General features: G+C 37.7%; 51 protein-coding genes, 11 pseudogenes and 1 other annotated feature (1 of these 63 running past the window's edge). Of the genes and pseudogenes, 20 read left to right on the top strand and 42 right to left on the bottom strand.

The genetic code is table 11. The features are described 5' to 3' along the window. On the bottom strand, positions 1-993 hold the 5' portion of the coding sequence (locus tag JCM19034_RS11200; RefSeq protein WP_062049791.1) for an LLM class flavin-dependent oxidoreductase. The gene continues 63 nt to the left of window position 1, outside the view; only the first 993 of its 1,056 coding nucleotides appear in the window; the start codon lies at positions 991-993; its stop codon lies beyond the left edge, outside the window. 240 nt (positions 994-1,233) lie between these two features. Between JCM19034_RS11200 and JCM19034_RS11195 the strand changes: the two genes are divergently transcribed. After that, complete coding sequence (locus JCM19034_RS11195; RefSeq protein ID WP_062049790.1) at positions 1,234-1,545, top strand: Dabb family protein; 312 nt, start codon at positions 1,234-1,236, stop codon at positions 1,543-1,545. 59 nt (positions 1,546-1,604) lie between these two features. Here the strand turns inward: JCM19034_RS11195 and JCM19034_RS21790 are convergent, their stop codons facing one another. Together JCM19034_RS21790 and JCM19034_RS11190 are read right to left on the bottom strand one after the other, a co-directional pair. After that, on the bottom strand, positions 1,605-1,778 hold the full coding sequence (locus JCM19034_RS21790) for a hypothetical protein (RefSeq protein ID WP_156323964.1): 174 nt from the start codon (positions 1,776-1,778) through the stop codon (positions 1,605-1,607). Next, positions 1,775-2,038, bottom strand: coding sequence for a hypothetical protein (locus JCM19034_RS11190; RefSeq protein ID WP_062049788.1), 264 nt, complete (start codon positions 2,036-2,038; stop codon positions 1,775-1,777). The genes JCM19034_RS21790 and JCM19034_RS11190 overlap by 4 nt, the downstream gene beginning before the upstream one ends. A gap of 316 nt (positions 2,039-2,354) precedes the next feature. Between JCM19034_RS11190 and JCM19034_RS11185 the strand changes: the two genes are divergently transcribed. Further along, entirely contained in the window at positions 2,355-3,335 is a 981-nt protein-coding gene (locus JCM19034_RS11185; RefSeq protein WP_062049786.1) for a glycoside hydrolase family 43 protein, read from the top strand. 69 nt (positions 3,336-3,404) lie between these two features. Here the strand turns inward: JCM19034_RS11185 and JCM19034_RS11180 are convergent, their stop codons facing one another. From JCM19034_RS11180 to pulA, 4 genes and pseudogenes are all read right to left on the bottom strand, one after another. Next, positions 3,405-3,737, bottom strand: a complete 333-nt coding sequence (locus tag JCM19034_RS11180; RefSeq protein WP_197276396.1) for a toprim domain-containing protein — start codon at positions 3,735-3,737, stop codon at positions 3,405-3,407. A gap of 217 nt (positions 3,738-3,954) precedes the next feature. Further along, positions 3,955-6,287, bottom strand: a pseudogene (locus JCM19034_RS11175) (rhamnogalacturonan lyase). A 242-nt stretch (positions 6,288-6,529) separates the two neighbouring features. After that, positions 6,530-7,105, bottom strand: a complete 576-nt coding sequence (locus JCM19034_RS11170) for a histidine phosphatase family protein (RefSeq protein ID WP_062049784.1) — start codon at positions 7,103-7,105, stop codon at positions 6,530-6,532. 373 nt (positions 7,106-7,478) lie between these two features. Then, entirely contained in the window at positions 7,479-9,386 is a 1,908-nt protein-coding gene (gene pulA, locus JCM19034_RS11165; RefSeq protein ID WP_062049782.1) for a type I pullulanase, read from the bottom strand. Between the two features lie 402 nt (positions 9,387-9,788). Here pulA and JCM19034_RS24945 point away from each other — a divergent pair, with 402 nt between their 5' ends. From JCM19034_RS24945 to JCM19034_RS11140, 7 genes and pseudogenes are all read left to right on the top strand, one after another. Beyond that, positions 9,789-10,301, top strand: coding sequence for a hypothetical protein (locus tag JCM19034_RS24945; protein WP_370621904.1), 513 nt, complete (start codon positions 9,789-9,791; stop codon positions 10,299-10,301). Continuing rightward, positions 10,226-11,707, top strand: a complete 1,482-nt coding sequence (glgB, locus tag JCM19034_RS11160) for a 1,4-alpha-glucan branching protein GlgB (RefSeq protein ID WP_370621923.1) — start codon at positions 10,226-10,228, stop codon at positions 11,705-11,707. The genes JCM19034_RS24945 and glgB overlap by 76 nt, the downstream gene beginning before the upstream one ends. Further along, positions 11,704-12,848 (top strand): annotated as a pseudogene (locus JCM19034_RS11155) (glucose-1-phosphate adenylyltransferase). Before glgB ends, JCM19034_RS11155 begins: the two are co-directional and overlap by 4 nt. 18 nt (positions 12,849-12,866) lie before the next feature. Next, positions 12,867-13,973 (top strand): glucose-1-phosphate adenylyltransferase subunit GlgD, encoded by a 1,107-nt coding sequence (gene glgD / locus JCM19034_RS11150; RefSeq protein ID WP_062049781.1) that lies wholly within the window; start codon positions 12,867-12,869, stop codon positions 13,971-13,973. Positions 13,974-14,009: 36 nt separating this feature from the next. Next, a pseudogene (locus tag JCM19034_RS23210) lies at positions 14,010-14,767 on the top strand (glycogen synthase). Continuing rightward, positions 14,764-15,444, top strand: coding sequence for a glycogen synthase (locus tag JCM19034_RS23205; RefSeq protein WP_231686929.1), 681 nt, complete (start codon positions 14,764-14,766; stop codon positions 15,442-15,444). The pseudogene JCM19034_RS23210 and the gene JCM19034_RS23205 overlap by 4 nt, the downstream one beginning before the upstream one ends. Beyond that, a complete protein-coding gene (locus JCM19034_RS11140) occupies positions 15,441-17,867 on the top strand; it encodes a glycogen/starch/alpha-glucan phosphorylase (protein ID WP_062049779.1) in 2,427 nt (808 codons plus the stop codon). The genes JCM19034_RS23205 and JCM19034_RS11140 overlap by 4 nt, the downstream gene beginning before the upstream one ends. A gap of 53 nt (positions 17,868-17,920) precedes the next feature. Here JCM19034_RS11140 and JCM19034_RS11135 read toward each other — a convergent pair. Then, positions 17,921-18,683 (bottom strand): annotated as a pseudogene (locus JCM19034_RS11135) (ThiF family adenylyltransferase). A 115-nt stretch (positions 18,684-18,798) separates the two neighbouring features. On the opposite strand from JCM19034_RS11135, the gene JCM19034_RS11130 reads away from it, so the two are divergent. Next, positions 18,799-19,104, top strand: coding sequence for a hypothetical protein (locus JCM19034_RS11130; protein ID WP_062049777.1), 306 nt, complete (start codon positions 18,799-18,801; stop codon positions 19,102-19,104). On the opposite strand, the gene JCM19034_RS11125 is transcribed toward JCM19034_RS11130, so the two are convergent. From JCM19034_RS11125 to JCM19034_RS11065, 15 genes and pseudogenes are all read right to left on the bottom strand, one after another. Continuing rightward, entirely contained in the window at positions 19,081-20,328 is a 1,248-nt protein-coding gene (locus JCM19034_RS11125) for a homoserine dehydrogenase (RefSeq protein WP_062049775.1), read from the bottom strand. The two genes, JCM19034_RS11130 and JCM19034_RS11125, sit on opposite strands and share 24 nt — an antisense overlap. Positions 20,329-20,423: 95 nt before the next feature. Then, the gene (gene aspS / locus JCM19034_RS11120; RefSeq protein WP_062049773.1) at positions 20,424-22,211 is read right to left on the bottom strand and encodes an aspartate--tRNA ligase; all 1,788 of its coding nucleotides are present in this window, start codon (positions 22,209-22,211) and stop codon (positions 20,424-20,426) included. A 12-nt stretch (positions 22,212-22,223) separates the two neighbouring features. Continuing rightward, positions 22,224-23,492: a histidine--tRNA ligase gene (gene hisS / locus JCM19034_RS11115; protein WP_062049771.1), complete on the bottom strand. Its 1,269-nt coding sequence runs from the start codon at positions 23,490-23,492 to the stop codon at positions 22,224-22,226. Between the two features lie 64 nt (positions 23,493-23,556). Next, positions 23,557-23,779, bottom strand: a binding site (T-box leader). Positions 23,780-23,818: 39 nt separating this feature from the next. Continuing rightward, positions 23,819-23,986, bottom strand: a complete 168-nt coding sequence (locus JCM19034_RS21785; RefSeq protein ID WP_156323963.1) for a hypothetical protein — start codon at positions 23,984-23,986, stop codon at positions 23,819-23,821. 62 nt (positions 23,987-24,048) lie between these two features. Continuing rightward, positions 24,049-24,495 (bottom strand): D-aminoacyl-tRNA deacylase, encoded by a 447-nt coding sequence (gene dtd, locus JCM19034_RS11110; protein ID WP_062049769.1) that lies wholly within the window; start codon positions 24,493-24,495, stop codon positions 24,049-24,051. Between the two features lie 32 nt (positions 24,496-24,527). Continuing rightward, positions 24,528-26,710 (bottom strand): annotated as a pseudogene (locus JCM19034_RS11105) (bifunctional (p)ppGpp synthetase/guanosine-3',5'-bis(diphosphate) 3'-pyrophosphohydrolase). 268 nt (positions 26,711-26,978) lie between these two features. Continuing rightward, entirely contained in the window at positions 26,979-27,494 is a 516-nt protein-coding gene (locus JCM19034_RS11095; protein ID WP_062049765.1) for an adenine phosphoribosyltransferase, read from the bottom strand. 1 nt (position 27,495) lies between these two features. Further along, a complete protein-coding gene (locus JCM19034_RS24940; protein ID WP_370621903.1) occupies positions 27,496-28,473 on the bottom strand; it encodes a single-stranded-DNA-specific exonuclease C-terminal domain-containing protein in 978 nt (325 codons plus the stop codon). An 11-nt stretch (positions 28,474-28,484) separates the two neighbouring features. Continuing rightward, positions 28,485-29,840, bottom strand: coding sequence for a single-stranded-DNA-specific exonuclease RecJ (recJ, locus tag JCM19034_RS24935; RefSeq protein WP_370621902.1), 1,356 nt, complete (start codon positions 29,838-29,840; stop codon positions 28,485-28,487). A 63-nt stretch (positions 29,841-29,903) separates the two neighbouring features. Further along, positions 29,904-30,215, bottom strand: coding sequence for a lipopolysaccharide assembly LapA domain-containing protein (locus JCM19034_RS11085; protein ID WP_062049764.1), 312 nt, complete (start codon positions 30,213-30,215; stop codon positions 29,904-29,906). A gap of 46 nt (positions 30,216-30,261) precedes the next feature. Beyond that, positions 30,262-31,167 (bottom strand): cation diffusion facilitator family transporter, encoded by a 906-nt coding sequence (locus tag JCM19034_RS11080; RefSeq protein ID WP_062049761.1) that lies wholly within the window; start codon positions 31,165-31,167, stop codon positions 30,262-30,264. A 127-nt stretch (positions 31,168-31,294) separates the two neighbouring features. Beyond that, a pseudogene (secF, locus tag JCM19034_RS21020) lies at positions 31,295-32,241 on the bottom strand (protein translocase subunit SecF). After that, a complete protein-coding gene (secD, locus tag JCM19034_RS21015; protein ID WP_370621901.1) occupies positions 32,231-33,460 on the bottom strand; it encodes a protein translocase subunit SecD in 1,230 nt (409 codons plus the stop codon). The pseudogene secF and the gene secD overlap by 11 nt, the downstream one beginning before the upstream one ends. 160 nt (positions 33,461-33,620) lie before the next feature. Next, on the bottom strand, positions 33,621-33,905 hold the full coding sequence (locus JCM19034_RS11070; RefSeq protein ID WP_062049759.1) for a post-transcriptional regulator: 285 nt from the start codon (positions 33,903-33,905) through the stop codon (positions 33,621-33,623). A 16-nt stretch (positions 33,906-33,921) separates the two neighbouring features. Continuing rightward, a complete protein-coding gene (locus tag JCM19034_RS11065) occupies positions 33,922-34,407 on the bottom strand; it encodes a small multi-drug export protein (protein ID WP_231686928.1) in 486 nt (161 codons plus the stop codon). 106 nt (positions 34,408-34,513) lie between these two features. Between JCM19034_RS11065 and spoVB the strand changes: the two are divergent. Then, positions 34,514-36,080, top strand: a pseudogene (gene spoVB, locus JCM19034_RS11060) (stage V sporulation protein B). Between the two features lie 88 nt (positions 36,081-36,168). On the opposite strand, the gene JCM19034_RS11055 reads toward spoVB, so the two are convergent. The 3 genes from JCM19034_RS11055 to thiM form a co-directional block, all read right to left on the bottom strand. Beyond that, on the bottom strand, positions 36,169-36,630 hold the full coding sequence (locus JCM19034_RS11055) for a hypothetical protein (RefSeq protein WP_062049756.1): 462 nt from the start codon (positions 36,628-36,630) through the stop codon (positions 36,169-36,171). Continuing rightward, positions 36,627-36,824 (bottom strand): helix-turn-helix transcriptional regulator, encoded by a 198-nt coding sequence (locus JCM19034_RS11050; protein ID WP_062049754.1) that lies wholly within the window; start codon positions 36,822-36,824, stop codon positions 36,627-36,629. Before JCM19034_RS11050 ends, JCM19034_RS11055 begins: the two co-directional genes overlap by 4 nt. A gap of 164 nt (positions 36,825-36,988) precedes the next feature. Continuing rightward, positions 36,989-37,804: a hydroxyethylthiazole kinase gene (gene thiM, locus JCM19034_RS11045; RefSeq protein WP_082394000.1), complete on the bottom strand. Its 816-nt coding sequence runs from the start codon at positions 37,802-37,804 to the stop codon at positions 36,989-36,991. A 152-nt stretch (positions 37,805-37,956) separates the two neighbouring features. On the opposite strand from thiM, the gene JCM19034_RS11040 reads away from it, so the two are divergent. Beyond that, complete coding sequence (locus JCM19034_RS11040) at positions 37,957-38,631, top strand: PspA/IM30 family protein (protein WP_062049749.1); 675 nt, start codon at positions 37,957-37,959, stop codon at positions 38,629-38,631. 73 nt (positions 38,632-38,704) lie between these two features. Here JCM19034_RS11040 and JCM19034_RS11035 read toward each other — a convergent pair whose 3' ends face one another. The 3 genes from JCM19034_RS11035 to JCM19034_RS23200 form a co-directional block, all read right to left on the bottom strand. Further along, the gene (locus JCM19034_RS11035; RefSeq protein ID WP_062049748.1) at positions 38,705-41,245 is read right to left on the bottom strand and encodes a TPM domain-containing protein; all 2,541 of its coding nucleotides are present in this window, start codon (positions 41,243-41,245) and stop codon (positions 38,705-38,707) included. A gap of 254 nt (positions 41,246-41,499) precedes the next feature. After that, positions 41,500-42,048 (bottom strand): ion transporter, encoded by a 549-nt coding sequence (locus JCM19034_RS11030; RefSeq protein WP_231686927.1) that lies wholly within the window; start codon positions 42,046-42,048, stop codon positions 41,500-41,502. Positions 42,049-42,091: 43 nt separating this feature from the next. Then, the gene (locus JCM19034_RS23200; RefSeq protein WP_231686926.1) at positions 42,092-42,328 is read right to left on the bottom strand and encodes a hypothetical protein; all 237 of its coding nucleotides are present in this window, start codon (positions 42,326-42,328) and stop codon (positions 42,092-42,094) included. 215 nt (positions 42,329-42,543) lie between these two features. Between JCM19034_RS23200 and JCM19034_RS11025 the strand changes: the two genes are divergently transcribed. From JCM19034_RS11025 to JCM19034_RS21780, 5 genes are all read left to right on the top strand, one after another. Further along, positions 42,544-42,759, top strand: coding sequence for a hypothetical protein (locus tag JCM19034_RS11025; protein ID WP_156323962.1), 216 nt, complete (start codon positions 42,544-42,546; stop codon positions 42,757-42,759). After that, positions 42,740-43,054: a YbjQ family protein gene (locus JCM19034_RS11020; protein WP_062049745.1), complete on the top strand. Its 315-nt coding sequence runs from the start codon at positions 42,740-42,742 to the stop codon at positions 43,052-43,054. Before JCM19034_RS11025 ends, JCM19034_RS11020 begins: the two co-directional genes overlap by 20 nt. A 192-nt stretch (positions 43,055-43,246) precedes the next feature. Then, a complete protein-coding gene (locus JCM19034_RS11015; protein ID WP_062049743.1) occupies positions 43,247-43,453 on the top strand; it encodes a helix-turn-helix transcriptional regulator in 207 nt (68 codons plus the stop codon). A 19-nt stretch (positions 43,454-43,472) separates the two neighbouring features. Further along, positions 43,473-43,838, top strand: a complete 366-nt coding sequence (locus JCM19034_RS11010; RefSeq protein ID WP_062049741.1) for a hypothetical protein — start codon at positions 43,473-43,475, stop codon at positions 43,836-43,838. A gap of 14 nt (positions 43,839-43,852) precedes the next feature. Continuing rightward, entirely contained in the window at positions 43,853-44,026 is a 174-nt protein-coding gene (locus JCM19034_RS21780; RefSeq protein ID WP_156323961.1) for a hypothetical protein, read from the top strand. A gap of 107 nt (positions 44,027-44,133) precedes the next feature. Here the strand turns inward: JCM19034_RS21780 and JCM19034_RS11005 are convergent. Together JCM19034_RS11005 and JCM19034_RS10995 are read right to left on the bottom strand one after the other, a co-directional pair. Continuing rightward, positions 44,134-44,618 (bottom strand): annotated as a pseudogene (locus JCM19034_RS11005) (dihydrofolate reductase). 605 nt (positions 44,619-45,223) lie between these two features. Continuing rightward, positions 45,224-45,712 (bottom strand): DUF3995 domain-containing protein, encoded by a 489-nt coding sequence (locus tag JCM19034_RS10995; protein ID WP_156323960.1) that lies wholly within the window; start codon positions 45,710-45,712, stop codon positions 45,224-45,226. Positions 45,713-46,094: 382 nt separating this feature from the next. Between JCM19034_RS10995 and JCM19034_RS10990 the strand changes: the two genes are divergently transcribed. After that, positions 46,095-47,162, top strand: a complete 1,068-nt coding sequence (locus tag JCM19034_RS10990; protein ID WP_062049734.1) for a rhamnogalacturonan acetylesterase — start codon at positions 46,095-46,097, stop codon at positions 47,160-47,162. A 174-nt stretch (positions 47,163-47,336) separates the two neighbouring features. Here JCM19034_RS10990 and JCM19034_RS10985 read toward each other — a convergent pair whose 3' ends face one another. Continuing rightward, entirely contained in the window at positions 47,337-47,855 is a 519-nt protein-coding gene (locus JCM19034_RS10985) for a YetF domain-containing protein (RefSeq protein ID WP_062049732.1), read from the bottom strand. Between the two features lie 77 nt (positions 47,856-47,932). Continuing rightward, positions 47,933-49,253: pseudogene (locus JCM19034_RS10980) on the bottom strand (ArsB/NhaD family transporter). Between the two features lie 198 nt (positions 49,254-49,451). Between JCM19034_RS10980 and JCM19034_RS10975 the strand changes: the two are divergent. Both JCM19034_RS10975 and JCM19034_RS10970 read left to right on the top strand, forming a co-directional pair. Next, on the top strand, positions 49,452-49,784 hold the full coding sequence (locus JCM19034_RS10975; RefSeq protein ID WP_062049730.1) for a TIGR04086 family membrane protein: 333 nt from the start codon (positions 49,452-49,454) through the stop codon (positions 49,782-49,784). Positions 49,785-50,010: 226 nt separating this feature from the next. Further along, complete coding sequence (locus tag JCM19034_RS10970) at positions 50,011-50,772, top strand: SDR family NAD(P)-dependent oxidoreductase (RefSeq protein ID WP_062049728.1); 762 nt, start codon at positions 50,011-50,013, stop codon at positions 50,770-50,772. A gap of 129 nt (positions 50,773-50,901) precedes the next feature. Here the strand turns inward: JCM19034_RS10970 and yajC are convergent, their stop codons facing one another. From yajC to JCM19034_RS22290, 9 genes and pseudogenes are all read right to left on the bottom strand, one after another. Beyond that, the gene (gene yajC / locus JCM19034_RS10965; protein WP_062049725.1) at positions 50,902-51,168 is read right to left on the bottom strand and encodes a preprotein translocase subunit YajC; all 267 of its coding nucleotides are present in this window, start codon (positions 51,166-51,168) and stop codon (positions 50,902-50,904) included. A gap of 36 nt (positions 51,169-51,204) precedes the next feature. Beyond that, a pseudogene (gene tgt, locus JCM19034_RS10960) lies at positions 51,205-52,343 on the bottom strand (tRNA guanosine(34) transglycosylase Tgt). Positions 52,344-52,355: 12 nt separating this feature from the next. Next, positions 52,356-53,381 carry a tRNA preQ1(34) S-adenosylmethionine ribosyltransferase-isomerase QueA gene (gene queA, locus JCM19034_RS10955; protein ID WP_062049723.1) on the bottom strand — a complete coding sequence of 342 codons (1,026 nt, stop codon included), beginning with the start codon at positions 53,379-53,381 and terminating at the stop codon, positions 52,356-52,358. Between the two features lie 90 nt (positions 53,382-53,471). Further along, complete coding sequence (locus tag JCM19034_RS10950; protein ID WP_062049720.1) at positions 53,472-53,681, bottom strand: DUF2905 domain-containing protein; 210 nt, start codon at positions 53,679-53,681, stop codon at positions 53,472-53,474. Further along, positions 53,678-54,679, bottom strand: a complete 1,002-nt coding sequence (ruvB, locus tag JCM19034_RS10945; RefSeq protein WP_062049719.1) for a Holliday junction branch migration DNA helicase RuvB — start codon at positions 54,677-54,679, stop codon at positions 53,678-53,680. The genes JCM19034_RS10950 and ruvB overlap by 4 nt, the downstream gene beginning before the upstream one ends. Positions 54,680-54,697: 18 nt before the next feature. After that, a pseudogene (ruvA, locus tag JCM19034_RS10940) lies at positions 54,698-55,299 on the bottom strand (Holliday junction branch migration protein RuvA). A 200-nt stretch (positions 55,300-55,499) separates the two neighbouring features. Continuing rightward, a complete protein-coding gene (locus tag JCM19034_RS10935) occupies positions 55,500-56,036 on the bottom strand; it encodes an intercompartmental signaling factor BofC (protein ID WP_062049717.1) in 537 nt (178 codons plus the stop codon). A 125-nt stretch (positions 56,037-56,161) separates the two neighbouring features. Next, positions 56,162-57,310 carry a YhcN/YlaJ family sporulation lipoprotein gene (locus tag JCM19034_RS10930; protein WP_062049714.1) on the bottom strand — a complete coding sequence of 383 codons (1,149 nt, stop codon included), beginning with the start codon at positions 57,308-57,310 and terminating at the stop codon, positions 56,162-56,164. A gap of 164 nt (positions 57,311-57,474) precedes the next feature. Next, positions 57,475-57,671: hypothetical protein (locus tag JCM19034_RS22290; protein WP_197276395.1), on the bottom strand; the 197-nt coding region annotated here is incomplete at its 5' end.

Raw genomic sequence — 57,671 nt, 5'->3', positions numbered from 1 at the left:
ACCTAATAGCTCGATCGCACTCATTACTAGTTCATGCTGCATTGAACCAACAGGAACGTGTAGCATAAAGCGTGTAATGCCGACTTCTTTTCGTAAATGGATAATCTTATCCGCAACCGTTTGGACATCACCAACATATAGTGCACCTTCAAAGCTTCGTGCAGCATCAAAGGAATCACGTGTATAAGGTGGCCAGCCACGTTCGCGTCCTAACTGACTCATGACGTACTTAGTCGATGGATAAAAAGCATCTGCTGCGGCTTCTGTAGTCTTTGCAACAAAACCGTGTGAATGTGAAGCGACAGGAAGCTTCGTCACATCATGACCTGCATGTTCAGCTGCTCGTTTATATAAACGAACAAGTGGTTCAAATTGTAGGGGACTTCCACCAATAATTGCTAAAACAAGTGGCAACCCTAGTAGACCTGCTCGTACAACTGATTCAGAATTCCCACCACTACCAATCCAAACTGGAAGGGGTTCTTGCACAGGACGTGGATAAACTCCTAAATCATTAATAGCTGGCCTATGCTTGCCGCTCCACGTCACTTTTTCCGATTCACGAATTTTTAACAAAAGCTCTAGCTTTTCTTCAAACAGTTCATTGTAATCATTTAAATCATATCCAAACAGCGGAAACGACTCAATAAATGAACCCCTTCCTGCCATAATTTCAGCACGACCATTCGAAATAGCATCTACTGTTGCGAAATCTTGAAAAACACGAACAGGATCTGCAGAAGAAAGTACTGTTACCGCACTCGTCAAACGAATATTTTTCGTCTGTGCTGCTGCAGCTGCTAATACAACGGCTGGGGATGACGCAGCAAAATCTTGTCGATGATGCTCCCCTACTCCGAATACATCTAATCCAACTTGATCAGCTAAAACAATCTCTTCAACAACTTCACGAATTCTTTTTGCATGTGTTGGTGCCTTCCCATTTTCTAATGTCGGTGTTGTCTCAACAAATGTGCTAATTCCTATCTCCATTCATGCCCCTCCTATTGCTTTGATAGTTAACCTTTTAATATTTAACCAAAAACGCTCAATATTGTTCCTACCTTATTTTCGACTAAAACAAATAATTTATCAACTAAATGGACTTACAAGTTCCCACAATTTTGAGCACCTTCAAAACGTTTGAAAATCAAGGCCACAATTATTTCTAACATTCCCTAACGTCCCCTTCAAATTTATGACATAATAGTAAAAAAGGAAGGAGGAGAAATAATGGAACAAGGAACCATTAAACATATTGCTTTTTTTACCCTTAAGCACCATATCAATGACGAGGCAACTGAAACCTTTTTAAAAGAAGGAAAGGATATTCTTAGTGCAATCCCAGTTGTTCAAAATTTTGAAGTATTAAAACAAACGAGTCCAAAAATGAACTATGATTTTGGATTTTCTATGGAATTTTTCTCACAAGAAGATTACGATACGTACAATAGACATCCAAGCCATGTAGCGTTTGTCGAGGAAAGATGGAAAGTGGAAGTGGATCGTTTTCAGGAAGTTGACTATATTGTATTATCAAAATAATAAGTATTTTCATTGAAAAAGGCAGTTACCCTAGACGGATAATCGCCTTTTTTCATTTTTTAATACGTAACCGGAACCTCTGTTTCAACATACGTAAAGCCATCAGCGTAGGTCACCTCAATGTCTACCGAAACGAGACCTACTTCTGTCAATTGTATATACCAATTATTCATTACTTCAATGTTACCATCACCCATCTCTGTATCAACGTACATAGAAGAGGATGAAGTCATAGTAGATGCTCTTCTGGTTTAGATTCTGCTACATTTGGATGAAACGTCATATTTGTAACCCATTGATTTTGCTCATGTAATTCAAGCAATTCACGTTCAATAGAAAAAAAACGATTATCTATCATTTGTTCATAATTAGAAAGTCGCTCTCTTAAGAGCTCTATTTCATTTTTTATATCGCTCGTATTTATTATTGTGTAAATATTAATTAGCAAACTTGTAATTAATAATAGAAACATTCCCTTTAGTGCTTTATTCAAAGGTATCAGCAACCCTTCTGTAGTTTGTACATTCGCAGCTCCCTTTTTTATTCTAACATTCAATGGTTAGTCATAAATAACAAATGGACATTCTAGTAATCTGTGTTCACGATGAGGATAACATGGTATAACTCCCTAATTCCTTCTTGACTAGATTAAGAAATGGGTGTTCTTATCCGTTACTCGACTAAGCTTAATGTGAAGAGAATCTATTCTTTTTTAGATAAATTCTTTAGTTTAACCGTTTACATAAAGTTATCCTCTCCCTATAATTTAGGCACTGTATAGATTTCTTAAACGATAGGAGAGACGTTCAATGACAAAAAAAGTGAAGCAAAACGAACCAATTGTAACGCATTTATACACTGCAGATCCTTCCGCCCACGTATTCGATGGTACATTGTATATTTATCCGTCTCATGACCTTGAACACGATGGTCCTGATAATGACAATGGTGATCAATATCAAATGGAGGACTATCATGTATTTTCAATGGACAGTATTGAAGGTCCTGTCGTAGACCATGGAAAAGTGCTGCATGTTCGGGACGTACCTTGGGCTTCTCAGCAAATGTGGGCACCTGATGCTGCCTATAAAAATGGGACGTATTACTTCTTCTTTCCTGCAAGGGACCATGATGGAATCTTTCGTATTGGTGTTGCAACGAGCAAATCACCAGCAGGTCCTTTTAAACCAGAGGATCAATATATTGCAGGAAGCTTCAGCATAGATCCTGCTGTATTTGTTGATGGAGATGAAAGGGCATACTGCTATTTTGGTGGTTTATGGGGAGGCCAGCTTGAAAAATGGCAAACAGGGACATATCTTCCTGATGCAGAAGGGCCAGCTCTTGATGCACCCGCTCTTGGACCACGTGTAGCCGAATTGAGTGATGATATGCTCTCATTTAAAGAAGAACCTAAAGAAATTTCCATAATTGATGACGAAGGGAACCCTATTTTGACAGGTGATGAAGACCGTCGTTATTTTGAAGGCCCTTGGGTTCATAAATATCTTGATTACTATTATTTATCCTACTCAACTGGGACTACTCATAAAATTGTATATGCGATCAGTAAAAATCCACTAGGGCCTTTTGTCTTCAAAGGAACCATCTTAAAACCGGTCATCGGTTGGACGACTCATCATTCTATCGTTCAATTTAAAGATAAGTGGTATTTATTCTACCATGATTGTTCATTATCAAATGGAGTCAACCATAAACGTTCCGTTAAGTTCACTGAGCTCCATTATAACGAAGATGGCACAATACAAACAATCGACCCCTATAAGTAAAAATAAAAACGTTACTTTGGTTGAAAAAATGACACTTTCAACCAAAGTAACGAGTTAGTAATAACCTTTTTATTTTATTGGTTCCTTCACTTGAAAATAGGCTCTTAACACTTGAGCTAAATAAGAAAGAGGTGTTGATTCAACTTGACCGTATTCTCGCATCGTATAAAGGTGAATAGCATTTGGTAGTTCGTGCTTTAATTGTTTACGTATCTTTTCCCCTGACGCATCTGCATCAACTAAAATATACACATCTTCATTTTCAATTGGTAAAATGAACTCCTCAAGCTTCTCACTACTTAATGTACCATGAGTACAAACAATCGTGACTGTTTCGTCTAATACTTTTTTCACTCGTTTACGATCATTTGACCCTTCCACTATTAAGACCTTCTCAATCATACGACTTCATTCCCTATGTCAATAGTAACTGCCTCATCACTAGTATAAACCTTTAGTCTTAATTATTAAACTATGACTTTAAATTGGACGCTAATTTACCCACTACTGAACAAATTCATCTGTTTGCCACACTCTACGTAAAATACTAGTTCCTCTCGTTTGAAATGAACTCTAGCTATTAAAATCCTTTTTAGCGCATTGTTTGCCATCTCACTAATTATTCATCTTCTTCTTCAAAATACTCTAAATCATCGTCACAATTAGGGACCGGGACATATTCCCAATCGATATCTGATGCAAAATAAAAGCTTGGATAGGCAGGTTGGTTATAGCTAGAATTTTGCCAAGCAATGCCTGTACGATATTGAATGTCATGCATGAGTGTAAAAAGCTTTCGATCGGTCACTTCTGTATTCATATATATTCGGATTGCCGAACTATCAGTTAATCGAACGAGCAATTCCTCACGCCAATCGCCGAAAATATCCGCAACTAGTGAGGGATTGCCTTTCGTCCCATTGTTTGTTAAGGTTCCTTCAGCCGTCAACATACAACCGCGTTCCCAATCATCAATTGTTGGTGGAAGATTACCAGAACCATTGATAATTTGCGTTGACATATCACCAGCCCACTTAATATTCATATTTGTACCGGGGCAGCGTTTCCCTAGAACGCGTCCGTCAGCACTACGAAGTTCAGTTGTCCATGTTTGAAGACCTCTTTCTCCTCGTACAACATCACCAATCATTGCTCGACCTAAATCAATACCCGCATATTCTCCATAAATGACCTTACCATCTTCAGCTTTCCTTAGAGCGTAACCATACGGTGCTCGTTCATCCTCAAATACCGAATAAATTTCTAGTCCTGGTCGATCTGGATTGATGTCTGCAACATGAAGTGCATCCCCATGACCTAAAATCACGTACTCACCAGGATAATCACTCTCTTTTGGCAAATAATCCATTGAGCTATATAATAACGTTCCATCATGATCTAACGTTGCTCCCCCATGGATAATTTCATGCTTTCCATCTCCATCTACATCGGCAACACTAATGGAATGGTTTCCTTGTCCGGCTAATTGTGCTAACGCTTTGTTTTTCCCAGGTGCACCATGCGGATTACTTTTAAATGGATTGTTCATTCCAACATGACCACTATCAGCAAGCCACACTAATTCTAAGTTCTCACCATTCCAATTATATGCTGCAAGTGCCGCTCTTGAATAATATCCGCGGTTAAAAATCGCTGAAGGCCGTTCCCCATCTAAATATGCAACCGCAGCATTGAAACGATCAACACGGTTTCCTGGTTCAATTCGGGGATAAGCATAATCTCCCCATAGTAACCCATCATCACCGCGCCCAGGTTCATAATGAATCGTTTCTAACTCTTCACCTGTCTCACCATTAAAAACAGTTAAATATTCTGGACCTGATAATACAAACCCCTCAAAATGGCGTAAATTATTCCGTTCGCTTCGACTTGGAGCGTAAATATCCATAAAATAATCAGTTAATGTTTCTGCATCCGCACGTGATAACGGATAATTAAATTGGACATCCATACTAAAACATTCTTCTAGCGTTGCTGGCCAATTTCCTGCGACAACTTCTTCATGCTCATGCCAGTGTAAGAACGTATTAACAATATGTTCATAATAATCGTTAGCACTGTAACGGTAGTCATCTTTATGGCTATACCCTGCTTCAATATCTTTCTGCGGTAATGTAATATATTGTTCAGACTTTATATTACCGTTATGATCATAGTGAATAACCTTCGTACCAGGTGCGGTCTTAAACATCAATTCAGCTTTTCCATCCCCATCAAAGTCATATACTAAAAACTGAGTATAATGTGCACCTGAACGAATATTAACCCCTAAATCAATTCGATATAAAAGCATCCCTTCCAATGTATACGTATCAATATATGTATTACCCGTATACCCAACGTGCGAAACGTCCTTTGAATTTGATGGGTCCCATTTTACAATAAACTCGTATTGCCCATCACCATTTACATCTCCAACACTCATATCATTAGCGGAATACGTATAGACTTCCCCCGCTGGTGTAATGCCATCTGCAGGCTTCTGTAGTGGAATATCGTAATAAGGATTTTCCCATGGTGTAACTGTTTTGCTAATATCACCGATTTCTTCTCCACCTATTACAGCGCTTACAAAATAACGAGAAGATCGATCCCCTTCATGATCGAGATAATTCGTACTTGTTTTAACAGTGGCAATTTTTTACCATCGCGATACACATTAAAACTCGTTCCTCTTAATCCAATGCTCGAATAGCCTGTCACTTCATTTGCCAACAAGCGCCAGCTTAAAAATATACCTTCTGACGTTAATGCAGCTACTAACCCACGGTCTAACTCTTCCAATTGTACATTGAATTTCTTTTTTTTATGAGAGCGTACGATATCCGAGCTAGCTACTTCATCTCCAGCGACAACCGCTGACACTTTAAAGAAATGTGGCACATGTGTCGACCGTTCAAAAGTGAACGTCGTATTTGAAGTTTTGCCTATTTGTATGTACTGCATTTGATCCGTATTTTTATTCGCCCAGTAAACAGCATATTCATCTGCCCCTTCATAAGCTACCCAGCTTAACGTGACAGAACTATCTGTTACATTTACAATTTTTAATTCATTTACTGACTTTTTAATAAATGACGTGCTCTGTCCTCCTAGTCCAAAATCTGAATCACATGAATCATATCTGTACCTGTTCATTTGCTTCTCCTCCTTCTATTAAACTAGTAAAGTTATTAATGACTATGATCTTTCAAATATGTACTACAGCCCCAATGCACACGACTCGGACTTTTAGAACCCGTCCAACCTCTTTTTTGTAGCTCTTTTGCAATAAAACGATTAAAGAAGCCATGACCTATGAATATAACGCTTTCATATTTATTTGCAAATCTCTCTAATTCATCAACAGCTTGCACAGCCCGTTTACGTGCTTGTTTATATGATTCACATTCTCGTGAATATCCTAGCAACCAACTAATACGGAGCAGTACTGACCAAGTAGTTGGCTTTAATTTAAATCCTTTTAATTTCCACGGAAATAACGGCATTTCAACCTCACGATACAATAAAGAGGTATATACTTTTTTTCCACTTTGTAACAGATTAGCAGATTCTATCGAACGGATCAAATCACTTGTGACAACAAAATGAGCCCTGCTCATTTCATATACCGTGTTGTGAGGATATGATTTTTCTTCTTTTACACTCTTTTTATTGTAATCATCTACCCATTTTGCAAATTGAACACTATTCATTTTATCGTTCACAGCATGTAATGACTTTCCATGTCTCACTAATGAAATCTTCATATTAGCCTCCAGTACCTTTTGACAACATTGTACACAAATTTTAACATAAAATGTATACGGTATATGTTAGCAATAGGAAGTGAAACTTAATCAAACTTAGGTAAAGAAAAAGCGTGCAACTTTATAATTAAAAGTTTGCACGGTACTTATTGACGAGTTGCTACATTTCCTTATTAATTTTTTGTCTATGTCTATTATAAACGTGTTTTTTTAAAAACGAGCAACTCGTACGGTTGAATCGTTCCATGCTCTCCTTTTATTGTTCCTTGCTGTTGATTTGATGCAATGATTTCCCACGTTCCAGATGACGGCAAATGTATTCGGTACTGCTTCTCACCTGGATTTATATAAACAGCTAAATCGGTCGTGCTATCTAAAAGGGTAAAACTAAAAATTGGGCAGCACTTTTAAGTATGTGAATATGATTTCTAATCTGCTCTTTAGAATGCAATCGAAAAACTGGATACTTTTTTCGAACCTCAATAAGTGTACGAATAAAATTTATATTCCGATCTTCAAGCTCTCTGCTCTTCCAGCTTAATTGATTCACTTCATCTCCAGAAATATAGCTATTCCCATCTCCTTTTTTCGTGCGAAACCATTCCTGACCGGCGTGTATAAAAGGCACTCCTTGACTTAATATAGTTAAGCCTGTCGCCAATTGATGGATTTTTTTTCGGGTTTCTTCTGATTGAGACGGATTCGTTTTTAACAATCGATCCCAAAGTGTATGATTATCATGACACTCTACATAATTAATCGACTGTGAAGGCAGCGAAACAAACGGAGTACCGTATTCCTCTAATACAGAGCCCGTTATAAGGAAAGGAAGACGTTCTATATACTTCCCGCCACCATTTACATATCCTTGAGCACCTTCGTTGAATAATTCGCCTTTAAGCGAGTCGCGAAAAAAATCATTGAAAAAGGAAATATTCGGAATATCCTCAGCTTTATCCGCAGTAGTTTTCATTGAGTACGGTAGTGCTGTTGGCAAATCCCATCCTTCACCAAGTAATACAATCGGCCTTCCTTCTTTTACACATCGTTGTTCTATTTTCTTCATTGTATTTAGATCAATTGAACCCATTAAATCAAAGCGAAATCCATCTACTTGAAACTCTGTTAGCCAATAATCGACCGTATCAAGTATAAATTTTTGAGCCATGGTTCGCTCACTCGCAAAATCATTCCCTACACCAGTACCATTACTAATATTTTGATGTTGATCATAACGGAAATAATAACCTGGTACGATCTTTTCAAATGGAGATTCTTCCATAATATAGACATGATTATAGACAACGTCTACAATTACGCCAAGATTTTCTTTATGAAATGCTAATATCATTTCTTTGCACTCTTGAATACGTACAAGTGGATCTGTAACATTAGATGCGTAACTACCCTCGGGTACTTGAAAAAATAGTGGGTCATAACCCCAATTATAAGAGGAGTGGGGGTTACATTCATCGACACGTGCAAAATCATTAATTGGTAGTAGTTGAACATGTGTGACACCCAAGCTTTTTATATAAGAAATCCCGGTTGAAAAACCTGAAGGAGTCGTCGTGTTCGTTTCCGTTAACCCAGAAAATGCCCCTTTCTTTTTCACACCGCTCCATTCACAAATCGTCGCATCTCTAACATGAATTTCATAAATTATTGCGTCATGTATTGATGGTAACGAACGTTCCTGATCTAGAGTTTCCAATTCAATTCGTTGCAAGTCAACTACCACGCCTGTTTTACTATTTGCTTGTAACGCCTTAACATACGGGTCAATTGCACGGACCGCTTCCCCATTAACAACAAGCTCATATTCATACGTTTCGCCGTGCCAATCTCCTGGAACAACTCGTTTCCATATCCCTTTTTCACATTTATTTAATGACAATTTTTTATTTTTCAAATATAACGTAACGAAAGTCGCTGTGGGTGCCCATAACGTAAACGTCGTTTCATTTCTTGTACAAATAGCTCCTAAAACTTCCGTCTCATTTGTATAGTTCTCTTCAAACCAATCTGTTCTAACAATCGCTCCCGGATAGACTGAAAATCGTTTATTATTGACAATCAAAAATAGCTCTTCCCCTAAAGGGAGTGGTTCTTCCACAAAAAACTTCGCTATATGTTCCCCTTCAAAACGCTCAAAATGAACTGAGTAATCCTTCCTTGATCCCGTTACAACAAGGGATTCATTCATTGATAACTCATGCAAACAATCTGACGTTACCGTTAATTCGTGAACATCGTCTAACCAAGCAATTGTTGAAGACACTGGACACTCCTCATTTCTACAATGTTTATCTTATATTACGTTATTCACCTATCATTACGAATGTTATACATTCTCTTATATCTAATATTTAATGTAATTTGATCGTACCCTCCATTTCTAATTTTCCAATTAATGTTATTCCTAAATAATGTGTTCGTCATAATTTGACACAACCTACTAAATTCATATGTGAAATTGTCTAACGTTTTTTCTTACAATTACTCTATATTTCATTATAATTATATTTGTACAAATCATTAATGTCACGTTACTCACACTCACCCCTATCCTATTTTATTTTAACCTACATAAAACAGCTATCTCATAATTTCTTTCAATGCTAACCGTTCTAATATAACATCATTTGGAAAATGCTAATCTTTGAAAGGAGATTTTAACTATATGCCTGAGATGGTCTCAGAAAACGACATTTATTTATTCCACCAAGGTACACATTTTTTTAGCTATCAATTTCTCGGGGCCCACCCGCAAATAATAGGCTTAAATGAAGGATTTGCTTTTACCGTTTGGGCACCTAATGCAAAAGAAGTTAGCGTTGTTGGTGACTTTAACGATTGGAATGGGTCAAACTACAAGCTTGAGAGAATATCAGAACAGGGTCTTTGGCACAAATTTTTCCCTTCTATTCCTTCTGGTGCTTCATACAAGTATCTAATTCACTCATCAGCTGGACACACGTTCTTAAAAGCTGACCCTTATGCTTTTTACTCTGAGCTAAGACCTGCAACTGCATCCATTACTGTCGGTTCATCGGCATTTGAATGGGAAGATGAGCAATGGCTAAATGAGCGAGCAAAAAACCCGTTTTCAATCAACCAATTAACATTTATGAAGTTCATGCAGGCTCTTGGAAAACTCATGACGATGGAACTCTCTATAGCTATGTCGAATTAGCTGATGAATTAATACCGTATGTAAAATCATTAGGGTTTACCCACATCGAACTGCTTCCATTAGGTGAACATCCATTTGATTTATCATGGGGTTACCAGCAAACTGGGTATTTTTCTGCCACATCTCGTTACGGAAGCCCAGATGATTTTAAGTATTTTATTAATCAATGTCACGTTGAGGAGATTGGCGTCATATTAGATTGGGTTCCCGGCCATTTTTGTAAAGACGATCATGGGTTACGCCAATTTGATGGAACCCCGATCTTTGAGTATTCTGATCCGAAAAAAGCAGAGAAACAAAACTGGGGAACGCTCACCTTCGATTTTGGCCGCCCTGAGGTTCAAAGCTTTCTCATCTCAAATGCTCTTTACTGGCTTAAAGAATTCCATATCGACGGACTTCGCGTAGATGCAGTCGCTAGTATGCTTTATTTAAATTTTGATCGAAATGATCAAGAAAAGCTTTATAACGGGTATGGTGGCGAAGAAAATTTAGAGGCAATCGCGTTTTTAAAAAAGCTAAACGAAGCTGTATTCCATTATTACCCGAACACATTAATGATGGCTGAGGATAGTACTGATATCCCACTCATAACAAGCCCTACCTATATGGGAGGTCTCGGCTTTAATTTCAAATGGAATATGGGCTGGATGAATGACACACTTGACTATATGGAACGTGACCCTATTTATCGAAAATGGCACCATCAAAGCTTAACTTTTCCAATTATGTATACTTATACTGAAAATTTCCTACTCCCTCTATCACACGATGAAGTCGTACACGGAAAAAAGTCACTGTTAGATAAAATGCCTGGTGACCAATGGCAGAAATTTGCCAACCTCCGCTTATTGTACGGTTATATGATGACACATCCAGGTAAAAAGCTATTATTTATGGGGGGAGAGCTTGCTCTATATTCAGAATGGAAGGATCAAGAACAGCTTGATTGGCACTTACTTGATTATCCACTACATAAAGCGATGTACGACTATGTGAAAGAAGTAAACCATTTCTATAAGCAACAGCCCGCACTTTATGAATGTGATCATGAGCCAAAAGGCTTTGAATGGATTGATCCTCATAATATCGATCAAAGTATCATAGTATTTTTGAGGCGGGGAAAAATTAAAAATCAAGAATTAATTATTATTTGCAACTTCACTCCGAATGTTTATTACGATTATAAAGTAGGCGTGCCCCACCCGGGGACATATCAAGAGGTTTTCAATTCAGATGCGACAAAATTTGGAGGATCTAATCAATTAAATGATGGGAAATCCTTCAGTTTTCCGGCACGATGGCATGGATATAACCAGCATATTAAAGTGAAAATCCCACCATTGGCTATTTCTATTTTTCAACACCAACTAAGGAAGTCATTACTTGAGGAGGATAATGGATGAGGAAAGAATGTATTGGAATGCTGCTTGCGGGGGGAGAAGGAAAACGATTAGGACTATTGACGAAAGACGTTGCAAAACCAGCTGTTCACTTTGGAGGGAAATACCGAATTATCGACTTCACTTTAAGCAATTGTGCCAATTCAGGTATTTATACGGTAGGTGTCTTAACCCAATATTCTCCATTAGAATTAAACAAGCATATCGGGGTTGGGAAACCATGGGACTTAGATCGGCAACATGATGGTGTTTCGATCCTTTCACCCTACACAGCCAAAGGGGGTGGAAGTTGGTATTCTGGTACAGCAGATGCCATTTACAAGAACATTCATTATATTGAACAATACGACCCAGATTACGTACTTGTCATATCAGGTGACCAAATTTATCAAATGAATTATCAAGAGATGCTTATGCAGCATAAAGAAACAGGTGCTGATGCAACGATTTCTGTAATGGAAGTTGCTTGGGAGGAAGCACCGAGATTTGGTATCTTAAATACTTTTGATAATTTACAAATTTATGAGTTTGAAGAAAAGCCCACCTCTCCGAAAAACAATCTAGCATCAATGGGTATTTACATATTTAATTGGAAAATATTAAAAGAATACTTATTAGACGATCAGTTATCACCTCATTCCTCTCATGATTTCGGTAAAGATGTCATTCCTGCCATGCTTCATAATGGGCAATCGCTTTATGCTTTTCCATTTAAAGGCTATTGGAAAGATGTCGGAACGATACAAAGCTATTGGGAAGCGAATATGGATCTTTTAGATGAAGATTTGGCTTTCTCGTTACATCACAAAAACTGGCAAACATATACGCAAGACTACAACTTTCCTCCTCAATTTTTAAGTGAAAATGCAACGGTACAGCACTCTTTCGTTAATTCAGGTTGCTGGATTTGCGGAACCGTTGAACATTCTATTCTATCGAAAAATGTTTCCGTTGATGCTGGGAGCATTGTGAAGACTCTATCTTACACCCTAATGTAACAGTGCAAAAAAATGCATCACTTGAACGAGTGATCGTAATGGAGAATACCGACATTCCAGCAGGATTACACCTCTTTTCTGCTTCACATAATGAACCGCTAGTCATTGATCAAGCTCACGTCAATTTAATGTTATCAAATTTGTAGAAGAGGAGGCTAATCAACATGCAGACTATGATGGGTGTCATTAACTTAGAAAATGAGCTCGATTATTTAAACGAACTAACCTACTTCCGTTGCGGGGCCGCTGTACCATTTGCAGGGCGTTATCGCCTGATTGATTTTACTCTATCTAACATGGTCAAGTCCGGCATTACTGAGGTTGCCATCTTCACTAGGACAAAATACCGTTCTCTTATGGATCATCTTGGTACAGGAGCTGACTGGAACCTTGATAGAAGGTATGGTGGACTTTTTATTCTTCCTCCAGATTGGAATGATCCGACTGATATTTCCAAAGGAGACCTTCGACATTTTCATAACAATCGCGATTTTTTTGAACGCAGTAACTCTGATTACATTTTAATAAGTGGGAGCCAATTTATTTCTACATGTGACTATAAAGAGGCCTTTTTGCATCATCTAAAAACAAACGCTGATGTCACTCTCATTACAACATTAATAAAAGACAAATATCCTGAACATCATTCGTATAAGCGAGTTGAACTAAATGAAAACCACTTAGTTAAAAATATCACCAACGATGCAAACAATCCTCTTCTTTTCACAGGTGTATACATTATCACGAAAACCAAGCTTATGGAGCTTATTGACAAATGCATCGCTTATCATAAAGACCAATTTTTTGTGAATGGTATTATTGACAACTTAAATACTTTAAACGTGCAAACTTATGAACATCAAGGCTACAATGCCATTATCCAATCAATTGAAAGCTACTACCGCCACAATATGGATCTATTATCGGCTGATCTTTACAAAAATCTCTTTTATCAAGATCCTTTTATTTTAACGAAAATTAGCAATGAACCTCCAACGAAATATCGCAAAGAAGCGGTAGTCAAATCTTCTATACTTGCCAATGGCTGTGATATCCAAGGAATTATTGAAAATAGCATATTGTTTCGAGGCGTTAAAGTCCAAAAAGGGGCTGTTATTAAGAATTCTATTATTATGCAAAGCTGCACTATTGAAGCAGACGCATATTTAGAACATGTCATACTTGATAAGGATGTACACATTTCAGAAAGAAAGGCTTTGGTCGGATGTGCTGAGCAACCTTACGTTGTTCCTAAAAGAAAAGTTATGTGATTCTTACTAAACCAAATTGAAAGGAGAAGAGATCGGATGAAACATATACTATTTGTCGCTTCTGAATGTAGCCCATTTATTAAAACCGGAGGATTAGCTGATGTCACTGGATCTCTTCCACAAGCATTACAAACCTATGAAAATATGCATGTTTCAGTCATTTTGCCATTATACGATGAAATTGCTCAGGAATGGAAAGATCAGATGGTCTTTAAAGCGATAATCCGGTTGAGCTTGGATGGAGAAATCAAACAGCCGAGCTATATTCCCTTTACTATGAAGGTGTTCACTATTATTTCCTTGCGAATACGTTTTATTACACGAGAAAAGGTATATATGGTTATTTTGATGATGGTGAGCGGTTTTTATTTTTCAGTAAAGCTGTTATCTCCTCACTTCATTATCTCGACTTTGTCCCAGATATTCTCCACGCCCATGATTGGCAAGCCGGAATGACTGTAGCATTTGCTAAAATCTATCAACCAATTGAAAATTTGAAAACTGTCTTCACCATTCATAATATGAAATATCAAGGCCTAATACCTGTTGAAATGTACGATGATTTTTTCTGCTTACCTCGTGAGCATATTGGTGGCTTGGAATGGAATGGGATGCTGAACTGTTTAAAGGCTGGAATTTTTCACGCTGATAAGATTACGACCGTTAGCCCTACTTATGCAGAAGAATTAAAAAATCCATATTTCGGTGACGGGTTACATCCGCTTTTACAAGAACGTGAAGCTGATTTTACTGGTATTTTAAATGGGATTGATTCTGAAGAATATAATCCATGAAAGATCCATATATTGAAGTGCCGTATAGTTATTCAAGAGCGAAGAAAAAGTTAAATAAACTTGCCCTTCAAAATGAATTAGGCCTGCTAGTAAGCGAAGATACACCATTATATATCATGGTGACAAGATTAGTTGAGCAAAAAGGATTACATTTAATTCAACATATACTTGAGGAATTTTTACAAGAGAATATTCAGTTTGCTATTTTAGGTACAGGTGATGCAGAATTTGAAAATTATTTTACTTCTATAGCGAATAAATACGAGTCGAAGGTAGCGGCGATGATCACTTTCGATGAAGCTCTCTCTCGCAAGCTTTATGCTGCAGGTGATTTTTTCCTTATGCCGTCCCAATTCGAACCGTGTGGCTTATCACAACTAATTGCACTTCAATATAAAACCGTGCCGATTGTTAGAAAAACTGGAGGACTAAAAGATACGGTTTTTCCTTACAATGAGTTGACTGGAGAAGGAAATGGCTTTAGTTTCACTAACTACAACGCTCATGACCTTCTAACTGTTCTTCACTATTCATTACGAGTTTATCAAGATGAAATAAATTGGAAACAGTTAATTAAAAACGTGAACAAATGTAAGGTTGATTGGAAACATTCTGCTGCCGATTACAATCGTTTGTACTTATCAACTTCGCCTGAACAAGGAGTGAGCCAAAATTGACTTATCAACACGTGGATGAGTTCATCAACCAATTAACTACTAAGCTCCGTGTCCTTTTTAACAAAGAGGTAAACGATTCTTCTTCAAAAGAGATTTATTATGCCCTTTCGGCACTCGTTAACGATGAAATACATCCACAATGGGAAAATACTAACGAACATTATAAACGTGATAACATCAAACAAGTTTATTATTTATCAATGGAGTTTTTAATTGGTCGTCTGCTTAAAAGTAACTTACTTAACTGCGGATTACTGGAGATGTCTAATCAAGCGCTAACTAAATTAGGGATAGATTGTGAAGCAGTGTATGCTCATGAGCATGACGCTGGACTGGGGAATGGAGGGTTAGGGAGGTTAGCAGCCTGCTTTCTCGATTCCTTAGCTTCCTTACAGTATCCTGGTCATGGCTATGGCATTCGTTATCGTTACGGCCTTTTTGAACAACGTATCATCCATGGGAACCAAATTGAACTTCCTGATTATTGGCTAAAAGATGAATATCCCTGGGAAATTCGACAAGCAAATGAAAGTGTTCATGTCCATTTTGGCGGTCAAGTCCATATGAACCGTCGTAGTGATGGCTCATTAGAATTTCGTTATGAGAACACTGATGAAATTATCGCCGTTCCTTATGATATCCCTATTAGTGGCTACCACAATCAAACGGTCAATACCTTACGCCTATGGAGTGCAGAATGTATTGACAAAAACGGGGCTACTTCGCATGGAGAAGAGTACTACCATACACTTGATCACACTCACACCATTGATCAAATATCTGGTTTCTTATATCCCGATGACTCAAGCTATGAAGGTAAGGAGCTGCGCTTGAAGCAACAATACTTCCTTGTTTCTGCAAGCATTCAAAATATTGTACGTCATTACTTAAAGGAACAAAATCGTTCATTATCAGAATTACCAAATTACATTGTCATTCAAATTAATGATACCCACCCTAGCTTAGCAATTCCAGAATTAATGCGATTGTTAATGGATGAGTATGGCTTAGGCTGGGATGCAGCTTGGAAAATCACGCAAAAGACTATTGCTTATACGAATCATACGACGTTAAGTGAGGCATTAGAAAAATGGCCTAAGACGATGGTCGAAACACTTTTGCCAAGAATTTATATGATCATTGACGAGATAAACGAACGTTTCTGTCAAGGGCTTTGGTTTGACTATCCCGACATGCGACATCAAATCCCCGAGTTAGCTATTATCGCTGATGAACAAATTCATATGGCACGTTTAGCAATCGTTGGAAGCTTTAGTGTTAATGGCGTTGCAAGATTGCATACAGAAATATTAAAAAAGAAAGAGATGAAGCTTTTTTACAGCCTTTTTCCAGAACGGTTTAATAATAAAACGAACGGGATTACTCACAGAAGATGGCTTCTCCAAGTAAATCCACGTTTATCGACATTAATTACAGATGTCATTGGACCTGCCTGGATTAAACGTCCAACCCAGTTAATTAGCTTACTTCGCTATTCCAAGGACCCCTCATTTCTTGAGAAAATGGAACAGGTCAAATTGGAAAATAAACGGGCACTGGCTGACTATATTTATAGACGAATGGGAATAAAGATTAATGAACATTCGATTTTCGATGTACAAATAAAACGACTCCACGAATATAAACGTCAGCTTTTAAATATTTTCCACGTTATTTATTTATATAACGAACTAAAAGATAACCCGAATTTAGACATTACACCTCGTACCTTTATTTTTGCGGCAAAAGCCGCACCAAGTTACCACCTTGCAAAAGAAGTGATCAAACTTATCCATACAGTGGCATCGTTCGTTAATCATGATCCTGACATTCGAGATAAACTGAAGGTTATCTTTTTAGAAAATTATAATGTCAGTTTAGCTGAAAAAATCATACCTGCAGCCGATATTAGCGAGCAAATCTCAACTGCTAGTAAGGAAGCTTCAGGAACTGGAAATATGAAAATGATGATGAATGGTGCCATAACAGTAGGTACAATGGACGGTGCTAATATTGAGATTCGCAATTTAGTTGGGGATCAGCACATTTTCATGTTCGGTCTAACTTCCGATGAAGTACTCCATTATTATGAACATGGTGGATACTCGGCCAGAGACATTTACAATACAGATGATCGCATTAGCCGAATTTTAGATCAGTTAAATAGCGGTGGGTTCGGCCCGCAAGATATGGAATTTAAAGATTTATATTATAATATTCTCTATCATAATGACCCGTATTTTGTTTTAAAAGATTTTGATCCTTATATTGAAACACATGAACTCATCGAGCAAGCTTATCGTGAACGCTCAACATGGCTTAATATGAGTGTCACGAATATAGCGTACTCTGGAAAATTCTCAAGCGATCGGACAATTCAAGAATATGCTAATGAGATTTGGAACATTAAAAAGAACTCTTGAAACTTTCTAATAAAAAATATCACTCCCATGACAATTGGGAGTGATTCTTTTTATTAGCCACGATTTATTTCGATACCTTCAAGTAAATTTGTAATTACATGACCAGCCATAATTAAGCCTGCTACTGATGGTACAAAAGCATTTGATGACGGCGGCATTTTTGCCTTACGGATTGAGCCGGCTTCTGCTTCCTCTGACACAATTTCCTTACGAATATCCTCACGAATTCGAATAGGCTGCTCGTCAGAATACACAACTTCAATCCCTTTTCGAATTCCTTCTTTACGCAATCTTGTTCGAATAACTTTTGCAATTGGATCATGAGTTGTTTTGGAAATGTCGGCAATTCTTAAGCGAGTTGGATCCATTTTATTTGCAGCTCCCATACTCGAAATAATTGGGATCTTGCGCTGCAAGCATTGCTTCATTAAATGAATCTTATATATAATTGTATCACTTGCATCTATAACGTAATCTAAATCATAGCTGAAAAATTGCTCATACGTTTCTTCTGTATAAAACATTTTTAATGCAATTACTTCACATTCAGGATTAATATCATGAATGCGATCTTTCATTAGTTCTACCTTTTGCTGCCCTACTGTTGATAACAAAGCATGAATTTGTCTATTAACATTCGTTATATCGACATCATCCTTATCAACTAATACAAGCTTACCTACACCGGAGCGTGCTAATGCTTCTGCAGAAAATGAGCCACTCCCCTATTCCTAAAACTGCGACGGTACTCCCTTTTAAACGATTTAAACCATCATGACCGATCGCTAATTCGTTTCGCGAAAATTGATGTAACATCCTTTAACTCCCTTCTCTATTATCTCTATAAGTTCATTTCTCTATTGCTTACAAGCAAACGTTTTTTATATATGATACACTAATAACAAATTAATCATTCAGTGAGGTGTCTTTCATGGATTTACTAGCTATACAGTCCTGCGTTGAAATCGAACAACAAATTAGATGGACGGAAAAAGTAACGGTTGAAAAGGAATTTGAAATGAAGCTATATGATAGTTGTATAACTGTTAAGCACGAACAATTTCCTTTATCATCCATTTTTGATATTTCATACCGGAAAAAGCCTCACTCGAAAGATATGGGCTTTCTTTATTTACACACCGCAAATGGGGTCCGGACCTATTACATTAAAGAAGAGCCGAGTTCGCTTATTGACGCTTATAAGCAATTAAAGTTAAATCGACCCGAACTGCGCTGAGTACAATTCTTTCACACGTTTCCTCAGGGAAACATCGCCATAGATTGGGTAAAATGGGAACGGCACCTCCATCTGATTACGTAGTGGAATAATCCATCCCTCACCTTCATGATGGGTAAAGGTGTCTAACACTTCACAACCTGTTTCTTTAACCCAGTCTAATGCGTGTTCTCTTTCTTCATGAGTTAAACAAACTAATAGATGTTTATATGGATGTTCATGCAAAACGGTTGAAGAAAAAGAGCGTTCCCATTTTACGATACGATGATGAAATTGGAAATCTTCCACCATACTATTTGCGGTAGCTTCTTTTCCCGCACCTGGACCAATAAACAATAGCTGTCCGACATGCTCCCCCTCAATAAATACACCATTTGTGACTCCGTTCACATAATTAAGTTGTTCTGATTGACATAAAAAAGCCGGGTATACTCCCCCAACGGTCGTATTAACGTGACGGTACGCTTCAGCTATTAGTTTTATTGAAAAGCCAAATTTGTTTCCAATTTCAACGTGCCAGTCCTCAATGTCTGAAATACCTTTACGTGAAAATTGTAAGCTAGTAGACCAATCACCAAAACAAAGTCGACTTAATATCCGAATTTTGTACCACGAATCGTAACCATCTAAATCATCCGAAGGGTCGCTCTCTGCATACCCCTTCTGCTCGGCATCCGTTAATGCTTCCGTTAACGATCGATTATGCTTCGTCATTTCAGTTAGTATATAATTAGTCGTACCGTTTAATATCCCAAAAACCCGTGAAATGGTCGTTGTGCTCAATGTTGCTTTTAATATATTTACAATCGGAATTCCACCAGCGACAGACGCCTCATATCCATAATATGTATTAGCTTGACTTGCTATGTTTTCGAGCTCTTTCCCTTTTTCTGCAACAAGCTTTTTATTCGCTGTAAAAACCGGAACTCCCTTTTTAAGCCAATATGTCGTATAGGAGTATGCTGGTTCAACTCCACCAATCATCTCAAAAATCACGTCATAATCTGCCGTTAAGCAAAACTGCTCCCAATCAGTCGTCACATTAACTTCCGTTTGTGTTGCCCGCTGCTTTTGACGATCTTTTACTAGAATAGCTTTTACTTCAATGTGATCACCTAAAATATTTTCTAATTCCTTAGCTCTATGCAGTCTTTCATACACGCCACTTCCAACTGTTCCATAGCCAATTAACCCCACTCGTATCATTCGTAACCAAACCTCCACTATATAGCTACACCTTAAAACGTTTTTCTCTATACTTGTGAAAGAAGTTGTCCCTTATCACTAAACACATGAGAGAGACAACTTCTCTTATTTCTTTATCCGTCTATACGTTCTACCTTTTTACCAATGATTGATAAGTTTAAGTCAATTAACTGCTCTACACTCACTTCACTAGGTGCATCTGTTAATAAGTCACTTGCACTTGCTGTTTTCGGAAATGCAATCGTATCACGTAAATTTGAACGGCCTGCAAGTAACATAACGAGACGGTCCAATCCAAACGCAATTCCGCCATGTGGAGGAGTACCGTATTCAAATGCTTCTAATAAGAAACCAAACTCTTCTTTGGCCTGTTCTTCGGTAAATCCAAGTGCCTTAAGCATTTGCTCCTGAACATTACGTTGATAAATACGTTGAGATCCCCCACCAAGTTCATATCCGTTAAGAACTAGATCGTAGGCATCAGCACGTACACTTGCTGGGTCTGTTTCAAGTAAGCCTAAGTCTTCTTTACGTGGGCTTGTAAAAGGGTGATGAAGTGCAACGTAACGCTTGGCAGCTTCATCATACTCTACTAATGGGAAATCAACAACCCAAAGGAAATTAAACTGACTTTCATCGATTAAGTCGAACTCCTTACCAAAACGTAGACGCAGAGCACCTAAACTATCGTATACGACTTGATGCTTATCAGCACCGAAGAACAATAAGTCGCCTACCTCAGCTTGCAAGGCCTGTTTCATCGCTTCTTGAACATCTTCTTCAAAGAACTTGGCGATTGGTCCCTTTAAACCGTCAGCTTCTACTTTAAGCCATGCTAGTCCTTTCGCTCCATATTGCTTAACAAAATCAGTTAAGCCATCAATCTCTTTACGTGAAAGCTTATCAGCTCCACCTTTTAAGTTTAAGCCTTTTACAATCCCTCCACTAGCAATTGCACCTTGGAACACTTTAAAGTTAGCGTCCTTCACGATATCTGATAATTCAACAAGTTCCATACCAAAACGAAGGTCAGGCTTATCTGAACCAAAACGATTCATTGCTTCATCATAGGTTAGACGTGGGAATGGAGAGGTCACTTCTACTCCCTTTAACTCTTTTAACACTTTAACCATCATTTCTTCTGCCATAGCTAGCAACTCTTCTTTATCCATAAACGATGTTTCAATATCGACTTGAGTAAATTCAGGCTGGCGATCTGCTCGTAAATCTTCATCACGGAAGCAACGAACAATTTGGAAATAACGTTCAAATCCTGAAACCATGAGCATTTGTTTAAAAAGCTGTGGTGATTGCGGTAACGCATAAAATTCACCGTGATGCACCCGGCTCGGTACTAAATAATCACGTGCTCCTTCTGGTGTACTTTTCGTCAACATTGGTGTTTCAATTTCTAAGAATGATTTCTCATCTAAGAAATCACGAATAAGCTTTGATGTTTTATGACGTAAGATGATCGTCTCCTGCATATCTGGACGGCGTAAGTCTAAATATCGATACTTCAAACGGATATCCTCAGACGCATCAGTATTCGCTTCAATCTGAAATGGCAATGATTTTGAAGCATTTAAAATTGTAAGCGATGTTGCATGAATTTCAATTGTTCCCGTATCTAGCTTCTCATTCACCGTACTAGGATCACGCTTTACTACCTTTCCTTCAAGCTCTAGAACGTACTCATTACGAACACGATCTGCAATGGCCAATGCTTCTTTATTAACTTCAGGACTAAATACAACTTGTACAATTCCCGAACGATCACGTAAATCTAGAAAGATTACTTGACCAAGATCCCGACGACGCTGTACCCATCCTTTTAACGATACGACTTCTCCAACCTGTTCCTCGTGAATTTTTCCACAATGATGTGTTCTTTGACTCATTTTTCTTCCTCCTTATTGTCGGTCCTTCATATATTCAACAAAATCGGCTAACGAAACTGCCTTTTGTTCTCCGGTTTCCATTTCTTTTACGTTAATGATCCCTTGATCTAGCTCGTTTTCTCCTAAAATCGCCGTATAACGAGCTTGATAGCGATCAGCAGCTTTAAATTGAGCTTTTAACTTACGGTCAAGATAGTCTTTATCACAGCTAATCCCAGCTTTTCGAAGTTCGTACAATAGCGATGTCGCTTGATCCTTCGCTTTTTCACCTAGTGCAACGATAAAACAATCAAGTTGTTCCGCTTCAGGTTTATCTAACCCTTTTGCTTGTAAAGCCATAATCAAACGCTCAATACTAAAAGCAAAGCCTATACCAGGAGTAGATGGCCCACCTAGATCTTCAACAAGACCTGTGTACCGGCCGCCGCCACATAATGTTGTAATTGCACCAAAGCCTTCACCATCAGCCATAATCTCAAAAGCAGTATGATAATAATAATCTAGTCCTCTAACAAGAGTTGGGTCTACTTCATAACGGATCCCTAATTGATCTAATAGGGAGCGTACCTTTTCAAAATACGTTCGTGACTCTTCGTTTAAATGCTCAATAATTGAAGGTGCTGTTTGCATTAATGGATGATCACGGTCCTTTTTACAATCGAGTATGCGTAACGGATTTTTCTCAAGTCTTGATTGGCAATCCTCACAAAATTCAGCAATATGTGGTTTAAAGTGATCGATTAATGCTTGACGATGTGCTTGACGGCTTGTTTGATCTCCTAAACTATTCAAGATGAGCTTCACATCTGTCAAACCGAGCTCTTCATAAATACTCATCGCAAGTGCCAATACTTCCGCATCAATGGCCGGATCCGCACTACCAATCGCTTCAACGCCAAACTGTACGAATTGGCGCATCCGTCCAGACTGTGGACGTTCATAACGGAACATTGGCCCTTGGTAATAAAGTTTAATAGGCTGATTCGGTTGGCCGAACATTTTATGTTGAACAAACGAACGAGCCACACCAGCTGTTCCTTCTGGACGAAGTGTTAGACTACGATCGCCACGATCCGTGAAAGTATACATTTCCTTTTGAACGATATCCGTCGTATCTCCAACACCGCGCTGAAACAATTCAGTATGTTCAAAGATTGGTGTACGAATTTCTTTATAATGATACGTACGGCATACCTCTTTTGCCTTAGCTTCTATGTACTGCCATAACTCAACATCACCAGGTAGGATATCCTGTGTTCCCCTTGGATAATTAATATTCATTTTCTCACTCCTTCACTAAATTCTAAATGAAAATAAAAAACTCTCGCCACTGATGCCATAAAACATCAGGGACGAGAGTTATACCCGTGGTGCCACCCTTACTTGAAGCTATGCTTCCACTTTAAACAGTTAACGCCTGCTTACGTTTTTCCTACTAAGTACTACCGTTCGGAAAAACTCCTCAGAGGTGTTCTTCATTAAGGGAAATAGGGAAGGTTCTCAGCCACGACCATTCCTCTCTGCACTATTTGCTACTCTTAATTACTTATCCTCTTCTACGGATTCAAGATTTGATGTAACCATCATACGAATTGTCATATCACCTGTCAATGCTTAATTACGAGAAAGCTGTTTTTTACAATTTGAATGTCGCGTGAAGAAAGTCCGAACTCTTGTGACAGTTCAATGTTCCCTTCTTGCTTTTCATAATGAGATTGCACCTGAAATAGTGGACCTTTTTCTTGTTGGTCAAGCTGTTTTTTACTAGAACGCATGAACAAAGCCTCCGCTCTTTTTTAACTAGCTTGCCCTAAAAAGTCAAAAACGAATCGTCCTGTTAAACTTTTTTACTTTCTAATATAAATGTAACTGGACCATCGTTCACTAATGAAACGTCCATCATTGCTCCAAACCTTCCCGTTTCAACATGTAACCCTTTTTCCCGTAATAATTGATTAAAGGTCTTGTACAATTCTAATGCTTGCTCAGGCTTCGCAGCGTCCGTAAAGTTCGGTCTTCTGCCCTTACGAGTATCACCATACAAAGTAAATTGTGAAACTGAAAGCACTTGTCCTTTTGAATCCTTCAAAGACATATTCATCTTCCCATTCTCATCTTCAAAAATTCGTAAATGGGTAATTTTCTCCACTAAATATTCGGCATCTTCTATTGTATCTTCATGAGTGATCCCGACTAAAAGTACAACTCCATTCTGAATTTGGCCGACACACTCGCCATCAATATGGACCGCTGCTTTCTTTGTCCGTTGCAAAACGACTTTCATTTGTTTCTGCTCCTTACTTATCTAACAATTTTCTAATGCGTTACACGTCTCACTGAGTAAATATCACGCAACTGTTTAATCTTCTCTACGATTTTGTGTAAATGATCAATATTTGTAATTGAAATCGTTAAGTGGACGGTTGCAAGCTTTTGACGATGATCTGATTGACCAGATACTTTATTTATTGGTGTCCGTGATTCTGTTACAGCATATAAAATTTCGTTCAATAGCCCGTTACGATCATATCCAGTAATTTCGATATCGACATTGTACGCCTTACCTTGACGTTGATCACCCTCCCATTCAACCTCTAACAAACGATCATCTGATTCATGGCGAATGTTCGGACAATCGGACCGGTGTACTGAAACACCACGACCTTTTGTAATGTACCCAATAATGTCATCACCAGGTACGGGTGTACAGCAGCGAGATAGACGTGTTAATAAATTGTCAACACCCTTTACACGTACTCCTGACGTGCCTCTCTTTTTCGTGCTCTTAGTTTGCACATCTGAAATAGCATCAGCTAACGTTTGTTCTTCTTGCTCCTGGTCGATTTGTTTTTGCAGCTTCTCTGTTAGACGATTCACAATTTGCTTGACGCTAACTCCACCATAGCCTGTAGCGGCAAACATATCCTCTTCACCGACAAAACTAAATTTTTCAGCTGTATCGGCAATATTCTCATCTGTTAATACTTCCTTTACATCGAAATCTCGTTCACGAATTTCCTTTTCGATTAATTCGCGGCCCTTTTCAATGTTCTCTTCTCGTCGTTCCTTCTTAAACCATTGCTTAATTTTATTTTTGGCATGTGAGGATTTAGCAATCTTTAACCAGTCCTGACTAGGACCATATGAATGCTTTGAAGTCATGACCTCAATAATATCACCCGTATTTAACTCATGATCCAACGGAACCATCTTCCCATTCACTTTAGCCCCGATACAACGATTGCCTATTTCACTATGAATTCGATAAGCAAAATCAATCGGGATTGAGCCTTTCGGTAGTTCCATCACATCACCGTTAGGCGTAAATACAAATACCATATCGGAAAACAAATCCATCTTTAACGATTCCATAAATTCCTGTGCATCGTTTGTATCTGTTTGTGATTCAATGACATCTCTAAACCATGTTAGACGATCTTCAAACGTGTTTCTATTCGGATTAATTGTTTTTCCTTCTTTATATGCCCAATGAGCAGCTACCCCAAATTCCGCAATTCGGTGCATATCGTGTGTACGAATTTGCACTTCTAGCGGGTCACCGTATGGACCGACAACAGTCGTATGAATAGACTGATACATATTAGCTTTTGGCATTGCAATATAATCCTTAAAACGCCCAGGCATCGGCTTCCATGATGTATGAATGACACCTAGTACAGCGTAGCAGTCTTTAATACTATCGACGATAATACGGACAGCTAATAAATCATAAATCTCGTTAAATTGCTTATTTTGCAAATTCATCTTTCGATATATGCTGTATATATGCTTCGGACGACCGGATATTTCGGCTTCAACATCTACATCCTCTAAATTTTCACCAATGGTTTCCATGACTTCAGAGAGATACTGCTCTCGTTCCGCACGCTTCCGCTTCATTAAGTTAACTATTCGGTAATACTGTTGTGGATCTAAATAACGAAGAGCTGTATCTTCTAGCTCCCACTTAATTTTTGAAATCCCTAATCGATGAGCTAGCGGTGCAAAGATTTCTAACGTTTCATTTGATGTCACCTGCTGTTTATGAGGCGGCATAAATTTCAGAGTTCTCATATTGTGAAGGCGATCAGCAAGCTTAATCATAATCACCCGTATATCCTTTGCCATAGCAATTAACATTTTGCGATGGTTCTCCGCTTGTTGCTCTTCTTTTGACTTAAACTTAAATTTTTTCAGCTTCGTTACCCCGTCAACTAGCATTGCAACTTGATCATTAAATTCCTCTTCGATTTGTTCAATCGTAATGTCGGTATCTTCAACGACATCATGGAGAAAAGCTGCTGCTACTGAATTAGGTCTAGCTGAAGATCAACAACAATCCCCGCAACTTGAATAGGATGCAAAATATAAGGCTCTCCTGATTTACGGTATTGTCCTTCATGTGCTTTTTCAGCAAATTCATAGGCCTTTCGTATAAAAGCGACATCTTTTTTATCTAAATAGAGACTCGCCTGTTCTAATACTTGATCTAGCGTCATGGAATCACCTTATTTTTTACGATTCGATATTTCTTTATATTATGGTGAAGTTTGTCGCTTATGTAAAGAGAAAAATCCGAAATCACCATTTATTGTGCTATTCTTTTCTTCCAATATTGTTTATATTTTGCTCGTATTACTGAATCAATATTATTCATCTGGCCTTTTAGCATTGAGTAATCGCTATCCTGAATAAACAGAGAAAGAGTTTATTACAAAAAACACTGAAAAGGTCGCTTCCTTTCCAGTGCCTTGTATGTCTCAGTTTTTATTCATAAGTCATTAATGAGAAAATGTCATACCCTTGTAGGCGATCTCTTCCACTTAAATAGCCTAATTCAATCATAAAAGCAATACCAACTACTTCTCCACCTAATTTCTCAACTAATTTAATCGTCGCTTCAATCGTACCTCCTGTAGCAAGTAGATCATCAGCTATCACAATACGTTGTCCCTTTTGAATTGAGTCACGATGAAGAGTTAGCTGATCTTTACCATATTCAAGGCCATAGTCTTGTGAAATAACTTCTCGAGGCAATTTACCTGGCTTTCGTACAGGAACAAATCCAACTTGAAGTGCATAAGCCATTGGACAACCTACCACAAACCCTCTTGCCTCTGGACCTACAATTAAATCCGCCTCTTTACTTTTGGCAAACTGAACCATTTCATCAATCGCTTTTTTATAAACTTCACCATTTTGCATTAAGGTTGTAATGTCTTTGAAACGAATTCCTTCTTTCGGATAATCTTCTACAATTGTAATAAATTGTTTATAATCCATCTCATACCGTCTCCTTGATTTTCATATCGTTTTGTTCTAATACTTCTTCAAACCATTGTTTTACTTGTTCATATGATGAATAAATTAATTCGTGTTCCACTTTCGTCTGTTCTATTCTTCGTTGAAATGTTGCTGAATCTTCTAGACTTTTCTTTTCAGGATTCGGGACAACCGTTAATGTTCCTTCTTTAAGTTGAGCAAAACCTAATTCACAAAACACATTTGTCATAAACTCAATTGTACCCTTTGACCACCCTTTATGTTTCGCTAACTCGTCACTACGCTGGAGTGGAAACGTCGACTGTTTTAATAGAAAAGCATAAAACCATTTAAATTGTTCACGACTCGGTTGAGTGGAAAAGAAGTGATCCTCTTGTTGGTGAAAGATCATATATATTCGACTAGGTATGCCTTTTTCTTTCAATAACGATTGCAGTTGTACTAACTGACTTGGTGCATCAAGCAAAATGAGATAACGGTTTTCAATGGATGTAAGCTGCTGTACTGGCGTTACATTTAGCTCACTTATCCCTAAAGTATCACTTGTTTCAGAGTGAAAAGCAATCACAACCCGTTCTTCCTCCGGAATCATTAGTAACCGTTCTTTAAGCTTTGAAATTTGGACACTCCGCCAATCAAACAATTGCCAATGACAAACAGCTAAATCCTCTAGCATTAACTGTGGCTTGACGTGACCATTCCATTCATTAATTGATAATGTACCGACAGCCGAAATCTTAGCTTGATTTGTCATCTCTTCAAATAAATATCCTAAATGAAAGCCGATACCATCTAAGCTAGCACCATTTTGCGTAAACTGTACTTTTAAATGATTTGCTTCACTGCCAATTCTTCTCATTTGCGTGAGCGAAACATTCTCTATCATAACCTTAGGTGTCGGATTGTTCACCCCAAAAGGAGCGAGCTGCTCCATCTGCTGAATTACTGAAACCGAAACCTCATCAACCGTCGCAATCAAATCTATCTTTGTTACTGGCTTAAATCTTCTGGTGTTAATATTTCTTTTGCCTGCAGCAATAAACGCCTTCTCAATTCTTCAACATCCGCCACGCTCATTGTTAGCCCTGCCGCCATTGGATGGCCACCAAAGTGAGGAAGAATATCACGACTTTGTGACAATTCTGCAAACATATCAAAACCTTCGATACTACGAGCTGACCCCTTCGCTATACCCTTTTCTCGATCAATACTGAGGACAATTGTCGGACGATAATAGCGTTCAACTAAACGTGAAGCAACAATTCCAATTACTCCCGGATTCCAATCATCTCCTGCAATGACAAGTACGTCATTTTCTTCGGGTGGAAACTGCGAATCAACTATTTCAACAGCTGCTTCGGTTATCGTCGATACGACTGATTGCCGCTCTTTATTTAGTTGATCAATATCTAGTGCTAATTGATCTGCTTCATCCTCATCATTTGTCAGTAATAGTTCTACTGCTGGGTCAGCAGAATCTAATCGTCCAGCCGCATTAATCCGCGGTCCAATACCGAAACCAACATGATCGGCTTGAATAACTTGACCGTCTAGACCACATTTCTTTTTTAATGCGATTAAACCTGGCCTTGCTGTTTCCTGTAAAGCTTGTAGTCCTTCCATAACTAGTAAACGATTTTCATCAATGAGTGGGACAAGATCTGCTACTGTTCCAATTACAGCAATATCAAGCCATTCTGTTGGCACACGACCAAGCAAAGCTTGTGCTACCTTCAGTACGACTCCAACCCCAGCTAATCCTTTAAATGGATATTGGCAGCCAGGTTTCTTCGGATTTATGATCGCTAATGCTTCAGGTAATTCGGGTGGAGCTTCATGGTGATCTGTAACAATAAAATCTAGCCCAATCTCTTTTGCCACTTGTGCAACACTCAAAGCTGCAATTCCTGTATCAACAGTAATAACTAAATCAAAACCGTCCTCTTTCGCCTGGCGTATAGCCGGTTCATTAGGACCATACCCTTCTGTGAATCGATTTGGTATGTAATAGTCGACACTCGCCCCAAGTGATGTTAATGTCAGATACATTAGAGCTGTACTACTAACACCATCTGCATCATAATCACCGAATATTAAAATACGTTCCTTCTTATCAATCGCTTCCTTAACACGCGAAACAAGACGATCCATATCATCTAGTAAAAACGGATCGTGGTAGTGCATTTCTTCTTTATATAAAAATCTCTTCGCCGCCTGAACTGTATCAATTCCTCGATTTAAAAGGAGCTTGGCAACTAATGGTGCCACTTGAAGATGTGCAACCAACTCTTCAATACGCTCTTCTGGCTGCGATTCAACCTTCCATCGTGCTTTCGATTTTAACATACAAACACCCCTTGACCTTCCCATTATACAGGAGTGATCAAAGGGTGACAACGTTCTGTATGACTAGTTTTTATTAATGTTTTCTTCATGCTTATTATTTTCCTGTATGTGATCGCCATTTTCACCAGATGAAGTGACTACCACTATTTGTTTTATTCGTTTCAGTTCTATTTGCAGTTGATAAATTCGAAACATACCAATTGCCCCAGCAATTAATGCACCCATTAAAACGGAGCCTAAAATAACTAATATAAGTGGCCATTCTGCAACTCCAAATAAGTAATTAACCGGTACGGACTCCACATTAATAATCGCAAAGACAGAAATAATGATAGCCACAATCAAGCTAATTATTAGCCCCCATTGCCCCTTCATCCTTGTCACTCCCTATGTACTATAATTAAGATTAAAAATTAATCTCTTATTTTTCAAGGTCATATGGGTTAATATGAACAAGTACATCTTGAACTTGTTTATCTTCCAATAATCGTTCCTTCACTTTCTTTCCAATCGCATGCCCTTCTTCGACGGTAATATAAGGATGAACCGCTATTTTAATATCAATAATAACATAATGCCCATGCTCACGAGCATAAAACTCATCGATATTCATCACACCGTCTACTTCCTGTGCTGCCCGTTTCATCTCAACTGTATCCTCATCGTGTAACACATGATCTAACGCATTATGAATCGATTGCTGTCCAAGAGACCAAGCCATTTTCGCAATCAATATAGCAACAAATGCACTGGCAACTGCATCGCCATAGACAAGCCATGTAATATTCAAATAGCCTCCTAACAGTGCTGCTCCGATCCCTACTAATGCTGCCAATGAGGAAAAGACATCAGAACGATGATGCCATGCATCAGTTATTAACGCCTCACTCTTGTATTTCTTACCCAAATAATGCTTGTATCTAAACATCGCTTCCTTAACAATAATTGATAACAGAACAGCATAGATCGCCATCATTTTTGGTACAACGACTGGTTCGAAAAAAGATTGAATCGCCCTTACCGCAATTTCAAATCCAACAATAAAAAGTAGAACGGAAACAATGATTGCGGCAACGGATTCTGCTTTACCATGACCGTACGGATGATCGCGGTCTGGTGGCATTTTAGCCGCACGCACTCCAATTAACACAACAACTGATCCGATTACATCGGAAGCAGAATGAGCAGCATCAGCAATTAGTGCTTTACTATTTGACATCAGCCCTATAATTGCCTTTACAATTGCCAAAATAATGTTACCAACAATTCCGACCCATGCTGCAAAACGTACCTTCTTATAGCGTAGATCTTCCTCTCCACTCCTCAAAGCTAACACCTACTTTTCATTCATACTACTATACTCATTTTTAGTATACCCTATCCTTAACGACATAACTCTAAAACTTGGCAATAAAAGGTACTTAAGCTAATATACTGCTTAAGTACCCTTCACTTTATACAGTCGGATCCCCTTCTGGATTACGCTTTTCAGCATCAAACCGTTTCTTCGCTAGCTGTTTTGATTTCCATACTAACCATAGCTGTGAAGCAAGAAACATCGAAGAATACGTTCCAGCTACAAGTCCTATTACAAGTGCAAAAGCAAATGTGCGAATGCTTCGCCGCCAAATAAGAAGATTGCACCTGCTGCAAAGACAACGGTTAATACCGTATTAATCGAACGTGCTAATGTTTGCACAAGACTTTTATTTACTATTGCTGCTAAATCATCGAACCCTTTAACTTTTTTTGCCAGCCTCATATTTTCTCTTATTCGATCAAAGGTTACAATAGTATCATTAATTGAATAACCGATAATCGTCAAGACAGCGGCAATAAACGGTACATTTACCTCAATTTGCAATAAGCTAAAGACGGCAATAATAAAGAAAGCATCATGTAGTAATGCGACGATTGCAGCAATCCCATACAAATACTCAAAGCGAATAGAAACATAAATGATGATTCCAACTGACGCGATCGCAACGGCGATCAAAGCATTCCGGGCAAGCTCCCGCCCAATTTGAGGATCAACGGTACTTATATTCGGTTCTGAACCAAACTTTTGCTGATAGAATGATTGAATTTCAGCTACTTCATTGGCATCTAATACACCGACAAATCGTACACTCGCCATTTCAAAGTTATCACCAGCAAGCGTAATATCATTAACGGTAATATTATGCCCTAGTTGTTCAAAGTCATCGATAAGCTCTTGTTCTGTTATCGGCTCATTAGACATTATATCTACTCGAGAGCCACTATCAAAATCAATCCCTAAATTTAAACCGAACGTGAGCAAAACGATAATCCCAATGATAGTAAAGGCGCCAGAGAACAGGAAGAATTTCTTTCGATGCTTCACAAAGTCAATATCTTTGTTTTGAAAATTAAAGCTCACTAATCTGATCCTCCTTTACCCCGAATAAGCGATATTTCTTATCTAGTGCACGACTTTTCACCCAAAAGCCAAGTAACAATCTTGTTCCGAATATCGCTGTCACAAAACTCGTTAAAATACTGACAATTAACATGACCGCAAACCCTTGAACAGAGCTTGTCCCAAACGCTAACAGTACAACAGCAGCTAAAATCGTCGTAATGTTCGCATCTAAAATCGTTGAAAGCGACCGCTTAGAACCTGCTTTAAATGCCGATAAAATCGACTTACCGGAACGAATCTCATCCTTAATCCGTTCATATGTAATAATGTTTGCATCAACGGCCATCCCGACACCTAAAATTAAAGCTGCAATCCCCGGTAATGTTAATACTACATTCATTAAATTAAAAACGAGTAATACTAAATAAATATAGGCACTTAATGTTACAACTGCAATCATACCCATAAAGCGATAATAAATGAGCATGTAAATAAAAATTAAGGCGATCCCAATAAAACCAGCATAAATCGTTTGCTGCATGGCCCGTTCACCGAGTGAGGCACCTACTGAATTAGAGGAAAGTTCCTCAAGCTTTGTTGGTAGTGCTCCTGCATTCAGAACATCTGCGATATGGCGTGTTTCTTCTATTGTGAAATCACCACTAATCGTAGCTGTAGGACTATTTATCACACTTCGAACAACAGCAGCGGATATATATTTCGGGTCAGGTTTCATCCGCTCTTCTAAGTAAGAATCCACCCCTTCTTCAAAATCAAGCCAAATGACGAGCATATTTTCCTCAGGAGGACCATTGTACAATTCCGCGGTAATTTGTTGCATTAAACTAGAATCCTGAAATGTTACATTTACGATCGGTTCATTTGTCTCTGGTTGAAAGTTTGCATTTGCCCCACCTTGACGCAAATCACTTCCATCAGCTAATACTTCATCGTAGATATTACGAATCGTTAGCTCCGCTTCACCAGAAATTAATTCTCGTGCATAATTCTGATCTTCTACACCAGCTAGTTGAACACGGATCCGATCTTCGCCTTCAATCCCGATAAATGGCTCAGATACACCGAGTACGTTAACTCGCTGATTTAGCGCACTGGCTGTCGCTTCAAGTGCATTTGCGTCTATTATGTCACCTTCATGAGCAGGTTTTACTTCATAGAGCACTTCAAATCCACCTTGAAGGTCAAGCCCTAGTTTAATCTCCTTTGTCACATCCATCACAGTTGCCCAAATAACACCAGCTATTACTGCAACTATAAGAAAAAAGCGACAATTCGCCCTTTTTTAACCATAAATCTCTTTTGCCCCCTTCTCTAATCCCGTAACTGCAATAATTTCCATTATAACTTTCTTAGAAAAAGACAGCAAGCTAAGCTTTTTATACTTGCTTTCCTTCAAAATCAGCAAACCAATCTGTTGGATCGTTATAAGCGTGTATCGTTAACCATGTCATATACGTCTGTGATTTTAATGTTAAAATATGATTGACAAACGCATGCTTATGAATAAATTCTTTTTTCTTCCGTAATTGATATAGTACGCATTTCCATACTTCTTCCTTAGTCGCACGATCATAACCTAATAGATGAAACTCATCCACTTTGCTGCGTAAAGCGGGTTCTACCTCTTCCTTCCAAACATCAAATTGTTGCTTCTCTCCCATATCTATTTTCACCCCTTTAAAAGATCGAGTAAACAATTGTAGAAATTAGAAGTCCTGCAATGACAACGCCCGTCGAGATGGCTATTAATGCATATCGGAAAGGAATAAAAAATAATATTGAAGCTAAACAAGCACTATATGCTCCAGTCGTAGGTAAAGGAACCGCGGTAAATAAAATTAAACCGAGTGCTCCAAACTTCTCTACCTTGTCACTCTTTTTCATCGTTCGATTGTATAGCCAATCATAGAACCGTTTATATAATTTAAATCGCAACATCCATTTACTAATTGGTCGAAATAAAACGAGGATTGGAATAATTGGAAGAAGGTTTCCGAGAATCCCATAAAAAAGTGCTTCTCCATATGACAAACCTAACAAAGGACCAAGCGGTATTCCGCCACGTAACTCTAAAATCGGTAACGCCGATATGAAAACAATGAAAAGCTCAGGTGGTAAAAAACTGAAGTTTTCTAACATAAACTCTTGTAATCTTTCTTTCACATTCCTCTCCCTTTCTTGTAAACAACTTGTCATGCTTGCCCCACTAATAAGCATATAAATAATTACGGCAAATATCCATCATTTTTTTTAGAAAGTAGGTGTATTCATGACAAAGCAAACGTTTCTAAAGGGAGCGTTTATCCTGATTATTGCCGGTCTAATTACTCGATTTCTAGGGTTTGTTAATAGAATTGTCATTGCCCGGATAATGGGTGCTGAAGGTGTAGGTTTATATATGATGGCCGTTCCTACTCTTATTCTCGTCATTAATTTGACACAACTCGGACTTCCTGTAGCGATTTCAAAACTGGTTGCTGAAGCAGAAGCAAATAATGACCGAGGAAAAATCAAAAAAATCCTTGTCGTCTCTCTTTCAATTACTGCTGTTCTCAGCCTAATCTTTACAACTGTGATGATTTTATTTGCACCTTTCGTAGCACAAACACTTTTAACTGATGAACGTGCTTATTACCCATTAATTGCCATTTCCCCTATTGTACCAATAGTGGCACTATCGTCAGTTATGCGTGGTTATTTTCAAGGCAAACAAAATATGAAGCCAACAGCTATTTCACAAGTGATCGAGCAAATTGTGCGGATTACACTCGTTGCAGTCACAACAACTGCTTTCTTACCGCTAGGAATCGAATACGCAGCAGCTGGTGCGATGATTTCTGTCGTCTTTGGTGAGCTAGCCTCATTGCTATTTATGATTTTCATGTTTAAAACGAATAAACGTTTTTAGAGTTCGTCATCAATTTTTTCAATTTGTGAAAGGCGGTCAAAAAACGTTTCGTGAGTTAATGACAATCGCCTTGCCGACGACTGGGAGTAAACTTATTGGCTCAATCGGGCTTTTTTTCGAACCGATTGTCGTGGCCCACAGCCTAGCAATCGCTGGAGTCACAACGGTTATTGCGACAAAACAATATGGTGAATTAACAGGGTTTGTCATTCCGCTTATCTTGCTTCCTACCTTTATTACGTACTCGCTGTCCGTATCATTAGTACCAGCTATTAGTGAAGCAGTTGCTCGTAATCATTATCAAACCGTTCACTTCCGGTTAAATCAAGCACTTAGACTGGCTATGCTTTCGGGTGGTATATCCGTTGTAGTCCTTTATATATTTGCTGAACCGATCATGACACTCATGTATGATGCACCTTACGCAGCTACATATGTAAAGCTCATGGCACCATTTACATTATTTCTCTATTTTCAAGCACCACTTCAAGCTACACTCCAGGCATTAGACTTAGCAAAGGCAGCGATGATGAACAGCCTTTTTGGAGCCATTGTGAAGATTGTAGCGATCTTTGCTCTGGCAACACGTCCGGAACTAGGTATAATGGGGGCCGCACTAGCTATTGTTATTGGCTTTATTCTTGTAACAATGCTTCACTTTGCCTCCATCGCTAAATCAATTAGTTTTACAATTGAAACGAAAATGTTCATAAAATCGATTTTCCTCATTATCGTATCGGGATGGGTTGGCTATTTATTGTCTGAATATGCTTTTACACAGTCCTCTTTACTTATTCATACGTTTTTAACTATTTCCATCACCCTCATATTTTACTGTGCACTAACACTTGCTTTGGGGTTAGTTAAGGGGGAAGAATTAAATAGAATTCCTTTGATTGGGAATTGGTTGCAATCTTTTGTACGGTGAGAATTGACGGATATTATTACTTTCACGCTGCTGTGCTTGGATGAGGATATTTCTTCATCCAAGCTCTAATTATTTAGTGATAGAAATACTATACTAGTTCTTTATTCTTTTTATAAGAACGTTTCAAAGAAATATAGCTCGAAAGATTCCATATAACGGTCATACCTACGATTAATCCAACTAAGTTAATCCACTCATCTCTGTCTGTTGGTTTTTCAATAATTAGTAAATAAACAGTTAGAAAAATTAAAGGAAAAGCCGTACCTCTTATGAAAATAACATTCCTTTCTTTGTTAAAGCGACGTTTAGTCATAACATCATCATATTCCATTCCAGACCATGTATATCTTAACGCAGTATAAAAAATGAACACACCAATTGATAATAATAAAACATGGGTTGTTGTTAGCTCTAATAGAAAGATCTCATGTACAAAAATTAAAACAAATAAGCAAACAACTAGTAAAACCGCTCCCTCAGCATAATAATATAAGAGTTTAATTCTTTTATACTCATCATCAGGCATTAAAAAAGAAATCCATGACTTCATTGCTCGACCTCCCAAAAAAGTTGATCTAACGTTTGATTTAGCGTTTTGGCTATTGATACACAAAGCTGTAAACTTGGATTGTATTCCCCTTTTTCAATTAAACCGATCGTCTGTCTAGTTACACTCACTTTACGAGCTAATTGTTCCTGCGTCATAGATTGTTCCAATCTAACCTTCCTCACATTATTTTTCATTTTACCTCCCTCATGTAAGATATATATTCCATGCAATATATATATTACATTAATCGGTAGTTATATTCAACATGAAAATGAGATTTTCTAACTAGTATGTTGAACTAAAATGAAATTAGATAAAATAAAACCCTTAAAAGCTATAGACTTTTAAGGGTATTTCCTTATTCATGCTTTTGAATGGAAACAAACTTTTCAAGCTGTTTCCCATCTACTTTTGATAATTGATTCAAAAATTCTATTTGAAAACTTCCGGGACCTTCTTCACCTGTCTTTTCTTGTGCAAGTTCGGCTGCAACTCCATAAAATGAAATGGCCGAGGCACAAGCTACAAGCACATCCTTTTCAACTGCTAAAAAGGCACCAATAACAGACGTTAACAAACAACCGGTCCCTGTTACCTTCGTTAATATTGAATGGCCATTTTGTCCAACGTACGTCGTTTTTCCATCTGTTATTATGTCCTCTTCTCCAGTAACGACAACAACGGATTGAAGTTGGCTTGCTGCTTTTTTAGCTAATTCAACCGTATTAAAAGAGCTATCTCCAGCATCAACACCCTTCATCGTTATTTGTTCACCAATCATACTTGCGATTTCCGCAGCATTACCACGAATAACCGTTACATTTAATTGCTCTACCAAACTTTGTGATGTTTCTGATCGATAGGGGGTTGCCCCTGCTCCTACCGGATCAAACACGATCGGTACACCGTGATCATTCGCTGATTTTCCAGCTATGAGCATTGCTTCAACCTCTTCACTATTCAATGTACCTATATTCAATACGAGAGCTCCAGCTATTTTAGCCATATCAGCAACTTCCTCTTTCGCATATGCCATAACTGGAGAAGCTCCTAATGCATATAAGCCATTAGCTGTAAAGTTTGTGACAACAACGTTCGTAATATTATGTACTAACGGGTTCTGTTTTCTAACTTGATATACGGTTTCAATAATTTGTGTTAAAACCAAACTCATCACTCCTTATTAACTATTTCACCATAACTAGAAAGTTAAAGCAAAAATATGAAACGGAAACATCATTTCATACGTATATTTTTTAAGGTAGTCGCTACCTGGTTTGTAACATTGTGATAAAATAAACATATCTAATATATGGAGGGATTATTATGTTTCGTTTCTTTAATCGTGTTCGTACAATTGTATCATCAGAATTAAACGCTTTATTAAGCAAAGCTGAAGATCCAGCTAAAATGTTGGATCAATATCTCGTTGATATGGAAAAGGATCTATCGGAAGTTGAGGCAGCTGTTGCAAAGCAGATTGCAAACGAAAAAATTCTAAAAAACAAATATGAAGAAGCAGCAGAATACGTCCAAAGAAGAGAAGAACAAGCTATCAAAGCACTTGAATCTGGAGATGAAGAATTAGCTAGACGAGTTTTAGAAGATAAGAACAAGCACCAGGGAAATGCGGATTCTTTAAAACACTCTTATGAAGAAGCTCATAAACTATCATCTGAATTAAAAGAAAAGCTTCTTGAAATGAAAAATGAGTATAATGAAATGAAGATGAAAAAAGATTCCTTAAAAGCACGTGCTGAAAGTGCGAAGGCTCGTGCTACAGTAAACAAAACGATGTCTGGAATCGGTGACGGAGCTAAAAGCGGATTTAGCCGAATGGAAGAAAAGGTTATTCACCAAGAAGCGGAAGCTGATGCCTCAGATGAAATGCGTAGTGCGAATAAAACACTTGATGATGACTTAAAAGCACTTGATGCTACAAGTTCGGTTGATAGTGAGCTAGCTGCTCTAAAAGCAAAGCTCCAACAAAAGGATTCTTAACTAAATTGAGACTAATAAAACCAACACAGACCATGGAAATGGGGAAATTTCCATGGTCTGTGTTCTTTAATAGTTAAAATTTACGTCCACCCCCGCGAGAACCTCCTCCACGAAAACCTGAGCCGCCTCCACGAGAGCCGCCTCCGCGAAAGCTTGAGCTACCTCCGCTGGAACCACCACTTCTAAAACTAGAGCTACCTCCACGAGAGCCAGAGCCACCACCAAAGCTAGTACTTCCACCTCGTGAGCTATTCGAGCGCCCTCCACTACTGAATCCACCGCCAAAGTTGCCGCCACTACGTGTCACATTACCAATCTGGGCCGTTCTTCGTAAACGCTTGGCTTCAATTCGATCATGTTCATCCTTCATATCTTGAATAATTCTTCTACCAATCTTAATTTCATTCATTACATCATTAAATTTCCCTTGATTTAAGTAAGATTTAATTTGCGAATCACATGACTTAAATCGTTTACGATAATTTCCCGACGAGAAAAAGCCAGTTGAATAACGTCTATCAGCTGTACGAAACGCTGCTTTTAGGTCTTCATATTCACGTTCAGCTTTCTGTTTTTCATTCAATATATAATCAACTTCATGACAATAATCTTCAACAAAGTTTGTTTGCTCTACTAACTCTTGTTCTAATAGATGAAGATTAAGTGGACGTTCTTCAATCAGTCCCTTAATGATGAGAAAGCCTCGTTTCACATCATCAATAGCAAAACGAATAGGTAAACGATTTTGCCTCGCTATTGCTTCGGAGTTTTCCATATGAGTTGTTAAATCATTCTGCTTGTTCACCATAGATTGATAATGATTCTCTAATTGATCGTACTTATCGAAACAAACTTGATAAAGAGTTTCGATTTCCTCGAATTGCTGTAGGGACCTAGTTATTTCTTCAAAGCTCTTTTTATATTGTTGGACATCAAGTTGCATCCATTGGTCAATTTTCAGAAAAGCCGTATGAATTTCTTCAACCAATTGTTTTAATCTTCCATACTCTTCTTCTAAAACTGACCAATGTTCACTGACATACTTAGCTGAAAGTCGATGTATTTCATGAGAAAAAGCTTCATCAATATTCTCATATTGCTTTAAATCATTATCTAATTGTCTCCTTTTTTCAAGTGTTTCATCACGATACGATACAAGCATTTCTACACGTTTCATTGCTTCATTTAATCGGTTCTCAACCGTATCGAGTTCTTTATTGGCTTCGTACGCATTTCCCTGATCAAGTAAAGCTGAACATCGACTAGCAAATTCCTTCGCTTCCGCAATCAAAGCATATGGATCATCATCAGCTAAAATTAACCGTTCACGTTCTACATAAGAAGTAAGCTCTTTTTCTCTGTCTTCAATGTGAAGACTAATTAATTTATTTTTCTCTAATAGTTCTTTTAGTAAATCAGTTTCCTTTAAAAAATATTCAACTGAGACATCAATCCCTTTTAGCTGATTAGATGCAGTAAGAAAATCAAATTCATCCTCTATTTTTTTTACTCGAGCTAATTCGTTTGACAATTCTCTTTGACGTTCAAATAATCTTTCGAATGAATGGTCCGTTTCCTCACTTAATTGCTTAAGACTATTATCAACTTGGTCTAGACTTTTCGATAGTTGATCGAGCTGGCGAGAAGTTTCTAATTCTTTATTTGCTTGTTCATCAACATGAGCTATTAACGTCTCTACCTCCTCTTTTTCCCTCAAGCTCTCCTCTTCTATAACCTTTAATTGATTATGAAATTTCGGAAAGCGCGAGAAAGGAATACGTAGATCCTCTAATTCTTTTTCTCTCTCCTTCACTTTATTCAACAATTGCTCAATCTCTTGATTTAATTGTTCAAATACCGTTTGTGTTTTCCCTTTACTAATACTAGCTTTTTCATTTGTCTTATTATATGGACCTGCTAGACTAGCAACAAGCCCTTTTTGTAGTCCAAGCACCTGAGTTTTGTGTTTTTTTGCTTTTCTTTGCTTAAAAAATAAATATATAGCATAAATAAGAAGACCTAATAGAAGTACCGAAAATAAGTCCCCCTCGCTATCAGTAGATGAACTTGTAGAAGAATCACGTTCTGAAGATGACGTTGCTGATTCTGCCGGAGCAGCATCTTGCTTTTCTTCAGATTGATCGGTCGACTCTACAGCTTCTACAGGAATTTCTAATGACTCAATATATGTAAGCAACTCCTCGACTCCTTCAGCAAACTGCCCTTCTATCGCCTTCGGAATAAACGTATCATCTAAAATAGACTCAATTGACGCGGAGCCTATTGCCTGATCCATCACTGTTTCTTCTGCAACTTCCAAATAAATTTCGCCTTCTTCATTTGATATTAGAACGACAGATGAGTATCCTTCAGATCGAACCTCCTGCATCGTATCATAAGCTAACTGACTAATTGACTGTCCTTCTAAACTCATCAAAGTCTCAATATAATAGTCATGCTCAGAATTGGCAAATTGATTTTCTAACGATTGAACTTCACTTTCGCTGAAAAAGTCCCCATCATCTATGATCGAAACAGCAGCCTGAACGTTCATTGGAATGAAAATTAGACATAAAATAAACATAAATATAGCCGATTTATGAAAAATGTTCATTTGCTTCCTCCTAATTTGATGAAATATTTAACATTACTTAGAATTTACGATGTTGACTAGTTGTTCGTTTCATTATAATTATCTTACCACCTTTTATTTAAAAAAGGCACTATAGAAACAAGCAGACTTTTGAAATAGGAAAAATCGAGTTTCTTGGAAATAGTAAATTTAAAGAAAGCGAGGATAATGGGATTACACAGCCTTCCTATATAAATAGGACATTGAAAAAATCTCTTTCAATGTCCTAAATTGGATTAAATCCTTTTATTCTTCTGTCCTGCAACTAATAGTGCTTTAATTTCAGCTATATCTTTCTTTAGCTCCTGATTTTCATTATATAAACGATTCATTTGCTCATTAAGTTGTTCATCATCCTCTTGACCTAGATAGCTTAAAATGACAGCTACTACCAAATTTAAAATAACAAGTGCACCGATAATGATAAAAGAAACAAAATAAGCCCAAGACCATGGAATTTCATTAACAATCGGTCTTGCCACTTGGCTAGCCCAAGATTCAAATGTAACGACTTGCAACAACGTAAATAATGAAGTGTGAAAGCTTCCAAAAAATTCATACGGAAGTACCTCACTAAAGAAAGTCGTTCCAATAATTGCGTATATTGAAAAAATTAAAATTGTCAAACCTAAAATTCCTGTCAAGGCAGGTACAGATTTTAATAAGGAATCGATAATTTTCCTTAACGCTGGAATGGCAGGTATCATTCTAATTAACCGCAGTACACGAATAAGTCTTAACACACTGACAAACGGTGTCGAATAAAATACAAAGCTAGCTATCACTATACTAAAGTCAAATAGATTCCATCGTTCAGAAAAGTAGCCTTTAAAAACCCAATCCAGTTAATTTTAAAATTAACTCAATAACAAAGATCCAAACGATGATCTTATCAAAAGTAATCAAAAGTTGATTTCCCGTCAAATACGTTTCAGCGACGATAATTAAGCCATTTAACAGAATAATTCCTATGATTATCGGCTGAAAATAACGATGCTCCACTAAATTCCTAATTTGTGCCCGTAAAGACGTATGCGTATTCTCTTCTCTCTTTTTTATTACCATTCAACCATCACGTTTCCCTTCTATCCATACTATATTTATTATTATACTTCATTTAGAGAAAAATCAATGTTAATCCTTTAACCATTGTGCTAACTTTATTGCTCTAAAATTAATTTAATATAAATGAAAAATATTATAAAGATGTGAAACCATTTTAGTAATCATCCGTAAATTAAATTATGCAAGTTCAATATTAAAGAATGGTAGGGATGATAGTGAAAGAAAAATTTGTTAAAAGTAAATTATTCCTCATCGCTTTGGCGGCCCTGCTTTATATTACAGGAATTATAGTATTTTCATTTTCATTTATAGGAGCAATAATTATATTTACTTTACTAGTTATCATTATTATTATGATTCTTGTATTATTTATTATTGAAAGAGTAAGAGAAAAAAAGGAGGAAGACAATTATGATGATCGTGACTACTAATGACGTGGCTAATCATGAAATTCTAGAAGTAATTGGTTATGTAAAAGGAAGTACGGTTCGTACAAAGCATGTAGGCCGTGATATTACCGCTTCACTAAAAGGTATTGTCGGTGGAGAAATTCGAGGTTATAACGAAATGATGGAGGAAGCACGTAAAATTGCAATCGGCCGTATGGTTGAAGATGCTGAAAGTAAAGGGGCAAACGCAATTATTGGCTTTCGCATGCAGACATCAACGGTTATGCAACAAGCAGCAGAAATTATTGCTTACGGAACGGCCGTAAAAATATCTTAGAAAAATGTTTATAAATTTCATTTTTTCGGGTTGCCTTTAAAGGTCTTACAAGATCTTTGAAGCAACTTTTCATTGAGAAATAATCCAGCAAAATCACGGTCTGAACTTTTTCCCTTAATAAATTCAGAGAATGTAAAGTGAACTTGACGTAAAGTGTACTTTACATGTATCCTGAAATAGAGGTGAATATCTTTGAAGAATAATCTTGTTGCATTCAGAAAAAAGCGTGGATTATCACAAGAGCATTTAGCGAAACAGTTAGGTGTGTCAAGACAAACGATTATTTCAATTGAAAAGGAAAAGTATTCTCCTTCCCTACCGTTAGCTTTCGAGCTAGCTAGGCTTTTCGAGACGTCAATTGAGGAACTATTTATCTATGAAGGGAAAGAAGAAAAATAACATTAGAGGAGGACATAAAATGGATTACGGAAGAAAACTATTTTATTTATTCGGATTGTTCTTCGGCTTTATGGCAGTTCTTTTATTCATCGCAACTGAACCCACGCTTAAGATAACGTATATGTTTTTAGCAAAAATGATTATGTCCTTTTGCCTCGGTTACCTTTATCCACAATTCAAACAACAGGATGAACGGATGAAACTGATCCGAGAAAAAGGGGTGTTTGCGTCATTTTTTGCCACCATGGTATATTTGCTGATCTTTTTTATCCTTTTACAGTTTGAAATTATTGCTATAAGTGCTATTTTGCTTATACAACTTCTAAGTGCTCTAGTTACGTTAACCGTTTTTCTGTCATTTGTCATTTACTCGAAAATTTATTAATGGAGGTAATGAACATGGAGACATTTTTACCGATCGTGATTATAATTGGTTTCGTTTTATCCTTACTAATTGTAAAAAGAAATAAAAGTGATGACAATTCAATAACAAAGGTAGGATATGTCAAACTAAGCATTCTTTTTATAAGTTTGTTTGTTGTCTCAGTATTGTTTGTAGCTGTTTCAAACTAAATAAATGATAATTAGTGTAGGAATAATGGCTTCTGGTTCGAGGGAGCGTAGCAGCTTCCCTCGATAAAAAACGTAACTTTTAACAAAAGGGGGGCATTTTTCATACTCTAAATTCGCTCATATACATGAAAGTAATAATCATATGGGTTCTCTTCATTTTTAGGCCCTTTTTCAACTGATACTTCCTTCCAATCCGTCAAATCTACTTCAGGAAAAAACGTATCACCTTCAAACTCTTCATCAATCTTCGTTATATACATTGTTTTGACATACGGCATAAATAATTCATATATTTGTTCTCCACCAAAATAAAGATTTCCTCTTCCTGTATACATAACTTGAAAACACCTTCTACCGAATGTGCAATCTCACAGCCAGGAAACGTATAATCTTTGTTTCTCGTTACGACAATATTTCTTCTTCCAGGTAATGCTCTCCCATTGGCTTCAATATTTTTTCTCCCTAAAATAATTGGAATCCCCTTGGTTTTCCTTAACACATAATCCCAATCATACGGTATCCGCCAAGGTAGGCGATTGTCTTTGCCAATTACTCTATTTCGATCCATTGCTACAATTAACGACACGTGCATGACTTACCACTCTCCTTCATTCACTATTTCGTAACAATGACCTAGAAATCCTCCCTGTAGATACCGTGAGCTAATAACTTACCGTGCTACTTGTACAAGATCCTTCCTCCGATAAACGCTTAAAATCAAGCCAACATAAGTGCCATATAATAACATAAACGAACCAAAAATATGGATTGCCTCTAAGCTAGAACCAAGGTTAAAAGTACTCATCATTCTCCTTTATTCACATTCACATACATTTCACTCCTGTAAATTTAAGCTACTTTTTTCCGTGAATATTTTTAAAAATAAATATTGACTTGCTTCCCCAATCCTCACAACTAGGTCACCATACATCCCCATTCTGGTTGTTCACAATTACTGTAAACTTCTGATACTTCCATTTTTTTGACCTCTTATTGTTTTTACTGTAAACACAAAAAAAGCCCATAGGAGGATTATTTTCGCCTAAATTGGATACAAATAATGTCGTATGGACTACTTTTATTCTTTTTAAATAGGTTACAGTATAATTATATTTTACCAAAGCAACCCAGTTTGATTCTTCTATTATTACCATCAACTAGGTTTAGGTTCAATCCTATTATTAAGTGCTTGGATAATCAGAGAGTTGAATGTGTTTTTTTAAATTGAAAGGCTGCTGTACCGAGGGCGATCCCCCATATAATAAATAATCCATACCAGAAAGTCGCCCAACCGACAGCTGTTGGATCCGAATCCTGTAAGGCAAATGCGGGTGCCGATTCGACACGGCCAATGAAGAGGAAGAATCGCAAATAAATAAATCCGAACCCCCATACCGTAAGTCCGATAGCTCCTAACCATGCGGGGATTAGCAATAGCAGCCTAGGGATTCGCTTGCCCCAGGGTAATACAAAAGCGAATGCGAAAACAGCTGCAGCCAAACTAATTATTCCCATTACCCAATAGGCAATAAAATTACCCACTGGATCATTTGGCACCGAATTGAAATCTCCAGGAAAGGCCAGTGATATGCCTAATCCCCACCAAAAGTGTGGAAGTGCATAGACTATTGCTGTCATACATGCCGTGAAGGCTGCCGTTTTTAACCAAACGTTATTCTTTGACATAATCATGCTCCTATCTGAGTGCAAAGGATGAATTAACATTCAATACTACTTTTCCATACTATCATATTTTTTCCATTAGATTATGATGGTCAAATAAACACTTAGATCTTCTAAAATTTCTCTTTAGTCATCAATATCTTTTTCACCCTTTCCTTTTATCATTTGGCTTGTTGACAATCGATCCTACTCCTCCCTAAACTACCTTGTAAAACAATAATTAAAAAAATATGCACTCTTAACCCCTAAAAAAACGTAAGAACACTACCTTGCAAAACAATATAATTAAATATTAACATGAGCGCTTTCCTTCATGTAAAGTTTTTTATGTATATAAACATGAACTCTGTTATACTGTACGTAATAAACGATTGGAGGCGTTTTCATGACATTATTAGAAGGTTTTAAACTTATACGTGAAAATAATAACGTTGTTTTTCTATCTCCTGATGCTTCTTTTTCTCCTTTAAAAGGTTATGGCTTCTTATTTCATACCCCCATTTCAAATGATGAAGACAAAAAAGATTCTTATCCAGGTAACTACACTCTCCCCTTTACCCCAAGCTTCATCATCGATGTCGAAAATGGCCATTATGATTTAGAAATTACATTTGGCTCTGATCAATTTGATTCCAATACGACGGTAATAGCAAGTGCTGGGCAACGACTATTTCATCACATTTATGTACCAAAAGGACAACTACGTACAATGACCACTGCAATTGCTATTGAAAATAAAGAACTTCGTCTTGCTTTTGTCGGTATGAATGCTGCCATTCGTACTATTAAAATCACTCGTAACGACCGGATTCGGACAATCTTTCTAGCAGGTGATTCAACTGTTGTTGATCAAGCTTCTAGCCAGTTTCCTTTTACAGGATGGGGTCAATTCCTCCCTTGCTTCATATCGGCTAAATATGCGATTTCAAATCACGCCCGCTCTGGAAGAAGTACGAAAAGCTTTATCGAAGAACAGCGTCTAGCATTCATTGAAAAAAGTCTTAAAGCGAACGATCTACTCGTAATTCAATTCGGACATAATGATGAAAAGGACAATGAAGGTGGGACGGAACCATATACAACATTTAGTGATAATTTAGAACTGTTTATACAAAGTGCACGGAAACATCATGCCATTCCTATTCTTGTCTCTCCTGTGCATCGACGCAAATTTGATCAGAACGGATACATCATTAATACGCACGGCGACTACATTGTAGCTATGAAACAAATCGCAAGAAAGAATCAAGTTCCATTTATTGATCTTTCCGAAAAAAGCAAATTTCTCTTTGAAAAGCTTGGCCCACATCTATCGAAAAACCTCTTTATGTGGTTAGAGCCTTCAGAATTTGGCAATCATCCCGACAGAATCATAGATGATACCCATTTTTCCGAGCTCGGAGCGTTTTCAATTGCAAAATTAGTGGCTGAAGACTTACATAAAGAACTATAATCCTTTTAAAAATTGTATACGTTCTTTATAAAAGTTTTATAAGGAACGTATAAATACCTCAATGGGAACACTTTCTGTTAATAGGACCTAATGGATTACATCTGGAAAACACCTTTCCCTCATTTTATGAAGACACTGTCAAAAAAAATCCACTACAATTACAACATGTAGTGGTTACGAATAATCTTGTGAGGTTTCTTCAATATAGAACGTTCCTCCATCTTTAAACGAGCAATAGGAGATGGCTTTAATGTTTCGATAACCAAGTTGCTTTAATTGTTTCCTTAACCAAAACTCTGTTTTTTTCAAAACTTGCAGCGTTTGGAATTGAATCTTTCCATCGATAATTAATACAGCCGGAAGAGTCGCTCTCTCCGAAGAGGATGTACGCTCTTTTTCAATAATCTTTTGAAACACCTCCTGCTGCGAATGACTTTTTTGAATCCGTTCAATCATTTCTTCTTCCTTTTTGATCAACCATATATATAGGATATGAATTAAGAGTAACGTTAGCGTTGGCAATAAAAAGAGTAAAAGTGGTTTTTCTACATAAATTAAAAAAACGACACCGAGCTGGGCAATCATAAAGACGACAACGATATTTAGCCATTCACGCTTTTTACATAATCGTATCGCAAATAGAACGATGAAATAAATGAATACGGCTCGTACAATGATTGTGACGTATTCCATAATTATGCTCCCCTTTTCTCCTTATATTTTTTAGTATGACCTGAATTCCATCTGACATTAGATGAATAAACTGGTAGTTATAGGAACTCAACTAAATAGCGAAAATATAAATAGACAGTCGATATGAGAAATGAGGCTAGTGCAATTGGTGCTCCGACCTTTAGAAACTCTAGATAGCTAAAAGGACATTTCGCTCTTAATGCCATTCCAGCGACGATTACATTTGCGGTCGCACCAATGATTGTCGCATTCCCACCTAAACATGCTCCTAAAGCTAATGCCCACCACAAAGGATCAAGCTCATTCATTCCGAATTCTTGGAATTCTAATATAACTGGAATCATTGCCGCCACAAATGGAATGTTATCAACAAATCCTGATAAAATACCCGAACCCCATAAAATGAAAATCGCTGTTTTCGGTAAATCTCCTTCTGTATAATAAAGGATAGCTTTGGCTAATTCATCAATAATTCCTACTTCCTGCAATCCTCCAACGAGTAGAAAAAGACCTATAAAGAAAAACAACGTTACCCACTCAACCGAACGAAAAACATCCTCCATATCTTGTTCATCATGTGTCACTAGCATTAAGAGCAATGCACCAATCATCGCGATACTCGTTAAGTCGATATGAATAAATGGTTGAACGACAAAGCCTGCTGTCGTTGCAGTTAAAATGGCGACTGACTTTACTAAAAGAGTTTTGTTTTTAATATAATCAGCTGGATTAATAGCCATTAATTGATTTCTGCTTTCATTAGTTACAATCAATTGCTTACGATATGCAAAGAGCAGACCTATCATAACAACAATAAAAATGACGATCACTACGGGGCTTAAATGAATAAGAAAATCATTAAATGTCAAATGCGAAACAGCCTGACCAATCATCAAATTGGGTGGATCTCCAATCAAAGTTGCCGTTCCTCCAATATTTGAGGCCATGACAACTGTTAATAAAAATGGGACAGGAGGCAATTTTAATAATGAAGTTAATGTAAATATGATCGGGACAAGTAATAATACCGTTGTCACATTATTTAAAAAAGCGGATCCTACAGCTGTAAGGCTAGCGACAACAAATAATAACGGCAGTGGCCGCCCTCCCACTTTTTTTGCTAAGGTGACGGCAATGTACTCAAAAAACCACTTTGGCTTGTAATCGAAACTAAAATCATCATTGCTAGCAAAAGCGTGATCGTATGCCAGTCAATATGATGTAAAAATGCGATATTAATATCATATACACCAAAAACGAGCATGAGTACTCCGCCGAAACATGCAATCACGGCTCGATTAAATTTTTCAATAATAATAAAAAAGTAGCTTGCTAAGAAAATAACTAAGGCTAAGGTGACTGCCATGAAATGAACTCCCTTCCACTCATTTCTACCATCGTATGACTTGTCTTACTTAAACATGTCTCCCTTTTCTTTTCACCTTTTTAATAAAACAAGTCTATTTTGTACAACCATGAATAAGCATTAGTAAAAAAGGGCTTTGAATTGGAGAAACAATATGTTCAATACCTCGGAAAGGTGTGTTAACTTTCTATGAATAATCGTTCATTTTTTCAGCCATTTTGTTTGGCTTCATGACAATTCTTATCCTAATCCTAACAGCAAGCTTTATCATTTCACTCATTCTTACTTTTAGTTCCTTATCGGAACAATCTGTTCATTGGTTTATTATCGCGATTGCGTTTTTAGCAATGTTTACAGGTGGTTTAATGGCAGGTGGTCGAGCAAAAGAGAAAGGACTATTGGTTGGGGCTGTAACAGCTCTAACGTTCTCATTACTTACATTACTCATTCAATTTTTAGGATATGATGTAAGCTTTACAAATGAACAATATTTATTTCACGGGCTTTATATTCTAACAGGAGCTATTGGTGGCGTTGTTGGGGTTAATCTTTCTGGAGATTAATGTTAAAAATCTCTTTTTGAAGAGAGTTTTTTTGAAAAGTACATTCTAATTTATGTAAAAAGGTTGGATCCATGTGGATGCAACCTTTTTCGTAATTAAATTCAAACGTCAATTTATTCTTTAAGGATAATTAAAGAACAGGTGCTAAAACTACTATTAGATCGATTACATTTTATGTAAATAAAGACGTATAGATTAGATCATAAAATTGAAGGAGGATTCATCTATGAGTAGATTGTCTAATAAAGTAGCAATTATTACTGGAGCAGCTAGTGGACAAGGGGCTGAAGAAGCAATTTTGTTTGCACAAGAAGGGGCAAAGGTTGTAGCTACTGATATTCAAGTTGAATTATTAAATAAAGTTGTAAAAAAAATAGTTGATAATGGCGGCGATGCTATTGCTATCGAACATAATGTTACAAACGAAGAACATTGGACAAAGGTTGTAGAAGAAGCTGTAAAGACATATGGAAAAATTGATATTTTAGTAAATAATGCAGGTATTGGCGGAGCTGAAGGTTTCGGAGAAATTGACACTGTTGATTTAAACAGTTGGAATAAATTTATGAATATAAATGCTACTGGAAATTTCTTAGGTATTAAGTCAGTTGTTCCAGAAATGAGAAAAGCAGGACAAGGTTCAATTGTAAATATATCTTCAATGGCAGGACTGGTTGGTGGTGCTGCAGGAGTTCATTATACTGCATCAAAAGGGGCTACTCGTCTGTTAACAAAAGGAGCAGCAGTTGAACTTGGACCTGAAAAAATTCGTGTGAATTCAGTTCATCCTGGGTTTATTAATACACCAATGGTATCTGTAGTGACTGAAGATAAAGAAATGATTGAAAACGCGTTAAAGGATATTCCGATTGGTTATATAGGAGAACCAATAGATGTAGCATATCTCGTTTTATTTCTTGCTTCTGATGAATCACGTTTTATTACGGGGGCGGAAATTGCAATTGACGGTGGGCAAACGGCAAAATAATAGTCGCAAATCTTTATATATTTGCTCAACAAGGGACGAATGGCGGGTATAGTGTTGGTAATGTGAAAAGGATTCCCAATCAAATTTGATTGGGAATCCTTTGTACATTTCTACAGCATCCGCTATGTATCAGTCAGGGTTTACGACTTCACGGACAGCTGTACGATCAAATGTCAGCTTACGATTATCATTTACTAGGATCACAATACGATCCTCATCAATTGAATCAATCGTACCATGTAATCCACCGATAGTAATAATTTTGTCGCCACGCTTTAATGCATTATGCATTTCATTGATTGCATTTTGCTTCTTTTGTTGCGGACGAATCAATAGAAAATAAAAAATTACAAACATTAAAATAAGTGGTAATATCATTGTAGTAAATATCTCCATTTTGTCCCCTCCTTTCTTTAGTAAACGGTTTACATTTTAGAAATTTTTTGCATCTGGTTTATTGAAACCGTATCTCTCAAAAAACTCCTCTCTAAAGTCAAGCAAACGATCATCACGAATCGCCTGTCTTACTTGCTCCATTAAGTTTAACAGGAAATAGAGATTATGATAAGAGGTAAGTCTAAATCCGAACGTTTCTTCACATTTAATTAAATGTCGAATATACGCTCTAGTGTAATTTCGACAAACATGACAATCACAATTTTCATCAAGTGGTCGATAATCTCGTGCATATTTAGCATTTCGAACGACTAGTCTTCCTTCACTTGTCATTAATGTCCCGTTTCGAGCAATTCTTGTTGGTAAGACACAGTCAAACATATCAATTCCTCTAATGGCTCCATCAATTAGCGAATCAGCAGATCCAACCCCCATTAAATAGCGAGGCTTATCAAACGGTAAAAGCGGTGTCGTGAACTCTAATACTCGATTCATTACATCCTTCGGCTCACCAACTGAAAGCCCACCGATAGCATAGCCAGGGAAATCTAACGAAACGAGATCACGAGCACTTAGTTTCCGCAACTCCTCATATTCACCGCCTTGAACAATCCCAAATAAACCTTGGTCTTGCGGACGTTTATGACCTTTGATACAGCGTTCAGCCCATCGGCTTGTTCGCTCTACCGATTGTTTCATATAATCATATTCAGCTGGGTATGGTGGACATTCATCAAATGCCATCATAATATCAGATCCTAGTGCATTTTGTATTTCCATTGCTCCTTCAGGACTTAAAAAGAGCTTATCACCATTTAAGTGGTTACGGAAATGAACGCCCTCTTCTTCAATTTTACGTAAATCACTTAAGCTAAATACTTGAAATCCACCTGAATCGGTTAAAATGGGCCGATCCCAGTTCATAAATTTGTGTAATCCACCCGCTTCTTTGATAATATCGTGCCCAGGACGAAGCCAAAGGTGATAAGTGTTACTTAAAATAATTTGAGCATTGATTTCTTTTAATTCTTCAGGCTCATTGTCTTTACCGTTGCCAATGTTCCAACTGGCATAAAGATTGGTGTTTCAAATGAGCCATGTGGCGTATGAACACGACCGAGGCGAGCTCCTGATTGTTTACACGTTTTTATATGTTCATAAGTAATGGCCGCCATCAACGTTCCTCCTTAAACAATTAGCATCGCATCACCGAAACTAAAGAAACGGTATCGTTCTTTAATCGCGTGAGCATATGCATCCATCATAAATTTTTTTCCTGCAAACGCACTAACTAGCATCATAAGCGTGGATTTTGGCAAATGAAAATTTGTCAATAATCCATCAATCCCTTTAAATTCATAGCCAGGATAAATAAAAATAGATGTCCAGCCAGAGCATTCTTTATACGTTCCATGTTGACTCATTATTGTTTCGAGTGTTCTTGCTGACGTAGTACCTACGGCAATAATACGTCCATTTTGTTTGCGAACCTCGTTTAGTAAATCTGCCGTTTGTTCACTCATTTGATAAAATTCAGCATGCATTTTATGCTCCTCAATTTTATCGACACTAACAGGACGAAATGTCCCTAGTCCAACATGCAAGGTCACAAAGGCAATTTGAACTCCTTTATCTTTTAGCATGTTTAACAGCTCAGTTGTAAAATGAAGACCAGCCGTTGGTGCCGCTGCTGATCCACTATGCTTGGAATAAACGGTTTGATAACGTTCTTGATCAGATAACGTTTCTTTAATATATGGAGGTAATGGCATTTCTCCAAGCTCTTCTAGAACTTCGTGGAAAATGCCCTTAAACTCCATTTCAAGCATCCGCCCCCCATGATCAGTCTCACCGATGCATGTTGCTTGTAGCCTACCATCACCGAAACGAATAACTGTCCCTTTTTTGACACGTTTTGCTGGCTTCACTAACGTTTCCCAAACATGTCCTTGCTCCTGTTTTAAAAGAAGAACTTCGATTTGTGCACCAGTTTCCTCCTTTGTTCCATAGAGCCTTGCAGGTAGCACGCGACTATCATTTAAAACTAAACAATCACCCGCTTTTAATTCATTAATAATCTCCTTAAAAGTTCGATCAGCTCGTTCGTTCTTTTTTCGATCTAACACAAGCAAACGAGACGCTGTTCGATCTTGCAGTGGCGTTTGTGCAATTAATTCCTCTGGTAGGTCAAAATCAAAATCTTCCACATTCATGAGTATCTCACCTTTATTGTTATCTTCCTAATAGTTCGTTTTTACCTCTTAGCTATCATACCGAAACCTTTAAAAAAGAGCAATTTTCAACTATCTCCGAAAAAGAAGGAATATAAGCGATAAAATTATACTAACGATAATGCTTGTCATAATTGGGAAATAAAACGTCATATTTTCACGCCTAATCATAATATCACCAGGCAGCTTTCCTAATGGAATAAAACGATCAATTACTAACCATAACAAACCAATAATAATGAATAGTACTCCTAAGCCAATTAAGACTTTCGCGAAATTCATTTTGATGGTTCCTCCATTTGAAAATGTTGATAGCAAGCCGGACTAACAATCCGACCTCGTGGCGTACGTTGCAAAAATCCAATTTGTAATAAATACGGTTCATACACATCTTCAATTGTATCTGCTTCCTCACCAATCGTTGCTGCAATTGTTTCTAAGCCAACAGGTCCCCCTCTGAACTTTTCAATCATTCCGAGTAATAGCTTATGGTCGATATGATCAAGACCTCGTTCGTCAACCTGTAGCTGTTCTAAAGAATGGTCGGCAATTGCCAACGTAATGGTGCCATCTCCTTGGACTTGTGCGAAATCACGAACTCTTCTTAATAAGCGATTGGCAATTCGCGGTGTTCCACGTGATCGACGGGCAATTTCTACTGAAGCTTCATAATCAATTTTCGCTTGAAAAATATCAGCCGTTCTTTGAACAATTTGTGTAAGCTCACTCTCTGTATAATATTCTAACCTAGCCATAACCCCAAATCGGTCACGTAACGGTGCTGATAGCATTCCTGCTCGTGTTGTTGCCCCAACTAACGTGAATGGCGGTAAATCAAGGCGAACAGAGCGAGCTGACGGACCTTTCCCAATTACTATATCAAGGCAGAAATCCTCCATCGCAGGATAAAGCACTTCTTCGACCATACGATTTAAGCGATGAATTTCATCAATAAATAAAACATCACCTGGCTCTAAACCAGATAAAATCGCAGCAAGATCGCCAGGGCGCTCAATCGCTGGTCCAGATGTTGTTCGCATATTGACCTCCATCTCACTTGCAATAATTGACGACAACGTTGTTTTCCCTAACCCCGGAGGACCATACAATAACACATGATCTAAACATTCCTCACGCATTTTTGCTGCTTCCATGAATATCTTCAAATTTTGTTTAACCTTTTCCTGTCCTATGTATTGATCAATTTGTTGTGGGCGAACTTGCTGATCAAGTGAATCTTCAAAATTCTGTTCCTCTGCTGAAACGACTCGTTCCTCCATCAACATTTCCCCCTCTCACTAGTTTTGCAACATATATTGGAGTGCTTTTTTAATGTAACCATCAGTTGTCAAGCTTTCATCCTCCAAGTGAGGTCGTACCTTTTTCAGCTCTTTCTCCACATAACCTAACGCACGCAATGCTTCTAACGCTTCTTCTAGCTCCGACCGAGAAGGCTTGTTTAGCATAACCGCATCGGCTTGTACTAGGAGATTCGGGGTTATCTCATCAAGTTTCCCTTTCAAATCAAGAATCATTTGCCGTGCTGTTTTTTTCCGACACCAGGAAAACGTACAAGAAAAGCTTCATCCTCTTGTTCAATAGCTGAAATGACATTTTCAGGTTCACCTGAAGCTAAAATAGCTAAAGCGCCTTTAGGACCTATCCCTGACACATTTAATAGTTTTTCAAATAAAACACGTTCTTCCTTTTTGGCAAACCCGTATAAGCGTAGTACATCTTCACGAACATATTGATAGGTAAATACTTGTATCGTTTCCCCTTCGAATTGCTGAAACCGAAACGGATTCGGACAATAAACTTGATACCCTAATCCTTGATGGTCTACAACTATATAAGAAAGTTCAACTTCCACCAACGTCCCACGTATATAATCAATCACTTTCTATTTCCCCTCTCAACACAGTACTTTTTATTTTACCATAACTAGCGAATTGACACTATGATGATGAATAAATGAATCATTTTTTTCGACATACATTCTTTCAAGGAGCTACTGCATAACCCATTAGCTCACGTTTGCGGTAAACATTACATAGCAACCAAAAAACCAAAGAGAGTTTCCTTTCTCTCTTTGGTTTCTCATATTTCTTCTGCCTTATAGTCACTAAATACTTGTAGGACATCTTCATAATTACGTAAATCTTTAACTGGGATTCCTTTTTCTAATTCGATATAATGTTGGCTCTTTAACTTTGATGTATCAATGTAAAAAAAAGATTGAATGACCTTTTCTCTATTTGGTTCTCCTTCAAAAATCGTTAATATACCATCCTCCGTTATACCGAAATAACCATTTATTTTAAGTAAAGGAGATATATCATGCATTTCTTTTCTAAAAACAATTTCCTCACCGTTTTGTTCAATTAAGTCCCAATCTTCATAAAATGCCCAAAAATCCTCCATTGATAATATCGTTTCTTCAATATGTTCCTCACTTTTTTCACCGTCTAAATATACCCTCTCTAATACAACATTAACAGTTTGCGGGGCAAGAACTTCAAGTGCTTCAAACTCTTCTTTAGTCGGACTTACATCAACTTTATCCTCCCTTAAATAAAAGAGAACACTAATGAGTGCAGCAACTAATAGTATGAGATGAAATGACTTGTTCCTCATCAGCTATTCACCACCATATCCATTCATAATCTGTATACACCATCAGCGTTCCCAAACAAATTTCGTTTTATGCGATTAATATATAAAAAAAGACTACTGAACATATTCCAGTAGTCTTTAATGATTTAACGAGAACGTTCAAACGGACGAGTTACTGCGTTCCCTAAATCACCTAACATGTCATCAAATGTTGCACCTATTTCTTCAAATGCTGCACCGCCACGAAGATCGTCATCCATTGTACGAATACGACCATATGCATCAGAATCCGTTACAACACGAACATCTTTGTCATCAACGACGTCATTAACACGATCTTCAACTTTATCACGAACGTCATTAATGTTTTTATCCGCTTGGATTCCTACGACAACATCATCATCATGAACAATGACACGTGCGTCTTGCACTCCATCAATGTCTCTAATTTCTCTACTAATTTTCTCTACTGTCTCACTATCATAATTACGGTGATAATTTGCTGCTTCATTACGATTATTCTGATTTGCACGAGTCATCTGTTGTTGACGGTTTCCAGCTGTATTATTTCCTAAACCAGAACGATTTCCTTGTGTCGCATTATCATTCATTTGTACTCTAGAACGTTCTTGGGCATGACGTGGGTTTAAGTTAAGTGCTCCCATGCCTTGACGTTGGTTTTGACCATTGTTTTGCATACCAGCACCATTACGAGCTCGTTCCCGAAGTACTCCATCTTCATCAACCATTCCTGGACGATCATTACCTGTTATACCTTGTGTACCAAAGCCGCCGCCACCGTTTCCTTGAGCACCCATACGACCTTGCATTCCTGTTCTCCCCATACCTGGAGTACGGCCTTCCTGTGTACCAAAATACCCACGTTGATCACCAGCTGTATTGTAATTGTTTAAATGGGTACGTCCTTGACCTTCTCCAGCATTTAGCCCATAGCCACCGCGTTGACCATTATTTAATGTACCTTGTTGGTTCGTGTTACCACCCGCACGGTTTGTTCCATACGTTCCACGTTCTCCTTGAGCACCAATCGTGCGGTTATGCTCAGATGTTCCAAATCCTCCACGATGTCCTTCATCTGGAGTCATCATATCAGTAATAGGTCCTTCCCCGTGATGGCGACCAGTTGTACCTGTAGCTCCCATATCTTGAGAATGAATACCTGTTCGATTATTTTGGGCATTCATTCCTACATCTTGATTATCTGCACCGCCACATCCAGCTAAACCTCCTAAAAGAATGGTTGCTGTTGCGACTGACATAGCAATTTTCTTCAAGTGAAATTCCCCCTTTCACCATATAGAATGGCTTAGAAACATTACTTTTACTCTGTTAAGTCTTGGATAGAACAATTTTAAAGTAGTTAACAAAAGTCGGGTTAATTGGGGTATTAATGCAAAAAAAACCGATACTTTAAAGTACCGGTCATTTTAGCGTATATTTAATCATCATAATCATCAGTTTCTTGATAAGGGTTCAATTGTGCAAGCTGCTCAGTCATATCTTGATTGTCGTTAAAAGACATTGCCGTTTGTGGTGGATAAGGTGGTGCTTGTGGCATCGGTGACATTGGCTGCATTGGATTTTGTTGCATCTGCATTTGCTGCATCGGGTCTTGTGGCATCATCTGCTTTTGTT

The sequence above is a fragment of the Bacillus sp. JCM 19034 genome, from assembly GCF_001310635.1.
Classification (GTDB): Bacteria; Bacillota; Bacilli; order Bacillales; family Bacillaceae_D; genus Halalkalibacter.
This window is presented reverse-complemented; position numbering and strand designations above follow the sequence as displayed.

Coding starts and splice junctions, on each gene's coding strand:
- hisS (WP_062049771.1), bottom strand. CDS start 23,492: ATGAATATTAATTATCCAAGGGGAACACAGGATATCCTACCTGGTGAT.
- JCM19034_RS10995 (WP_156323960.1), bottom strand. CDS start 45,712: ATGTCAAAGAATAACGTTTGGTTAAAAACGGCAGCCTTCACGGCATGT.
- yajC (WP_062049725.1), bottom strand. CDS start 51,168: ATGGAGATATTTACTACAATGATATTACCACTTATTTTAATGTTTGTA.
- dtd (WP_062049769.1), bottom strand. CDS start 24,495: ATGAAAGTCGTTTTGCAACGGACAAAGAAAGCAGCGGTCCATATTGAT.
- JCM19034_RS10990 (WP_062049734.1), top strand. CDS start 46,095: ATGACATTATTAGAAGGTTTTAAACTTATACGTGAAAATAATAACGTT.
- JCM19034_RS10975 (WP_062049730.1), top strand. CDS start 49,452: ATGACAATTCTTATCCTAATCCTAACAGCAAGCTTTATCATTTCACTC.
- JCM19034_RS11130 (WP_062049777.1), top strand. CDS start 18,799: ATGGATTTACTAGCTATACAGTCCTGCGTTGAAATCGAACAACAAATT.
- JCM19034_RS10970 (WP_062049728.1), top strand. CDS start 50,011: ATGAGTAGATTGTCTAATAAAGTAGCAATTATTACTGGAGCAGCTAGT.
- JCM19034_RS24945 (WP_370621904.1), top strand. CDS start 9,789: ATGCCTGAGATGGTCTCAGAAAACGACATTTATTTATTCCACCAAGGT.
- aspS (WP_062049773.1), bottom strand. CDS start 22,211: ATGAGTCAAAGAACACATCATTGTGGAAAAATTCACGAGGAACAGGTT.
- secD (WP_370621901.1), bottom strand. CDS start 33,460: ATGGATGTGACAAAGGAGATTAAACTAGGGCTTGACCTTCAAGGTGGA.
- JCM19034_RS11010 (WP_062049741.1), top strand. CDS start 43,473: ATGGATTACGGAAGAAAACTATTTTATTTATTCGGATTGTTCTTCGGC.
- JCM19034_RS11195 (WP_062049790.1), top strand. CDS start 1,234: ATGGAACAAGGAACCATTAAACATATTGCTTTTTTTACCCTTAAGCAC.
- JCM19034_RS11035 (WP_062049748.1), bottom strand. CDS start 41,245: ATGAACATTTTTCATAAATCGGCTATATTTATGTTTATTTTATGTCTA.
- JCM19034_RS21785 (WP_156323963.1), bottom strand. CDS start 23,986: ATGCGTTCTAGTAAAAAACAGCTTGACCAACAAGAAAAAGGTCCACTA.
- recJ (WP_370621902.1), bottom strand. CDS start 29,840: ATGTTAAAATCGAAAGCACGATGGAAGGTTGAATCGCAGCCAGAAGAG.
- JCM19034_RS21780 (WP_156323961.1), top strand. CDS start 43,853: ATGGAGACATTTTTACCGATCGTGATTATAATTGGTTTCGTTTTATCC.
- JCM19034_RS11070 (WP_062049759.1), bottom strand. CDS start 33,905: ATGGGAGAGAAGCAACAATTTGATGTTTGGAAGGAAGAGGTAGAACCC.
- JCM19034_RS11085 (WP_062049764.1), bottom strand. CDS start 30,215: ATGAAGGGGCAATGGGGGCTAATAATTAGCTTGATTGTGGCTATCATT.
- JCM19034_RS11095 (WP_062049765.1), bottom strand. CDS start 27,494: ATGGATTATAAACAATTTATTACAATTGTAGAAGATTATCCGAAAGAA.
- JCM19034_RS23205 (WP_231686929.1), top strand. CDS start 14,764: ATGAAAGATCCATATATTGAAGTGCCGTATAGTTATTCAAGAGCGAAG.
- JCM19034_RS11180 (WP_197276396.1), bottom strand. CDS start 3,737: ATGATTGAGAAGGTCTTAATAGTGGAAGGGTCAAATGATCGTAAACGA.
- glgD (WP_062049781.1), top strand. CDS start 12,867: ATGCAGACTATGATGGGTGTCATTAACTTAGAAAATGAGCTCGATTAT.
- JCM19034_RS10935 (WP_062049717.1), bottom strand. CDS start 56,036: ATGAGGAACAAGTCATTTCATCTCATACTATTAGTTGCTGCACTCATT.
- JCM19034_RS11020 (WP_062049745.1), top strand. CDS start 42,740: ATGATGATCGTGACTACTAATGACGTGGCTAATCATGAAATTCTAGAA.
- JCM19034_RS11170 (WP_062049784.1), bottom strand. CDS start 7,105: ATGAAGATTTCATTAGTGAGACATGGAAAGTCATTACATGCTGTGAAC.
- JCM19034_RS11055 (WP_062049756.1), bottom strand. CDS start 36,630: ATGAAGTCATGGATTTCTTTTTTAATGCCTGATGATGAGTATAAAAGA.
- JCM19034_RS23200 (WP_231686926.1), bottom strand. CDS start 42,328: ATGGTAATAAAAAAGAGAGAAGAGAATACGCATACGTCTTTACGGGCA.
- JCM19034_RS10950 (WP_062049720.1), bottom strand. CDS start 53,681: ATGAATTTCGCGAAAGTCTTAATTGGCTTAGGAGTACTATTCATTATT.
- JCM19034_RS11185 (WP_062049786.1), top strand. CDS start 2,355: ATGACAAAAAAAGTGAAGCAAAACGAACCAATTGTAACGCATTTATAC.
- thiM (WP_082394000.1), bottom strand. CDS start 37,804: ATGAGTTTGGTTTTAACACAAATTATTGAAACCGTATATCAAGTTAGA.
- ruvB (WP_062049719.1), bottom strand. CDS start 54,679: ATGGAGGAACGAGTCGTTTCAGCAGAGGAACAGAATTTTGAAGATTCA.
- JCM19034_RS11040 (WP_062049749.1), top strand. CDS start 37,957: ATGTTTCGTTTCTTTAATCGTGTTCGTACAATTGTATCATCAGAATTA.
- queA (WP_062049723.1), bottom strand. CDS start 53,381: ATGAATGTGGAAGATTTTGATTTTGACCTACCAGAGGAATTAATTGCA.
- JCM19034_RS11050 (WP_062049754.1), bottom strand. CDS start 36,824: ATGAAAAATAATGTGAGGAAGGTTAGATTGGAACAATCTATGACGCAG.
- JCM19034_RS10985 (WP_062049732.1), bottom strand. CDS start 47,855: ATGGAATACGTCACAATCATTGTACGAGCCGTATTCATTTATTTCATC.
- JCM19034_RS21790 (WP_156323964.1), bottom strand. CDS start 1,778: ATGACTTCATCCTCTTCTATGTACGTTGATACAGAGATGGGTGATGGT.